Annotated in this window: 48 protein-coding genes, 4 pseudogenes and 1 other annotated feature (1 of these 53 only partly in view); of the genes and pseudogenes, 12 read left to right on the top strand and 40 right to left on the bottom strand. The window is 49.0% G+C overall.

Going from position 1 to position 50,831, the window contains the following annotated elements; genetic code table 11:
• Window positions 1-53: 53 nt before the first annotated feature.
• From IEY53_RS22770 to IEY53_RS22730, 9 genes and pseudogenes are all read right to left on the bottom strand, one after another.
• Window positions 54-488, bottom strand: a complete 435-nt coding sequence (locus IEY53_RS22770) for a MarR family winged helix-turn-helix transcriptional regulator (RefSeq protein WP_189029095.1) — start codon at window positions 486-488, stop codon at window positions 54-56.
• A gap of 3 nt (window positions 489-491) precedes the next feature.
• Window positions 492-1,448 carry a quinone oxidoreductase family protein gene (locus IEY53_RS22765; RefSeq protein ID WP_189029093.1) on the bottom strand — a complete coding sequence of 319 codons (957 nt, stop codon included), beginning with the start codon at window positions 1,446-1,448 and terminating at the stop codon, window positions 492-494.
• A gap of 505 nt (window positions 1,449-1,953) precedes the next feature.
• Window positions 1,954-2,505 (bottom strand): VanZ family protein, encoded by a 552-nt coding sequence (locus IEY53_RS22760; protein WP_189029091.1) that lies wholly within the window; start codon window positions 2,503-2,505, stop codon window positions 1,954-1,956.
• Between the two features lie 27 nt (window positions 2,506-2,532).
• Window positions 2,533-3,879: a HAMP domain-containing sensor histidine kinase gene (locus IEY53_RS22755; protein ID WP_189029089.1), complete on the bottom strand. Its 1,347-nt coding sequence runs from the start codon at window positions 3,877-3,879 to the stop codon at window positions 2,533-2,535.
• Window positions 3,876-4,541, bottom strand: a complete 666-nt coding sequence (locus IEY53_RS22750; protein WP_189029087.1) for a response regulator transcription factor — start codon at window positions 4,539-4,541, stop codon at window positions 3,876-3,878. Before IEY53_RS22750 ends, IEY53_RS22755 begins: the two co-directional genes overlap by 4 nt.
• 554 nt (window positions 4,542-5,095) lie before the next feature.
• Window positions 5,096-5,432: pseudogene (locus IEY53_RS35230) on the bottom strand (hypothetical protein); the annotation flags it as partial.
• Window positions 5,433-5,726: 294 nt separating this feature from the next.
• Window positions 5,727-6,155 (bottom strand): annotated as a pseudogene (locus IEY53_RS22740) (pyridoxal-phosphate dependent enzyme); the annotation flags it as partial.
• A gap of 175 nt (window positions 6,156-6,330) precedes the next feature.
• The gene (locus tag IEY53_RS22735) at window positions 6,331-7,713 is read right to left on the bottom strand and encodes a methyl-accepting chemotaxis protein (protein ID WP_189029083.1); all 1,383 of its coding nucleotides are present in this window, start codon (window positions 7,711-7,713) and stop codon (window positions 6,331-6,333) included.
• Between the two features lie 28 nt (window positions 7,714-7,741).
• Window positions 7,742-8,248 (bottom strand): DedA family protein, encoded by a 507-nt coding sequence (locus IEY53_RS22730; RefSeq protein ID WP_189029110.1) that lies wholly within the window; start codon window positions 8,246-8,248, stop codon window positions 7,742-7,744.
• Window positions 8,249-8,477: 229 nt separating this feature from the next.
• Here IEY53_RS22730 and IEY53_RS22725 point away from each other — a divergent pair, with 229 nt between their 5' ends.
• Window positions 8,478-10,469, top strand: coding sequence for a serine hydrolase domain-containing protein (locus IEY53_RS22725; protein WP_189029081.1), 1,992 nt, complete (start codon window positions 8,478-8,480; stop codon window positions 10,467-10,469).
• Window positions 10,470-10,596: 127 nt separating this feature from the next.
• Here the strand turns inward: IEY53_RS22725 and IEY53_RS22720 are convergent, their stop codons facing one another.
• From IEY53_RS22720 to IEY53_RS22695, 6 genes and pseudogenes are all read right to left on the bottom strand, one after another.
• A complete protein-coding gene (locus tag IEY53_RS22720) occupies window positions 10,597-12,396 on the bottom strand; it encodes a helix-turn-helix transcriptional regulator (RefSeq protein WP_189029079.1) in 1,800 nt (599 codons plus the stop codon).
• 101 nt (window positions 12,397-12,497) lie between these two features.
• Window positions 12,498-13,085 (bottom strand): sensor domain-containing protein, encoded by a 588-nt coding sequence (locus IEY53_RS22715; RefSeq protein WP_189029108.1) that lies wholly within the window; start codon window positions 13,083-13,085, stop codon window positions 12,498-12,500.
• A 139-nt stretch (window positions 13,086-13,224) separates the two neighbouring features.
• A pseudogene (locus IEY53_RS22710) lies at window positions 13,225-13,752 on the bottom strand (ABC transporter permease); the annotation flags it as partial.
• A 359-nt stretch (window positions 13,753-14,111) separates the two neighbouring features.
• The gene (gene rlmH / locus IEY53_RS22705; RefSeq protein WP_189029077.1) at window positions 14,112-14,591 is read right to left on the bottom strand and encodes a 23S rRNA (pseudouridine(1915)-N(3))-methyltransferase RlmH; all 480 of its coding nucleotides are present in this window, start codon (window positions 14,589-14,591) and stop codon (window positions 14,112-14,114) included.
• A 195-nt stretch (window positions 14,592-14,786) separates the two neighbouring features.
• Window positions 14,787-16,199: an alanine/glycine:cation symporter family protein gene (locus IEY53_RS22700; protein ID WP_189029075.1), complete on the bottom strand. Its 1,413-nt coding sequence runs from the start codon at window positions 16,197-16,199 to the stop codon at window positions 14,787-14,789.
• 226 nt (window positions 16,200-16,425) lie between these two features.
• A complete protein-coding gene (locus tag IEY53_RS22695; protein WP_189029073.1) occupies window positions 16,426-16,926 on the bottom strand; it encodes an SRPBCC family protein in 501 nt (166 codons plus the stop codon).
• Window positions 16,927-17,051: 125 nt separating this feature from the next.
• Between IEY53_RS22695 and IEY53_RS22690 the strand changes: the two genes are divergently transcribed.
• The gene (locus IEY53_RS22690) at window positions 17,052-18,122 is read left to right on the top strand and encodes an SDR family oxidoreductase (RefSeq protein ID WP_189029071.1); all 1,071 of its coding nucleotides are present in this window, start codon (window positions 17,052-17,054) and stop codon (window positions 18,120-18,122) included.
• Between the two features lie 53 nt (window positions 18,123-18,175).
• On the opposite strand, the gene IEY53_RS22685 is transcribed toward IEY53_RS22690, so the two are convergent.
• Window positions 18,176-18,550, bottom strand: a complete 375-nt coding sequence (locus tag IEY53_RS22685; RefSeq protein ID WP_189029069.1) for a winged helix-turn-helix transcriptional regulator — start codon at window positions 18,548-18,550, stop codon at window positions 18,176-18,178.
• A complete protein-coding gene (locus IEY53_RS22680; protein ID WP_189029067.1) occupies window positions 18,550-20,271 on the bottom strand; it encodes an Imm51 family immunity protein in 1,722 nt (573 codons plus the stop codon). Before IEY53_RS22680 ends, IEY53_RS22685 begins: the two co-directional genes overlap by 1 nt.
• 153 nt (window positions 20,272-20,424) lie before the next feature.
• On the opposite strand from IEY53_RS22680, the gene IEY53_RS22675 reads away from it, so the two are divergent.
• Together IEY53_RS22675 and infC are read left to right on the top strand one after the other, a co-directional pair.
• Window positions 20,425-20,694 carry a hypothetical protein gene (locus IEY53_RS22675; protein ID WP_189029065.1) on the top strand — a complete coding sequence of 90 codons (270 nt, stop codon included), beginning with the start codon at window positions 20,425-20,427 and terminating at the stop codon, window positions 20,692-20,694.
• 106 nt (window positions 20,695-20,800) lie between these two features.
• Window positions 20,801-21,322, top strand: a complete 522-nt coding sequence (infC, locus tag IEY53_RS22670; RefSeq protein WP_189029063.1) for a translation initiation factor IF-3 — start codon at window positions 20,801-20,803, stop codon at window positions 21,320-21,322.
• Between the two features lie 73 nt (window positions 21,323-21,395).
• Here infC and IEY53_RS22665 read toward each other — a convergent pair whose 3' ends face one another.
• Window positions 21,396-22,340, bottom strand: a complete 945-nt coding sequence (locus tag IEY53_RS22665) for a hypothetical protein (protein WP_189029061.1) — start codon at window positions 22,338-22,340, stop codon at window positions 21,396-21,398.
• Window positions 22,297-22,890: an RNA polymerase sigma factor gene (locus IEY53_RS22660; RefSeq protein ID WP_189029059.1), complete on the bottom strand. Its 594-nt coding sequence runs from the start codon at window positions 22,888-22,890 to the stop codon at window positions 22,297-22,299. The genes IEY53_RS22665 and IEY53_RS22660 overlap by 44 nt, the downstream gene beginning before the upstream one ends.
• A 125-nt stretch (window positions 22,891-23,015) precedes the next feature.
• Here IEY53_RS22660 and IEY53_RS22655 point away from each other — a divergent pair, with 125 nt between their 5' ends.
• Both IEY53_RS22655 and IEY53_RS22650 read left to right on the top strand, forming a co-directional pair.
• A complete protein-coding gene (locus tag IEY53_RS22655) occupies window positions 23,016-23,876 on the top strand; it encodes an AraC family transcriptional regulator (protein ID WP_189029057.1) in 861 nt (286 codons plus the stop codon).
• 59 nt (window positions 23,877-23,935) lie between these two features.
• Window positions 23,936-24,319, top strand: coding sequence for a VOC family protein (locus IEY53_RS22650; RefSeq protein WP_189029055.1), 384 nt, complete (start codon window positions 23,936-23,938; stop codon window positions 24,317-24,319).
• 470 nt (window positions 24,320-24,789) lie between these two features.
• Here IEY53_RS22650 and IEY53_RS22645 read toward each other — a convergent pair whose 3' ends face one another.
• The 12 genes from IEY53_RS22645 to IEY53_RS22615 form a co-directional block, all read right to left on the bottom strand.
• Window positions 24,790-25,263, bottom strand: coding sequence for a DinB family protein (locus tag IEY53_RS22645; RefSeq protein ID WP_189029054.1), 474 nt, complete (start codon window positions 25,261-25,263; stop codon window positions 24,790-24,792).
• A gap of 153 nt (window positions 25,264-25,416) precedes the next feature.
• Window positions 25,417-26,934, bottom strand: coding sequence for an MFS transporter (locus IEY53_RS22640; RefSeq protein WP_189029052.1), 1,518 nt, complete (start codon window positions 26,932-26,934; stop codon window positions 25,417-25,419).
• 225 nt (window positions 26,935-27,159) lie between these two features.
• Window positions 27,160-30,351 (bottom strand): bifunctional cytochrome P450/NADPH--P450 reductase, encoded by a 3,192-nt coding sequence (locus IEY53_RS22635; protein ID WP_189029106.1) that lies wholly within the window; start codon window positions 30,349-30,351, stop codon window positions 27,160-27,162.
• The gene (locus tag IEY53_RS22630; RefSeq protein WP_189029050.1) at window positions 30,351-30,923 is read right to left on the bottom strand and encodes a TetR/AcrR family transcriptional regulator; all 573 of its coding nucleotides are present in this window, start codon (window positions 30,921-30,923) and stop codon (window positions 30,351-30,353) included. Before IEY53_RS22630 ends, IEY53_RS22635 begins: the two co-directional genes overlap by 1 nt.
• Before the next feature lie 154 nt (window positions 30,924-31,077).
• Window positions 31,078-31,152: a putative holin-like toxin gene (locus tag IEY53_RS36130; protein WP_373293909.1), complete on the bottom strand. Its 75-nt coding sequence runs from the start codon at window positions 31,150-31,152 to the stop codon at window positions 31,078-31,080.
• 32 nt (window positions 31,153-31,184) lie between these two features.
• A complete protein-coding gene (locus tag IEY53_RS22625; RefSeq protein WP_189029048.1) occupies window positions 31,185-32,795 on the bottom strand; it encodes an S-layer homology domain-containing protein in 1,611 nt (536 codons plus the stop codon).
• Window positions 32,796-33,090: 295 nt separating this feature from the next.
• A complete protein-coding gene (locus tag IEY53_RS36125; protein ID WP_373293908.1) occupies window positions 33,091-33,165 on the bottom strand; it encodes a putative holin-like toxin in 75 nt (24 codons plus the stop codon).
• Between the two features lie 505 nt (window positions 33,166-33,670).
• Window positions 33,671-33,745: a putative holin-like toxin gene (locus IEY53_RS36120; protein ID WP_373293908.1), complete on the bottom strand. Its 75-nt coding sequence runs from the start codon at window positions 33,743-33,745 to the stop codon at window positions 33,671-33,673.
• A gap of 510 nt (window positions 33,746-34,255) precedes the next feature.
• Complete coding sequence (locus tag IEY53_RS36115; RefSeq protein ID WP_373293908.1) at window positions 34,256-34,330, bottom strand: putative holin-like toxin; 75 nt, start codon at window positions 34,328-34,330, stop codon at window positions 34,256-34,258.
• Between the two features lie 420 nt (window positions 34,331-34,750).
• On the bottom strand, window positions 34,751-35,065 hold the full coding sequence (locus IEY53_RS22620) for a helix-turn-helix transcriptional regulator (protein ID WP_229696293.1): 315 nt from the start codon (window positions 35,063-35,065) through the stop codon (window positions 34,751-34,753).
• A 356-nt stretch (window positions 35,066-35,421) separates the two neighbouring features.
• Window positions 35,422-35,496: a putative holin-like toxin gene (locus tag IEY53_RS36110; RefSeq protein WP_373293908.1), complete on the bottom strand. Its 75-nt coding sequence runs from the start codon at window positions 35,494-35,496 to the stop codon at window positions 35,422-35,424.
• Window positions 35,497-35,585: 89 nt separating this feature from the next.
• Window positions 35,586-36,458, bottom strand: a complete 873-nt coding sequence (locus tag IEY53_RS22615) for a DNA-binding protein (RefSeq protein ID WP_189029044.1) — start codon at window positions 36,456-36,458, stop codon at window positions 35,586-35,588.
• A gap of 192 nt (window positions 36,459-36,650) precedes the next feature.
• Here IEY53_RS22615 and IEY53_RS22610 point away from each other — a divergent pair, with 192 nt between their 5' ends.
• Window positions 36,651-37,001: a helix-turn-helix domain-containing protein gene (locus tag IEY53_RS22610; protein ID WP_189029043.1), complete on the top strand. Its 351-nt coding sequence runs from the start codon at window positions 36,651-36,653 to the stop codon at window positions 36,999-37,001.
• A gap of 108 nt (window positions 37,002-37,109) precedes the next feature.
• On the opposite strand, the gene IEY53_RS22605 is transcribed toward IEY53_RS22610, so the two are convergent.
• Window positions 37,110-37,277 carry a CxxH/CxxC protein gene (locus IEY53_RS22605; RefSeq protein WP_189029104.1) on the bottom strand — a complete coding sequence of 56 codons (168 nt, stop codon included), beginning with the start codon at window positions 37,275-37,277 and terminating at the stop codon, window positions 37,110-37,112.
• Between the two features lie 91 nt (window positions 37,278-37,368).
• Here IEY53_RS22605 and IEY53_RS35225 point away from each other — a divergent pair.
• Window positions 37,369-37,556: pseudogene (locus IEY53_RS35225) on the top strand (sugar diacid recognition domain-containing protein); the annotation flags it as partial.
• A gap of 145 nt (window positions 37,557-37,701) precedes the next feature.
• Here IEY53_RS35225 and leuA read toward each other — a convergent pair.
• Both leuA and IEY53_RS22590 read right to left on the bottom strand, forming a co-directional pair.
• Window positions 37,702-39,366, bottom strand: coding sequence for a 2-isopropylmalate synthase (leuA, locus tag IEY53_RS22595; RefSeq protein WP_189029041.1), 1,665 nt, complete (start codon window positions 39,364-39,366; stop codon window positions 37,702-37,704).
• A 79-nt stretch (window positions 39,367-39,445) separates the two neighbouring features.
• Window positions 39,446-39,709: a binding site (T-box leader), on the bottom strand.
• A gap of 85 nt (window positions 39,710-39,794) precedes the next feature.
• Window positions 39,795-40,436, bottom strand: coding sequence for an HAD family hydrolase (locus tag IEY53_RS22590; protein WP_189029039.1), 642 nt, complete (start codon window positions 40,434-40,436; stop codon window positions 39,795-39,797).
• Window positions 40,437-40,670: 234 nt separating this feature from the next.
• Here IEY53_RS22590 and IEY53_RS22585 point away from each other — a divergent pair, with 234 nt between their 5' ends.
• Window positions 40,671-41,630, top strand: a complete 960-nt coding sequence (locus tag IEY53_RS22585) for a LacI family DNA-binding transcriptional regulator (RefSeq protein WP_189029037.1) — start codon at window positions 40,671-40,673, stop codon at window positions 41,628-41,630.
• Window positions 41,631-41,804: 174 nt separating this feature from the next.
• Window positions 41,805-42,002, top strand: a complete 198-nt coding sequence (locus tag IEY53_RS22580; RefSeq protein ID WP_189029035.1) for a hypothetical protein — start codon at window positions 41,805-41,807, stop codon at window positions 42,000-42,002.
• A gap of 147 nt (window positions 42,003-42,149) precedes the next feature.
• Here the strand turns inward: IEY53_RS22580 and IEY53_RS22575 are convergent, their stop codons facing one another.
• Entirely contained in the window at window positions 42,150-42,827 is a 678-nt protein-coding gene (locus IEY53_RS22575) for a GNAT family N-acetyltransferase (RefSeq protein ID WP_189029033.1), read from the bottom strand.
• A gap of 477 nt (window positions 42,828-43,304) precedes the next feature.
• Here IEY53_RS22575 and IEY53_RS22570 point away from each other — a divergent pair, with 477 nt between their 5' ends.
• The gene (locus IEY53_RS22570) at window positions 43,305-43,706 is read left to right on the top strand and encodes a RidA family protein (protein ID WP_189029031.1); all 402 of its coding nucleotides are present in this window, start codon (window positions 43,305-43,307) and stop codon (window positions 43,704-43,706) included.
• A gap of 365 nt (window positions 43,707-44,071) precedes the next feature.
• Here IEY53_RS22570 and IEY53_RS22565 read toward each other — a convergent pair whose 3' ends face one another.
• On the bottom strand, window positions 44,072-44,239 hold the full coding sequence (locus tag IEY53_RS22565; protein WP_189029102.1) for a CxxH/CxxC protein: 168 nt from the start codon (window positions 44,237-44,239) through the stop codon (window positions 44,072-44,074).
• A 242-nt stretch (window positions 44,240-44,481) separates the two neighbouring features.
• Here IEY53_RS22565 and IEY53_RS22560 point away from each other — a divergent pair, with 242 nt between their 5' ends.
• The gene (locus IEY53_RS22560) at window positions 44,482-45,510 is read left to right on the top strand and encodes a CdaR family transcriptional regulator (RefSeq protein WP_189029029.1); all 1,029 of its coding nucleotides are present in this window, start codon (window positions 44,482-44,484) and stop codon (window positions 45,508-45,510) included.
• A gap of 171 nt (window positions 45,511-45,681) precedes the next feature.
• On the opposite strand, the gene IEY53_RS22555 is transcribed toward IEY53_RS22560, so the two are convergent.
• The 4 genes from IEY53_RS22555 to cydD all read right to left on the bottom strand — a co-directional run.
• Window positions 45,682-46,911, bottom strand: coding sequence for a glycerate kinase (locus tag IEY53_RS22555; RefSeq protein WP_189029027.1), 1,230 nt, complete (start codon window positions 46,909-46,911; stop codon window positions 45,682-45,684).
• Window positions 46,912-46,932: 21 nt separating this feature from the next.
• The gene (locus tag IEY53_RS22550; RefSeq protein WP_189029025.1) at window positions 46,933-48,228 is read right to left on the bottom strand and encodes a GntP family permease; all 1,296 of its coding nucleotides are present in this window, start codon (window positions 48,226-48,228) and stop codon (window positions 46,933-46,935) included.
• A 236-nt stretch (window positions 48,229-48,464) separates the two neighbouring features.
• Window positions 48,465-50,267, bottom strand: a complete 1,803-nt coding sequence (gene cydC, locus IEY53_RS22545; RefSeq protein WP_189029023.1) for a thiol reductant ABC exporter subunit CydC — start codon at window positions 50,265-50,267, stop codon at window positions 48,465-48,467.
• Window positions 50,264-50,831, bottom strand: partial view of a thiol reductant ABC exporter subunit CydD gene (cydD, locus tag IEY53_RS22540; protein WP_189029021.1) — the 3' portion only. 1,220 nt of this gene lie beyond the right edge of the window; only the last 568 of its 1,788 coding nucleotides appear in the window; its start codon lies off the right edge, out of view; the stop codon is at window positions 50,264-50,266. Before cydD ends, cydC begins: the two co-directional genes overlap by 4 nt.

Here is a 50,831-nt window from a genome sequence, read left to right as displayed (position 1 = left end):
TAGCAAAACATTAACCGATTTTTCTTTTTCATACTATTAAGTTTGATACAGTACTAGGCGAACCTTTGCAGTGATTCGATTAAACGCCTTAAGTTATTCAATAAGCCGTTTTTTTCCTCCAAAGCCCAATCAGCCATAGCTTCACACATAATGCGCTCACGGGTGAGGCTAATCATTGCATTGATTTCCTCCCCGTATTTCGTCAATTCAGACACACGAATACGGGAATCTGAACTTGATGGATAAGTATGAACCAACCCGGCGGTCTCTAACTTATCGATTTGCCGACTAACGCTCGAATAATTTTTCCCCATCATGGCAGCCAAATCACCAACACTAGTTGGTTGGAGATGCACGATGCCACCGAAGACGCGAAAGGCCGCCGCCTCCAAATTTACGCCAGCATTAGCAATCATTTTCTTATCGCGGTCTGGCCGATTCATAATGGAGACTAAATCGATCAATGCTTTAAAAATCTCATTTTCCATTTTTTATCTCACCTTTACAACTGGACGGGGCGTCAGTGGTGCATTCCAAGCCTCTTCGATCTCTTCTAGAGCAAACTCTTTTGTGGCAATTTTTATCTTCCCCTCGGCAGCCATTTCAAAAACACCTCTAACAGCGGTTAGCAGATCAGCTTTAGAAACACTCTTATCTCCGCTACCTACGAGTTCGATTGTTGATGAGCGTAAAATAGATGAAGGTACATTAATGCTTTCTTGGCCAGATGAAGTTCCAATGCTTACAAAGCGGGTTGCACGATCGGTATTAGTCTTAGCAAGAGCTGACATGATGGCGAATGCACTGTCGCCCCATAGGTAATCCAATATAACATCAACACCTTCAGCAATGACTGGCATTAGGGCGTTTTCAAACATTTTTTGTCCGTTGTCGACTGTCATATCAAATGCAATGGCCTCATCGGCTTCAAGTGCTTGCAGCTTCGATTCGTTGCGTCCCGTTACAAAGATCTTCTTGGCCCCCAGACCCTTAGCAATCTGGACTGCTAAACTACCGGATGCACTAGTAGCGCCATTAATTAATACAGTTTGCCCGGATTTGAAGCCAGCTCGAAATACCAATGCAGCCCATGACGACATAGCTGGGTTGGCGATAGCGGCAGCAGTGAGATCATCAATACCATCTGGTAAACGGACAGCCAGCTTCTCGTTAACAATTGTTTGCTCAGCCAAACTGCCATATGGTGCAGTAGGCAGTGCAAAGTAAACACGAGACCCATCTTCCAAAGTTCCAACACCGTCGATACCGGCTACAATTGGAAAGCTAGCTTCTGATGAGTAGTGCATACCCATTGAACGGAACTTGCTGACTCGACTCAAGGCTGTTGCCGTCACGTTAATTACAACTTGCCCATCTGTCGCAACGGGGGAAGCAATATGACCCATTACGGGAATTGTCCCCTTATCCTTTACGATTGCTGCCTTCATAGTTATTCCACCTTTCTTTCACTCTAGATTACGTGCATATTGCACATAATTTAGGATAACACAAATTACGTGCAATATGCACGCTTTTTTTCGAGCTCATCTCCGGACCCTTCCTTGGTGAAGAAGCCGAGGTCTAGGATTAGCCAAATTCTTGCTTCACCGTTGTTAGTTGACTCTGGTGGGATCCATCCTGTCCGCGCTGCTCGCTCCTGTGCTGATAGAGACATTAAAAATCCCGCCTCTAGAAAGAGACGAGATAAATTCCCGTGATACCACTGTGGCAGACTAAAAACCCATTTATCCAAGCAACTCGGTGAAAAACTTGCGTTACTGATGATACGGTTCACCGCGATGGCTAAAAGGGCAAGTTTAAGGCCATCCCTCAAAGGATGGCCTTTTCTTTGATCTCGCTTTGTTCAACTATCGTACCTTGTTGGCGGCTGCCGTGTAGATCGGAGAGAAACAAGGAAAACTAATTATGCGCACTTCTCATTACAAATGGTATTCAGAATCTCATTTTTATCATGAATAATAAATAGTATATAACTGGTAATCCCACGATAGCAGATAGTACTGTGATTGCAGTTTGTACTTTCTTCTCATTTCGTAATATAAATAGTAAAGACTTATACCCTAAAATACCAATCCATCCACCTAAACAATTTAGAATGATATCATCAATATCTGCTGTCCCTATGCCTAAAAGCCCCTGAATGATTTCAACAAATAAACTCACTATAAATACAAACAACAGATTAATTATGGCTCTCTTATTCTTCTTAAATAATGACAAATATACACCAAGGGGAATAAAAATAAGTATATTGCCAACCACATTACCAAAAGCGAATTTTTTCAAATTAGCAGAGCTGCCGGATATGTATTCACTTATGCTATAAAAAGGAATAAGATTGATTGACCTAACGAAAGTCCTTTGGCTATCAAATAGCCCCAAAATCGAAACTCTCGATAAGAACAATATTTTAATTAACAAAAGTATGTAACAGATAAAAACACCATATAAAAAGACTGTTACTATTCGTTCTCGTTTATTCATAATATCTCCTTTCCTAACTATGATTGATTACATCTTCGGCAAGTTCATCCAAAACAGAACGCCGTCCGGAGTGTTTTCCAAAGCAAAATCAACATTCATGAATTCCAACGTTTTACGGACAATGGCCAGTCCCAAGCCACTTCGTTCGTTTTTCCGGCTCCGCACTTTATCCACGCGATAAAACGGGTCAAACAGCCTCGGTAAAACAGTATCGTCAATTCTCACGCCCATGTTCAATACGCACAGGCGGTATCGGTTAGCGACAGGCTCGCTCCATATCCGAATCTCGCTGCCGTCCGGCGTGTTCTGCACCGCATTCAATATGACGTTTGAAAGCGCCTTTCCCAGCATTTTAGGGTCGGCAAGGCAGAGTTGCCCGTCAGGAATATCCGTAACAATACGCTGACCCTTTGCCTCAGACAATGTATGAAAGTCAGACAGCATGTCGGTGACGGTACGCCTGATGTCCAGTTTTTCAGGAACGGGTACAATTTTCCCGTCGTTCAGATTGACAATCTCCAGTATATCGGAAATCATTTTACCCTGTGCGTCCATCATCTTCATGCATTCGCGCAGGTATTTGGGATGGTCTTTGTAGTCGCCTATATTTTCAAGCATTCCCTCCAGCAAGACGCTTGTAGCCGCGACAGGCGTTTTTAATTCGTGGGAAGCCGCAGAGAAGAAATACCGCTGTGTTTCCTCTACCTCGCGCACCCGCAGGATTTCGTCCTCTAATTGGGAAATAGTTTTTTTTAGCCTATCGTACATAGAATAAACGTCGCGGGCTAATATTCCAAGCTCATCTTTACGCTCCGTTAGGGGCGGGACTTCTTCGAGATTCGCCATCTTGGTTGTATTATCCGCCAAAGTTTTGATTGGTTTCGTCATCTGCCGGGCAAAGATAAACGCGCCTATGACGCAGACGGCAAGCATCGCAGACAACATAACAAGCGTACGATCAATCAAGTTACCGTATTTCAATGAAAAAACGTCGTTGTTGAAGACGTGGAGCATATAGCCATTGCCCAGATAAACCATGAACGATGATGTTTCGCTATCGGCCTTCATGCCGACCAAATTGGTGGAGGTATCAGCGTCAGGTGTCACATAAACGATGTTGCCGCCTGCGCCTGCAATATAGAACTGAAAAGATTGGTTCCTATCATGAAACTGATTCGCTATCTTAGTGATATCAATATTCCCTTGTGACTGGTCAATTAATTGCTTATAAGTGCTGCTGATTCTTTGAAGTTGGAGACCTGAGTAATAGGACATAATCTGCGAAGAAAACAGGGCTGCCGTCGCACCGACCAACAATGCCGAGAAAATTATGGTGTAAATGAATACTTTAATGAATATTCCGCTTCTCTTCATAGCGTTTCTTCCACCAATCGGTAACCTACGCCGCGAGCCGTCTGGATGATATTCTCAGGCATCTTCGCACGTAGGTTTTTGATGTGGGTGTGCACGGTGCTACCGTCGCCGTCAAAATCATAGCCCCACACGCGAGATAAGATGATTTCATGAGATAACGTCCTACCCCTGCCTTGAACCAATAGCATAAGGATTTCAAATTCTTTGAGTGTCAAGGGCAGTTCCACGCCGCCGTAGACTGCTTTGAAATCCTCCGGCAGAAGCGTCAGTTTGCTGTAGCGGATTTCTTTTGCCAACGCGCCGCTTCGCCGGAGCAAGGCTTCCACACGTTTCAACAGAAGCTGAATCCTGAAAGGCTTTGTCACATAATCGTCCGCTTCTGCGTCAAACGCCTTGATTTGGTTTTCGTCATCTGAAAGGGCGGTCATCATCAATACGGGCGTATTATTCAGCTTGCGAAACTCTAGTAAAAGCTCATGGCCGCTCATACCGGGCAGCATGATGTCGAGAATGACAAGCTGGTAAAGATTATTAAAAAACTTTTGATGCGCTTCGTTACCGTCTATGCAGGCATCTACTTTATATCCGGCTTCGCTTAAGAAGGTCTTGACGGTATTACATATATGCTCATCATCCTCGACAAGTAGAATTCGTATGTCCATAAATATCCCTCCTGAAAAAAGATAACATAGTAATCTGTATTTTGACTGTAGATTTAAGATTTTTTCGTATGGAGAGTACTATTCAACGATTTTTTCTAACGTACCCACAAAGAGTTCCCCATATTGCGTTTGCCGTCTTTCCATACATTCAGCGACGACCGGATGTGTACTCTGGCGGTTATATTAACACAAAAAGCACCCGAAAATAATGATTCAGGGGCGCATTTCATACTAATTTGATTTTTACGTCACTACGGTGAATGTTTGGACTTCCGGCCGCTGCCCGTCTTCAGATTTCTTCAATTAACACTACCTGTGGTTGAAATCCGCAGACAGCTTATGCTTACGATGCGAGCTTTCTCTTTATCATCTATTGCGCTGATAAACTTAGCGTCATTTTCGCGAAGGGGCAGTCGTTAGGTATTTCATCGATTCCTTGTGAAGCTGTTGATTTAAAGACATAACGCCATAACTCCTCTTATGAACTTTGTACAGCAATTTCCTGAGTTTTCTTACGGGCATATGCGAGGGAGTTTGCCGTTGGATCATTTCAATCAGTAATTGCGCGCTGTATCGAACCAGCGTCGAGCCATATCTTCCGTTACAGGCTGCCAATCTGGTGATCAGACTGGCTGAGTTGCCAAACGGCTTCACCAAGGTCTTCTCGTTCGGTGGTTTCGATACCTTTGAGCGTATGAAACGCACGGTGAAAGCGGTAATAGCCGCTTCGGCAAAGCTGCAGGCCTGTGCTAAGTTTGCCTGTGCAACGTTGTAAGCTTCGTTAGCCAGCTTGGCCAGACGTTTAGGCCAGGACGAGAAGGGGCGTCTGAACTCGGTCGACCACCACTCAGACTTTCGAAGTTGGCTCACTGAAGCATGGCCGATCCTCGGCGTCCAGAACAGTCGTCGCCCGAGACGACCCGGATCAGACTTCCTCACTTTTCATACTCTTTAATGATTCTTAGTATTTTATTTCTTTGCCTTCTGAGCCTTTGCAACTTTATCAGCAACAGTTTGTGTTTGTGTTTGAATAGCAGCAGTTGCTTCGTCTAATGTTTTCTTCCCGTTTACTACCCTGCCTACCGCACCACCAAGTATCTACTTGCCACGCCTTCAGTGCGAGCTCATCAGAACCCCGATTCATATCACCGCTAAAAAAATATAAGGTGCGGTCAAAGCTGACATCAAACTCTGCGGGCGCGTATCTTCAGCTCCCATGTAAATGACGCATTCCATATTGAACATGGCGCAGGCCGTTGCCGTAGCAACACCGTGCTGTCCGGCACCCGTCTCCGCGATAATCCGTTTGGCACCCATCCGCTTAGCGAGCAGAATCTGGCCAATCGCGTTGTTGATCTTATGCGCTCCGGTATGATTCAGATCCTCGCGCTTTAAGTAAATCTTCGGCCCTCCCCAAGCTTTGGACAGCCGCTCCGTATACGTCAGCGGATTCTCGCGGCCAATATATTCGCGCAAGTAATAGCGAAGCTCTTCCTTAAAGTCTGGATCTTCTCTAAACTTGTAAAATTGCTCACTCAAATAACTCAAAACTTACTGCAATTCCGGCGGGACGAAGCTGCCCCCGAACTCCCCAAAGTACCCTTCTTGCTGCAATTATTGGTCCATACGTATGCCCTCCTTAACTATGAATTGGTAATGTTTGCATACTATATTGCCATGAAAACTAGGCTCTGATGAGTATAAGCCATTCAAAATGCAAGAAAACTATTTTTGCGATAAAGCCATCCTAAGATGCTGCTTGGTCGGTATATTATCCCCGCCACATTTCCTACAAGTTGAACCTCTTAATCGATTCCCTTAATTGTACGGACATTTCAGCTTGTCCCTCCATGGAATCAGTGACTTTATGCATCGCCTCATTCATTTCACCTAAGCTTTCCTTCATTTCACTGGTATAACCTGCAGCCCTAGAAGAGCTCTCGGAGACGCCTACAATGACATCCTCAATATCCGCTACGGCGTAACCCATTAATTCTGTTGAAGTATGTACTTCCTCAGAGAGCGTCAGAATCACTTGTGCATCACGCTGATACTGTTGGCCGGTCTGTATAAGCAGTTTATAATCCGCTTTTACCTCATTGTTCATATAGTCCAATATGTCCTGTGAACTCTTCCCCAGTTTTAGGAATGCATCTTTCACTTGAACGACCATTTCATCAATATGAGATATGGCTTCAGCCGATTCGCTGGACAATTTTTTTACTCTTTCGGCTACAACCTGGAATCCTTTCCCTTGTTGACCGGCTCTCGCTGCCTCAATGGAAGCATTTAAGGCTAAAATGTTGGTCTGTGAAGAAATTTCCTTGATGCTTGCAGAAATAACATAAATCTCATCCACGATGCGTCCAGCCTCAATGGCATTCCGAAGGTTCTGCTGCTTCTCTTCATACGTTCGAATAGCCTTCTCAAGGGAATGAACGGCCTCGACTTCCATTTGCGTCGCTCTTGTCTTTATAGCGCTAGAGGTTTCCAAGGAAGCCTTTACCTTATGTAATAATTCATCATTGGATCTAGTTATTTTAAGAAGGGACAACTTAGCGCGTTGTGTATCATTTAACAAACTTGTCGCGTCTTGTGCAAGAATATGTGACTTTGATTGAATCCTTGCTATACTCGCTGTTGAATTGCGCGTTGCGTCCAGCATTGCTGAACTAGATTGATGTATGCTATTAGATGCGCTATCAATTTCCACCACCAGTTTCTTGATACTAGTTGAGCCTGTATTTAAAGATTTACCTAGCTTACTTATATCATCATTCCCCTTAAAGTGTAGTTCAGAAGACAAATCACCTGCACCAAGCTTATCTGTAAATCTCGCAACCGATTGAAGTCTCCTTAGGACTAGCCGATCATACATGAAAACAACAATGAGTACCGATATCAGTGTGCTAAAAACAGAAGAAACATATAAGCCAATATTCCCTTCCATAAACTCCTTTTGGATTCCTGCTTTGGCGATAACCTCCTTACCCGTATCCAAGATGAAGTTCACGAACTTACCAATGTTCGTACCGAGAATTTGAACGAGCACGATGGGGAAAATTAGCTTAAATTTAATAGATTCAAGTGTCCATTTGTTTAGGGTGTCTATGATTTTCATACGTTTCTCCTCAGTAAAAAAATGTTCATCTAAAAGGTTCGTTTTCAACACATGTAATGATAGTCCCTCTCCTTTATCTTCATTTGATGGAAATCGGAAAATCGAACGATGCTCCAAGGAAATACCCGATTGAAAGAAACACTGCACACCAGACCAAGGCTCCCATGACCGAGTAGAATAAGTACTTCCTGAGGCTCATTGCGCTCATCCCTGCTAGATAACATGTTAGGTGGCGGAGTCCCGGAATAAAGTAGCCTATACATATTGCCCAGGGGCCATAATGGTCGAACCAACTCGTTGTTTTTTCCAATTTTTTTGTCGTGAACCTAATCCATTTTCCATATTTCCAAAGTAGCGGCTTGCCGAATTTCCGCCCAAGGGCGTAACTGCATAGCATTCCAGTTATGGCCCCGAAGACGCTAATCGAAAGAGATAGCGGGAAATAAAGCAGCCCAATTGAAGAAAGATAACCGACAGTCGCCATTAGGATTTCATCAGGCACAGGCAAACCGATAATACCAAGTGCCAAACAGAAGAAAATGGAGATGTACCCGTGTTCTATAATGATGTCCTGTAATAAGGCGATGATGATCACGCTCCGTCTCTAATGGTTCTAGGCAAAGAAATGGTTATTTGACCGTTTTTGAGAATCTTAATTCTTTTGTGGTCATAAATCCTAGTGCCTAAATGTCATATGACACTTTGAGGTGTCTTGGCATGATGGATGACAAAATGAAACTTGTTGATATGACAAGTCCTTTGCCATACTCGGTTTAGCCGTCATGAGGCAAATACATTTTGAGGAGAGACCATTTATGAACAAAAAGATTCGCACCATCGCGGTTCTGCTATTATCCGCTACGGCAACGACCGCATGTATGCCAGCTAGCGGCCCGACAGCTGCCGCAACAATTGCCACACCTATTGTATCTGTAAAATCTAGCTTGGAGGGACCCCGCGATGCCAAGGAGGTAGAAGCATTTGCAGATAGCGTTTTTGCGGATGTGATGATGAAGTATAACACAGTCGGTTCTAATTTTGCGGTCGTGGGCGATGGGAAAGTGTTACTAAGCAAAGGTTACGGTTATGCCGACAAAGAAAAGAAGATTCCCGTTGATAAAGACACTGTTTTCCAGATCGGCTCTGTTACCAAGCAATTCACGGCCTTGGCTGCTATGCAGATGGTCGATAAGGGGAAAATCGATTTACGAGGCGACATTCAAAAGTACTTAGGAGGAGTGAAGATTCCGAATAAAACGGGGAAAAAACTGACCATGTATGATCTGCTTACCTATACAAGCGGATTTGAATCTCCCGACATCGCTTCGTATTATTCAACGGAATATGTTAATAAAAACTATCCAATAAAGGATTTTGTCAAATCACATATGTCAGCGGTTGTAAGGCCTCCGGGAGAAGCATACGTTTATGACAATCTTGGGTTTTTGCTAGCGGGGTATGCGGTAGAGAACGCCTCGGGAATGCCCTATTCGAAGTATATGGAGAAAAACATTTTCAACCCGTTAGGCATGACCTCAACGAATGTGCGGATTACGCCTGAACTATTAGGCAGAATGGCTGCTCACTATGGACCGAAGGGTGAAAAGATCCCCATGGATGGAACTATGCCTACAGAAAAACCTGAAGGTGGTATCATCTCAACAGCAGATGACATGGCGAAGTATCTCTTAATGCATCTGAACAAAGGAAAGTATGATGGCAAAGAAATTGTGAGCCAAAAAAGCATAGAGCAAATGCACACATACCAGTTTTTTGCTGATAAAACGATTCCTATTACAACAATCGGGTTCGAAGGCTACTTCCCTGAGAAGATGAATGGTCAACATGTGATTCTAAAAGGAGGGAATGTTACAGGGCATTCATCCCTGATTGTTATTCTGCCTGAGAAAAATACAGCCTTTTATCTGTCCAACAATGACGACAACGCCCAGTTTAGCATTGACGTGTATGAATCGTTTATGAATCACTATTATCCAAGAAAGACAGAAGTTTCAAAGCCAACCTATTCGGCAATCAGCGAGCAGCAAGCCAAAGCGTATGTCGGATTATATAAAAACATTCGTATGGATGCTTTGAGGAATAAGGTTTCTTATTCGAACGGGAACTTAGTTTGGGAAGCAGCTTCAGGCAAGCATACACTGAAAATGATCCACCCTTTATTGTTCGAAGATGAATCAGGTACTAAAGTGACGTTTAAGAAAAACGCAGCTGGCCAGATTGCATATATGTATTCTACGAATCTACCAGACTTAGCTTCATTTTCAGAAAAAGTTAACCTTGATTCACCATTCTCTGATGTACCTGCGAATAGTAAGTATAAACCATATATTAACGATCTCAACGCTTTGAAAGTCATGAGCGGGAAGTCTTCCCATATCTTTGATCCAAAAGGAACGATGACTCAAGCTGAATTCTCAGAAGTGCTACTTCGCGCCCAGGGGTGGCATAAAATGCCTTTCTTGCTTGCAGCCAATAAGCAGCAGATGAAAGCCGGACTGCCTAATTTTCAGCCTAATTCTCCGATCACTAGACAAGTGGCGGCGGTAATGATCCAAAACCTGAGACAGGTAGAGCCTAGCACGAAGGTTAAACTGAGTGGCAAAACGGATGCATGGGCAGTTGAAGCCATTAAAGCGCTTATTTCCCAAGGGATCATGGACCCGGATACTAAGGTTAATTCTGATGGCTCCGTGAACTTCCGTTCAAAAGAACTTTTGAAACGTCAAGAAGCTAGTGCCTTATTGGATCAAGCATTTAATTACTATATTTTACCCATCAGTCACTAATTGATCCGATTCATGAACACTAGCCCAATTGAAGGGCTTATACAGTAAAAAACAAGCGGCTGCCTATGCTGCCGCTTGTTTTTAGTTATTGCCGTGTCCAACGGCATTCTATACCGAGCGATAAGGATTATTCCAGCAGCCCGGCCTCTAGTGCTTTTTGCACCGCATCTTCCCGGTTGCGAACCCCCAACTTCATGTAGGCCGATGATGCATAGTTTCTAACCGTACCATCGGATAAATACAATTTGGAGGCAATCGTTTTATATCGTAGACCTTTCGACACGAACTTCAGTACCTCAATCTCCCGTAGCGTTAAATCATAGGCGGCTCCCATTTGGGTTGGTGACGTATCGTCCCCGGTCTTATCCGCCTCCAGCTGTGCGAACAATTTGTGTGACATTTCTTGATTGATCAAGGTGCCTCCACGATAAACCGTGCGTATCGTCTCAGCAAGTTCTGCCGGCTTGATGGATTTTAATAAATATCCGTCAGCTCCGCTTCGCAACACTTCCAGAGCCTGCCTAGTATCTTCGAACGTGGTAAGAATCAGAATGCGTATCTGGGGCCACATTTGCTTCATGGTACGAGATGCGGTGATCCCATCCATGTTCGGCATGTCCAAATCCATAAGGACCAGTTGAGGTTGAACCTGCTTGCAGAGCGCAATGGCTTGTTCACCATCTTCTGCCGTCCCTACCACTTGCAAATCTCGCTGCTCCTCCAGAAGAGTCCGCAAGCTTTCACGGATGAAGGGTTGGTCATCGACGACTACCAGGCGGATGACTTCATCCTTAAGCTCCGTTTGCCGTGGCAAGGTGCAGGTAACGAGGGTGCCTTCGCCCAATTGGGTATAGACGGCGACATGACCTTGCAAATTCAACGCTCGCTCTTTCATGGCGTTTAAGCCGAAGCCATCCTGCACTTGTTCCATCCCGCGACCATTATCTTGAATTTCGAGCCTCGTCTGCTGAGGCTCATATTTCATTGATACGGTAATCTCTGTCGCATGTCCATGACGTACAGCATTCGTGAGCGATTCCTGTAAGCAGCGATACAGTGCTATCTTAGCTTGCTTCGTTACTGGATGTTCCTCACCAAAGGTCTGAAAACGAACGGATACCTTCGCATGCTCCTGAAACTCCTCGGCCAGTTTCCGCAAATACTGAATCAGCGGGAGCGCCTCCTGCGGAGATTCAATCTGATGCACATATCCTCTTACTTCCTCCATATTTTGACGGGCTAGGTTCAACATGGAATCTAGCCGTTCCATTCCTGTCTCGGTCGCTAGTTCAGGCCGCAAGGTTTCCAATCCCATAATGAGGGCAGTGTAAGCATGACCGACGGTATCATGGAGTTCTTTGGAGAGCCGGCTTCGTTCCTCAGCCAAAGTGATACGCTCGACTTGCGATAAGTACTGTTCCAACACCCCATTTTGCTCCCGGATAATCTCGCTTTGACGATGATTAACCATCAATAAATGAAAAGAGAACCCTATCACATACGCCAATCCAACGTGAATGGTCATGAGCCAGAAATCACTCTGCTCTGTAAGCAATTTAATTATAGCGGGTACGAATAAAACGGATATAGTCCCTGACCAGAGATAAGCCCTTTGAGCGCTGTTAGCGGCGATAAAAAATGCATACACCAGGAACGTGAGGTAGGCTTCCGGAAAGTATGAAGCTAAATACAAGCACAATCCGCCCGAGATCACGATCTCTGTCAGCAAGTAGTATTTATAATTGAGCTGCAAGCACAGCCAAGGAACAGAAAAAGCGATAATCTGCCAAAACACAAGAACCCACAGCGGCAACGTGAAATAAGCTGCTCGCTCAACGGTAGTGAGCAGGAGCGATGTGCTGCAAATCAATCGGATCATGAACATGAGCCAGTCATACCAGAACCACTGCTTCAACATATCGAACATAACGAATCAACCCCTCATAACGATCAGTATGACATTACTTAACTATTATAGAGTACACCACCCACCCAACGATACTTTCTAGTCAAATCGAGGCAAGTCTTCTAGCGGTTCACGCTATTCATCATAAGACGGGTGTAATGGCCCAGCATTCGTGTCAAGCGACTTGCAAGCCTACTGCTAACCATCATGAGTGCAACGCCTACGGCCGATACCAGCGCAGATTTGACAAAATTGTCTATTGGCACATCCATAAAGGAAATGTTAATAAACGGAAACAGGTGCGGAATGACAATCACCACGAGTGGAAGTACATAAAGCATAACCGCCACGATAAGACTTGCAACCCCTATCGGAAACTTCAGCATCAACCAGCCGATAGCTATCCAGTTGCGCCGGTTCAGCATTTCCCTCCTTGCTTGGAGCCAGAAGGAGGCATCGGTGTACATGGGTTTAACGCATGGTGCTGTGGTAACATCCGTATAGATCTTGGTCTGTATGCGTTCAAATTGTAGAAAGGCGGACGTCGTTCGCAGAACATGAGTAATCAGAGGAATGCCTACGACGGTAAACGAAAGACTGAATCCTAGCGTAAGCGCGACAAGATAAAAGCAAAAGTAGAACACCCCGGTAGCGAAAGTGAATAACAGGAAATACACATTTTGAATACAGCTGACGATGGTTCTTGTCATCAAAGAGCCCACATCCTTTGCAAGTAGTCATGATAGTCTACGGCTCTCGATGTCATACCCGCCAGTAGCATAATGTCATATGACACACTCACCAAAACAAAGCAGGCCCTGACTTCAACCAAGTCAGGGCCGATGGCTATCATATATTCTCTTGCTTTAATGCATCGATAATGGTTTCCTTTTTTACTCTCGCGCCGGAATATAGCATGGCGGAGCCGACAATGATAAATACAGCGACAATGACAGACAGAATGCTCATCCATGGGAGGGTGAACCCGTAGCTGAATTTGTTCGAAAAAGCCCTATAGATCAGATACATCACGACGAAACTGACGGGAAGCCCGAACAGCAGCGACTTGACCCCATAAAAAATACTTTCATAGTTCATCATTTTCGTAAAGCCTTTTGGCGTCATGCCGACGGATTTCAGCATCGCGAATTCTCGTTTGCGAAGGGATAAGCCCGTCGAGATTGTATTAAAAATATTCGCAATGGAAATCGCCGAAATCAATACGATAAATCCATAAGAGAAGACGGACATCAATAGAATTTGTTGTTCTTCGCTTTTTCTGGATTGATAGACATTGTAGACATTCAGGTTGATCTCATGCATCTCTTCAATTCCCTGCTGCGTTCGCAGCGGCTCCGTGCTTTTCAAATGAAGGAACTTCTAGGGGAGTCCTATTTTACAACCACGAAATAATTATAGAGAAAGTCTTGAAACCTCGATAAGGGCAACCCCTCCCCGCGGTCCATAATAGGTTTGGGGGATCTCTTAATGGTTCAGTCTAACTTCCATAATGCGAAATCGAAAGGCAAGATGGACAGTCTGAATGCCTTCCCTCGCGAAATGAAAAATCTTGCTACACCCTTCCACAAATAGTCCAAAAAGGGGCTTTTCCTTTCGACGGAAAAGTCCCTAAACTGAATCATAAACTCAAAGCTGCTATTTGACTTTAAGCTTCTTGCACAAGACAACCCAACTTTCTGCGCCCCGTGAGCGGTCAAGTCCAAAACTTTTCGCCGTCACTTATGATACGGTTCACCGCGATTTATCTTCACCGCGCGATAAATCTGCTCGGTGAGGACCAGGCGCATGAGCTGGTGGGGCAGCGTCATGCGCCCGAAGCTCATGCGCTGCTGCGCGCGGCGCATGACCTCATCGGAGAGCCCGTGGCTTCCTCCGATGATGAAGACGACATGGCTCGTCCCGTAGGTGCCGAGCTTGTCCAGTTCTGCGGCAAGCTCTTCCGAGCTCCAGAGCTTGCCGTTAATCGCGAGCGCAATGACATGCGCTTCGCTCTTCACATGCGCGAGGATGCGTTCACCCTCGCGCGCTTTCAACTGCACGACTTCTGCTTCGCTCAGAGAGTCGGGTGCCTTCTCATCCGCCACCTCAATCATCTGAAATTTGAGGTAAGGCGTGAGCCGTTTGGTATATTCTGCAATGCCGAGCGTCAAATATTTTTCCTTTAGTTTGCCTACGCTGATGATCTGAATGAACATAAACCCTCCATATATTGCTATGTCATGAATAACAACGCTGCCTTTAATCCGCTTTCTCTGCTCTACCATAATCTATTCTGGTCAGAGGAGACGTTATCCTTGTTCGGCGTTTAGATTAGCAGCCTCGCCGTCCTGCTAAACAACGTAAGAGAAAAAGGGCTCCGCTAACAGAGCCCTCGGATACACCCTATGCTTTTAACGCTTAACGTCCGCACCCTTCTCCCAGCACTCCACATGTTCCAGTCCCGGAATACTGTCTTTATAGAAGACAGGGTCTACACCCGCCCGCTTCTGCTGCTTATAGTCCCGCAAGGCGGCAAAAGCTACCCGGGACAGCAGGAAGATCGCGATTAAGTTGACCACGACCATCAGGCCCATGAACAAGTCGGCCAAATCCCAGACCAGCTGCACCTTGGCAACCGAACCGAATACGATCATGCCCAGCACGCTGAATCTGTATAAGACGAGAGTAGATTTTTTAGAGTTCAGGAATTCGATATTGGTCTCACCGTAATAATAGTTGCCGATCAGTGTACTGAAAGCGAACAAGAAGACCATGACCGCCAAGGAGCCGGATGCCCATGAACCTATGTGATCGCTCAAGGCCGCCTGGGTTAGCCCGATTCCATCCAGCCCCGGCTGCTTATACGCATCGGAGAGCAGGATAATGAACGCAGTGCTTGAACAAATCAGCAGGGTATCTGTGAGGACGCCCAGGGCCTGCATCAAACCTTGCTTCACCGGATGACTGGTAGTGGCTGTGGCCGCAGCATTCGGTGCACTCCCCATCCCCGCTTCATTCGAGAACAACCCGCGTTTGATCCCCTGCAGAATCACTGCGCCCAGCGTACCGCCCGCAAACTGCTCGAATCCGAAGGCACCCTTCACAATTAGCGCCAATACCTCCGGCATCTTATTGATGTTAATCAATACAATGCACAGGGACACCCCGATGTATACCACCGCCATGAAAACTACGATATATTCGGACATTTTGGCAATACGCTTAATCCCGCCGAAAATAATCACGGCAAACCCCGCAGCCATAATCAGCCCAAGAACCACCCGGTTCGTGCCGAACGAATTCTCAAAAGCTACGGTAATCGTATTGGACTGAACGGCATTGAAGACGAGGCCAAAAGACAACGTAATCAGAATAGCGAATAAAGCGCCCATCCAACGTTTGTTCAGACCTTGTTCCATATAATAGGCAGGTCCGCCCCGGAATCCGGTCTTGTCCTTCACTTTGTAGACCTGGGCAAGTGTGCTCTCAATAAAGCTGGAGGCTGACCCGATAATGGCAATCACCCACATCCAGAATACCGCGCCCGGACCGCCTAAGGAAATGGCAATCGCGATCCCCGTAATATTCCCTGTACCCACCCGCGCTGCCATACTGATGCAGAACGCCTGAAAGGAGGTGATACTGTCTTTGGACTTCACGTTGGAATCTTTGAGAACCACGAACATTTCTTTGAGCATTCCTAATTGTACAAACTTCGATTTCACGGTAAAATACAGACCACATGAAATAAGCAGTATAATCAGAATCTTCGACCATAAAAAATCATTGGTGATGCCAATCGTACTCTCCACAAATTGTTGCATATGAAACCGCCTCTCTAACGCTATGCCGATACCAGCTGTATGCATTGTCTACTATAACATTTTCAAATATAACAGCCATTATTTCAAATGCCAATAAAAAAACAGTACCATATATATGAAATAAGCTGGATGGTGATGAATTACGGTCCAGTCTAATCCTTGGGTTCTCACGCCAAACAGGGCATCCGCGGCCATCAGACGGCTCACCGAATGCCCTATTTTATAATCATTTAAACTTGAGCCCCTGCTTGATGTTGCTGAGTAGCTCAGTGTACCGCGGATACCACACCTTCCATTCCTGCCCGCGATCCTCCAGCGTCCGTCCATCCAACAAACCATGAATGATCTCCAGGCATACATGCCATCCGGCCAGATCCTTTGGCGTATGATCCGTAATCCGCTGCAGCTTCTCGACCAAGATCAAGCGGCTGCCATCTGATTCCGGATAGAGTTCAAAGCGCACAAGGTCTTCGCCCCATGTGTATTCCAGTATGGAAGGCGTCTTCAGCGCGGTAATTTCCATTTCTTCAAACGTGCCGTCCTGCATATCAAACTTTATGACGCCTCCTTCCCGGAGGTCTTCCACCTTTAACTCGGAGAACCACAATGCCAGCTTGTCATTCTCCGTCAAAAAAGACCAGACCTTCTCCACAGCATGCTGTACACGCAGCTCGAAACGGGCCTCATACCCGCTCTGCACGGATTGCAGCTCAGCTAATAACACCATGTTATACCTCCTCCTTAAGTTCATCTTTAGTTACTTTCAAGTACCTATGGGAGTTCAAAGTGCGTACTGTTCAACTTCCCTCTTCTCTAGCACAATAGGGTCAGAAGAGGAGATGAGCATTCACTATGAAACCTAACTCAGTCCCATCCAATAAAACCGCTCTTGTTATAGGAGCCAACGGCGTAATCGGAGGGAACCTGATCGATTATCTGCTGACGCTGCCGGAATGGAATATCATTGGAGTGTCCCGGCGCGGGGGGCAAAACTCGCCCCGGCTCCGGTATATCTCGGCCGATTTGCTGAATGAAGAGGATACCCGCGAGAAGCTGGGCAGCCTGGATGAAATCACCCACATTTTCTATGCGGCCTATCAAGACCGGCCTACCTGGGCCGAGCTGGTTGCTCCCAACCTGGCCATGCTCGTTAATGTGGTAAATGCTGTTGAACCGGCAGCCCCGAATCTGCAGCATATCAGTCTTATGCAAGGTTACAAGGTGTATGGTGCACATCTTGGTCCCTTCAAGACGCCTGCGCGGGAAACGGATGCCTATCATATGCCGCCCGAATTCAACATCGATCAACAGCAGTTTCTTGAACGCCGGCAGCCTGGCAAACGCTGGACCTGGTCGGCCCTTCGTCCATCGGTTGTCTGCGGGTTTGCACTCGGCAATCCGATGAACCTGGCCATGGTGATTGCAGTGTATGCTTCCATTTCCAAGGAGCTTGGCTTGCCGCTCCGCTTTCCCGGGAAACCGGGTGCTTATCACAGCCTGCTGGAAATGACAGATAGCGGCTTGCTGGCCCGTGCGACGGTCTGGGCAGCTACCGATCCCGGCTGCGCCAATCAGGCTTTTAATATCACGAACGGTGACCTTTTTCGCTGGAATGAGCTTTGGCCAAGAATCGCCGCCTTCTTCAAGCTGGAGACCGCCCCTCCGTTGCCGATGTCCCTGGAGACCGTCATGGCTGACAAGGAAACGCTGTGGGATACCATGGTAGAGAAATATGGCTTGATGAATAACAGCTATAAGGACGTCTCTTCCTGGCCGTTCGGGGACTTTGTCTTTTCATGGGATTATGACTTTTTTGCCGACGGTTCCAAAGCGCGCCGTTTCGGGTTCCATGACTTCATCGATACAGAGAAAATGTTCATGGATATATTTGAAGACTTCCGCAAGCGTAAGGTCATTCCATAATCAAAGGAAGCCACCAAAGAGCCGGTTCCTGAACTCCAGAAACCGGTTTTCTTTTAGCGCTCGGGCTCCGGCGGCTTGAACAGGATTTGACCCTTGTCGCCATACACCCGTTCCACATGCGTATCTCCCCATTTGCACATGAGGTGTAGAATCTCCTTCAGACTCCATCCATAGTCCGTCAGCGTATACTCCACCTTCGGCGGCACCTGATGATAAGAAATCCGCTCTACAATACCATCCTCCACAAGCTCCGCCAGCTGCTGGGTCAACACTTTTTGTGTAACGGCAGGCATCAGGCGTTTCAGCTCCCCATTACGTTTCTTGCCAAAGGTAAGATGGAACAGAATCACCGGCTTCCACTTGCCCCCGATGACCTCAAGAAGGGCTTCAACGGCAGTGTTATAGATTTTTAGGGGCTCCTGCGTCATCAATCCAGTTCCGCACGGGAGAAAAGATCACGAATAAGCTCCTCATCCTCACAGGCCAGCTTGAACCGCACCGCGAACTCCTCTATTGCTGCCTTATCCTTCGAATACGCACAGAACATTCCCGCCTCCGGGTCGTAATGAATCCGCTCCGCCCATTCAGGCATACATTCGTCCACAAACACCGCCGCCAATGAAGCCCAGTCATACCCGTTACCCTCAAACCCCTCATCGGCCCGGGTCTCAAACAGCTCCGGCAGATAGCTGCCGGCATTCAAAATGACGGACATGCCTCCGCTTTGTTGATCGACGAGAATAAAAGGAGCCACATTCTTCTTCGCTTCTACCGCCGCCTCCGTTTCCAGCTGCGCGATGACCGCCTTGCGCGCCTCATCGGTGAAGCGAAGCACTCCATTCTCCTGGACGATCCGCCCTTCCCGTATCCGCCCATCCAGCCAATCGCTGATGAAGCCGGGAGCGTAGCCGCCTTGGCCGAATTCGCCGCCAAAAGCGATCATTTTATCATAGGTATCCAAATATTGCTGCCGGCCCGTCTCCGGATACGACCTGGTGTAGAGCCAGAACTGCACATCATACATCAAGGTGGAGAGCTCGTCCGCATGAAAGGAGAAATATCCTTTTTCCTCAATAACCCGGGTACAGACGTTACGGAGCTTCTGCTCCAGCTGGTCTACCTCAGTTACCCGGCTGCACAGCTCCGCGAGCAGAGGCGAAAATTTGCCTTCAGCAACTTTGCGCAGATCCTCCACTTTATCTTCTGCAGAGGTATCATAATCCTCTTCACTTACCAAGCCGCGAATAAACGTCTCGAAGTCCGGAGCCAGGAACGTAATTTCATAATCGTCTTCCTGATCGACATGAACCACTTCGGGTTCGCCATCTTTTCCGCAGTGCCGGTAATCCAGCATCACAACATCATGACCTGCCGACGGGCAGTCACAGATCACTACGCCAATGTCAGGATACCCCCACTCTTCAATCATGAACGGACTGCCCAGCTCACCGCAGAGAGAGTATTGTTTGTCGCGGCCAATCCCCAGAATACCCGTAATTGCAATATGATCCTCGGCCCAGGAGGTGCCTTCCTCCGTCGGATAACACGTATGGTGAGGAACGCCCCCATTGTGCTGCTTCATTAGTGTGATGTAAGAGGCCGGCAGCTTGTAGTCGAGTTCTTCTTCTACCGATGTTATCAGTTCATCTGTGGGCGGGGCAGAGACATATTCTCTCAGTGCATATTCACTATCGTCCCAGAAACTGGAGAGATCCATGCCTTCAAAAGGAGCAGCACCCGCCCCTGAATCCCTACGCTGCTTATTGAGCGCCCGCCTTGCTGCAGTTTGCTCTTCTTTGTGCAGCTTGTTCCGGCTATAATCCAGTAATTGGGCTGAATGCTGATCTTCAGGATCGAGTGTCAGCGCGTTGCTCAGTACATTCATGGCTTCCGCATACCGCTTCAGATAATAATAGGAATAACCCACCCGGAAATACCACAGCGGATCATTTCCCCCCTGTTCCTCAATCAAGGCAAACTGCTCCAGCGCTTCTTCATACTGCTCCAGATTGTTATACGCCCGGCCCAAGCTGCTGATCTCCTCGTAATCTCTATCCGCTGGAGGAATCTTCAGCAAGCTGTCTACGATTAACTGGTGTTCGTCATCCTCATGCCACTGTTTCAGCTGTGCGCGTAGCTCGTTATCCATGATCTGCAGTCTGCCTCCCAAGTATACAAATATGATTTCCCCTATTCTAACAGAAGGGAGGGAGTGATTGGAAATCAGCCCTTGAGCCCCTGATTCCACCCTGTTCTTTCCTATATAATAGACATACAATTATTGGAGTTGGAGGGCTGCCGCATGGAACTGACCGAGCAAGGTGTACTCATCATTGATGAGGAGGATATCTGCAAGCTGTATTTCTATCTGGAATTTGATGGAGTATTATTTAAGGACTCTTTCCGGTTTGAAATGAGGCTCCAGGATATTGAGCTTGATCCCGGCAGCGTTTCAGCCGTCATCTATCCGCAGGAGATCCCGGAAGGTTATCCGGGCGAGGACCTTCCGTTCATTGTGGAGGCCATCTACTCTGTCATCCGGGAGAATGATCCGGGATTCGGGGTTTGGTAAGGGTAAGTAAGGCATCTCACTCCCTAGTATAGATCCTCGCATTTGAACCACAAGCCCTTTTATGTATATGATAGCTTTATAAAGGTTCTCAGGGAGGCTTCGTGACATGGCAGTATTGTTAAATGAGCAGATTAGAGCATCCGAGGTGGTGCTTACGGGACTTCGGGGTGAGCAGCTGGGGGTTGTCTCCAGAACGGAAGCTTTGGCGATGGCCAAAGCAGCCGGGGCTGACCTCGTCTGCACCTCGCTGATGAGCAGTCCGCCGCCCTGCAGTCTGATGGCGAAAGGCAAAGCGAAGGCGGCCGCGCAGAAGGAGACAGCTACCGGGCGCAAGTCGGGTGCAGGCCAACAATCCGGCGGGAATGGCAAAAAAGAGAAGGTCAAGGAGCTGCGCTTCACCGCTCATATCGAGGAGCATGACTACGACACCAAGCTGCGGCAGGCGGACAAACATCTGCGCTCCGGTAAGCCGGTACAGCTTGTCGTGAAGGCCTCCGGCGCAAAGGAAGCGGCTGCCGCCAAGGCGGTCATTGAGCGGCTGGTCGCCGACCTTAAGGAAGCCGGCGGCAAAGACACCGGAATTCAATCCGGCGGCAAGGGCTCGCAGGTGAAGCTGAATCCGCGATAAGCTTCACCGCCCGCTACCTGCCATAAAAACGCCAAACGATCCTGACCGCAGGCCGCGGAGGATCGTTTGGCTTTTATTTTAGATACAGCTTAGCGATTTCGATCATGTCTGCTTTGCTGAGAGATTGTCCACTCATGTCATCAATCTGGTATTGATAAAGCTCGGTACTGCCCGGAACCTCAGCGGTCCAGGTAATATTATTTCCGCCTTTATACCGCGTGTATATCATTTCGACTCCATCTACAACCACTTTTTCCGAGATAAACTCCACTTTTTCATCGACATATGCTGTATATTCACCTTTGGATTTGACAATGGTCACAGCTATTTCATTCTTCCCTTGAGCGTAGACCGTTCTAATATTGAGAAGCTGGCTCGATAACTCCACAGGCATCATTGCATATTCCTGGTTTGATGCCTCAGCCTGCTTGCGGAGCTTCTCCGCCGTAGCTGCCTCTTCTTCCGGGGTAGGCGGATTAACCATGTTAACCGGTTCAAAGAAGACCCTGGCGCTTTTGAAAGTATAATTGTCTGTTAAGCTGTCGGCAATGACAACGGGCTGGCTGGACAGCTTGCTGCGGAGCTTAGTGAGATCGGTAAACGTTACAGGCTTAAACCGGGTGTCCATTTCCCCTTTGGGGTTGTGGGCAACGACATAAAAAATAGCTGCGGAACCCTCCTGTAGCAGTTTATCCCCTAAATCACGGCTAATTCTCAAACGTTGTAATTCTTCTTCCTCATACGTGGGAGCTTCCTTTAAAGGCTTGACCTGATAAGTGACTTCCCCCTGTTTGTTCTTCAAGGATTGATATTGAACCGCCGCAAAACCCGAGGATGCTGTCAACAGCATTCCCGCTATGACCAGCACACTGACTTTATATTTTACCAGGAATCGCTCCTTTCCACTCTGTCCTGCTCCGGCATACAGCCTCTTCATCACTTTTCCCGACAAGTCTGTCTCACTGAACTGCGGGTTACGAAGAAGTTCCTTCAAATCCTGATCCTCGTCCAATTTCACAGCCTCCTTCTCCTTTCGCATTAGCATAATACCTGCGGAATTTTCTGGCCGAACGCTCATATTTTTTGCGCAGCTTGGGTGTGCTGTGGTGAAGAATCAGACTGATCTCCTGATAGCTCATTTCCTCCACACAGCGCAGGATCAGCAAATTCCGTTCTTCAATCGACAACTTTAACAAGGCCTGCTGCACCGCTTCATCCAGATATTTGCCTTCAATCTGTTTATCCACTTGTCTGTTGTCCCGCTCATCCTGATAGAAGAGACGCAGATATTTGCTCAATTTCCGCTTGCGAATCACATCAATGCATTGATTGTAGGCAATCGTATACAACCATGCACAGAAGGGGACATCCGGGTTATATTTGCCCAAAGCGCGAAAAGCCTTCAAAAACACCTCCTGTCCGCTGTCCTCAGCCTCCGAATAATGGCCCAGCATATGATAACAATAGAGCAGGATCGCTTTTTGATAGGTTCGCATGATTTCCTCGAATCTTTCGATGTTCCCTTCCAGCACGTCGGCTATTATCCGGCGCAGCTCTGCATCCTTCAATCCTCTCCCCCCCTTTCAACCTGTACAACGAAGCATCCTCCGGGAATGTGACATTGTTCAAAAAACAATTATTATTATAGAATCAACCTTAACAACCTTGCATCCCACTGAAAAGGAGAAGGTCTATGACTGCGAAGCATTCTACGAACTATGTTCTGCATGCATCAAGCAACCGGTTCTATTGGGAGGGCAATGGCCAGCTGTCCATCAAGACCTTCTCGGGCGGACAAGCCCGTTACAAGGCCAAGAACGGGTGGTTCGCTGTGGAAGAGGACCGGTACCTGCTCCTGAATGAAGGCCCCTACACCCTAGAGATCGATGAGCACAGCGCTTTAGAGTCCTTTTGTCTTTTTTTCAAAAATGGATTCGCCGGGGAAATATTGCGCTCATTGACTGAAAGCACTGACGTGATGCTGACCGATCCTTTCAAAGAGCGGGAGTCTCTGGGTTTCTTCGAACAAACCTATCCCACCACCAGAAGACTGTCTTCGCAGATCACCGCATTCAAGGCAAACCTAACGACGCTCGCGCATGATCCACTTGGTTATGAGGAGCACTTCCACAGAATCATGCACACGATATTGTTCGGACAACTGGATACGCTGCGGGAAGTCGACACCTTACCCTCCATACGCCGCTCCACACGCGAAGAGCTGTATAGACGCGTAAGTACCGCCCATGAATACATACGGGCTTATTATCACCAACCTCTGCAATTGAAGGACATTGCGCAGATTGCCTGCCTCTCGCCCAACCATTTGTTAAGAACCTACGCCCAGTTGTACGGCACGACCCCGCACCAGCATATATCCGAATACAGAATACGGAAAGCCAAGCTGCTGCTGGACCGGTTAGATTATTCGATCACTGATATCAGCTTTGATCTGGGATTCGGCAGCCCGGTATCTTTTAGCAAAATATTCAGGCAGCACGTTGGCGTCTCTCCCCTGCAGTACCGCAAATTGGTGATAATGGATAAGAAATAAGCAGGATAAGGGATTATGCTTAAGAAGACATTATTAGAACAGGAAGGGAGCAATGCGGAATGGAAACGAACCGGATTCAAAAAGTGGGACAGATTGGGGTACCTGTGAAGGACCTGGAGCGGGCAGTGGATTTTTATAAAAACAAGCTGGGGCTGCCTCTGCTGTTCCAGATGGATCGCATGGCTTTCTTTGAACTTGATGGCCAGCGGCTGCTGTTAAGCCTTCCGGAGCAAGCGGAATTCACCAATGCCGGCTCTGTCCTTTATTTTCAAGTTGGAGATATTCAAGAAGTCTACGCCGACTTGGTTAACAAGGGGGTTAACTTCACCGATGAACCCCATTCCATCGCCAAAATGGGCCAGACCGAGACCTGGATGACGTTCTTCCGGGATTCGGAGGGGAATGTACTGGCGCTGATGAGTGAGGTGGGGGTGGAACCGTGAATGCGGTGTTTGCCTCGCGTGATCAGAGATGAAGCCGATTCTAATGTATTTCATGCAGCGAAATCGCTCCTTGAGCTCTCGAAAGTCCATTCTGGTGTATTTAGTGCACTGAAAAAGCAGAAAACCGGCCTTCTCTGTTACTTCTGATGCAGGAAATGCACTCAAATCGAAAATGAGCCGGATTTATTCGCTACCTGCTGTACTAAATGCAGTGAAAAGCCCCCCAGGCATCCTGCCGCACCGGAAAAGAGCTATTAGCGAACGGCGTGTATACGTGTTTTAAATATCGATATAAAATGAACTTGGGAATATGTGTATAGATCACACTGACATTCTCAAGTTCATTTTTGTTTTTACGTTATAATGTGAAGGTAACCGGGTTCATACGGCTACCAATTGTTCCACGTGGAAAAGAGTACCTGAAATCACGCTCAACGCTGTTTTCCTGCCAGCCACTCGTTGCGACCCTTTCACTTCCAGCTGCTCTGCAGCTTCCGAACATACACCATCTGCCCGATATGATACGCATTATGCGTCGCCGCGTTGCTAATCAGTTCCCACCATGCAGCAGGTACCGGAAATCCGCTCACTCCGGCCTCCAAGGTTGCTTCCGACAGCAGGTCCTGCCAACACAGCAGCACTTCCAGCAGAGCCGTTCTTAACTGGTCAAAAGAGCGCCCCTCCGGGATCACGAAGCTGTTATTGTTATCCCCGACTGGCGGTACCGCATCCATCCGCCCTTCCCGGTACCGGGCCTGCCAGGCCTCGTTCCAATACAGTAAATGATATGTCAGCTCGGCAATACTGTTGCTGCCCTCATTCGGCTTCCATACCGCCTCTTCCTCCGTCACTCCCTCCACCGCCTGCATGAACGGAATATGCCAGCTCGGATCATTCGCATTCGCTAATAATTGATTGGCAAGCACCTCTCGTGCATGAACCATTGGCTCTCACTCCTTATCGGGCTACTCTTATTCTCCAGAGTATTATGCAGTCCAGCGATAATCAAACCCCAAGATGATTATAATCAATCCGTACCCTTACTTTGAAAAAATCTATGCAAAGGGCCGCTTTAAGAACGGTTGCCATCTCGCCGTTCAACGCCGCGGCGAAGGCACCCGTGCCGCGCCCTTGCTCTTGCCCACCCGGTTATAAAAATATACCGTCCAGACACAAGCAAGCCCGACTAATGTCGCGCATACCAGGAACACCGCACGGTAGCTTCCGCCCATACCGGCGGCCCCGCTGCCGATGACGATCCCGCCCGCCGCCGTACCGAACATCATCCCGATGTTACGGGACAGGGCCAGGATGCTGCTGGCCATGCCCAGTTGGGCTTTGGGCACTAGCCCCATGACCAGACTGGTATTGGGCGAAGTGATCATGCCCATGGAACAGCCCAGCAGCACCACCGGCAGCAGGATGGCGCTTGTCCCAAGCGCAGGAGCGGCCAGCCCGAGTACCAACAGCGTAGCGGTCATGAGCAGCAGCCCGTACGCCAGGATGCCGCGCGGTCCCTTGCGGTCCGCGAGACCTCCGCTCAAAGGCGCGGTCACGACCAGCGCCAGCGGATAACCGATCATGATCAGACCGACCCAGGCAGGTTCGGTCCCGGCCAGCCGCAGCACTGCCGGAAGCGCCAGCTGTGCGGCGAAGGCGGCCATGAACGTAATCACCGTAATGACAATGCCGACGGCAAATTTCCGGTCGGTAAACAATTGATAACTGGTGTCCGTAGAGATGACAGTTTGTGCAGTTGCCTTCGTAGTCTCCCTCGTGGCTCCTTTTGCGGTTCCCCCAGCGGCTCCCGCCCCAGTTGCCACCATTGCAGCCTTCGGAAAGTCACGCTCTCTTTCCACCCTGCGGGGTGAGCGGAGGCGTGCGATTAACCCCATTGCCGTAATCCCCGAAGCCGCGAACAACAGCAGCACCGGGAGGGACAAAAAGGAGGAACGGCCGCCCAAATCGACGGCAATCATCAGTGAGGACAGGCAGGCAGCAAAGCCTACCGTCATGATTACGTCCAGCCTGCCCCCTACTTTCGCAGTATCCTTGGGAATCGTCCGCTCAGCGAGCACTCCAACGGCTACCGATACTCCGGCTAGCAGCCAGAAGTTGCTCTCCCAGGAGAACCACTGGACCAGGAAGCCGCCCAGCGCCGGACCGGCCATCGAGCCTGCAGCCACAAAGGTGCTCATCAGCCCGAGCGCCCGCCCCCGCTGCTCCTGGGGAAAGACCTCGACAATCAGCGCCATGTTGGTAGCTTGAAACATCGAGGCGCCAATCCCTTGAATGACCCGGAAGCCCAGCAGCAGCGCAGCATTCGGAGCGAGCGCACACCCCAATGCGCCTGCCGCAAAAGCGAACAGCCCAAGGTTATGAACCCTCCGCCTGCCCAGCATATCTCCAAGCCTCCCCATCACGGGCAGCATCACCGAGATCACCAGCAGATATATGCTGACCACCCACTGGGCGGAGGCTACCGGAATCCGCAGATCCTGGGAAATATCGACCAGAGAGATATTGAACATCCCTGCGGACAGATTGGACAGAAAAGCACCAAGGCAGATGGCATATTTGACCATCGAACGGTTCACCGCCGGCTTCGAAGTCATGTCTGAGTAAATCATATGTGCGTTTCAGTCCGCAGTGTGCACAGCACCGAATCCAGAAACACCGTTTGCTCCGGTATAATCAAATCGGAAGATAAGTCCATCATCGTCACCTCTTTATTAGGGTTAACCCGTGACTTAAGGCGTATACCGCCTTTTGTACCGTCTCCGGGTCCTTTGTCAGCGTAGATTTCTTCACACTCCGCACCAAATCATTTATCACATTCATTATGTCCTTGCCCATACATCTTTGGCGTAACGTCCCTCGCCTTCCAGGTTGTTAAGCCAAGCTCTTGCTTCTTGTGGTCCTACTCCATGTATCGCAAGGTAGGCTCGTTGTAAGGCTGACTCGACATCCGGGGCCATTTCGCTGCCATCCCCGCATACATAAATCCTCCCTCCTGCAGAAAGCAAACTTACTATCTCGGCTGCATCCTGTTCCATCAAATGCTGTACATATGTTTTGGATTTGCCTTCCATTCGAGAAAAAGCAGTCCGAAGAGTAACGATACCGTCTCTTTCATATTGTTCAAGCTCTTCCCGATATAGATAATCCCGTTCATTCCTGCATCCAAAATAAAGCCGGGCTTCACCCAAATTCTCCCCTTCTTGCCTGATTGCAGCACGCGCCTGTAAAAAGCCCCTAAATGGTGCTACTCCCGTCCCGGGTCCCACCATGATGACCGGCGTTCTTGGATCTTCCGGGAGTTGAAATCCGGAATCGGGTGTACGAACGAACATGAGAATCTCTTCTGCCGTCTTGCATTCAGCCAAGTAATTAGAGGCAACTCCGCGATAGTCACCTTGTCCGCTCCAGGCTGAACCCTGTACCACAGCTACAGTAATACTGGCACGTTCCGGGTTCGCTCGCGGAGAGCTTGAGATCGAATAGTATCTGGGTTTAAGGGGTGGCAATAGTTCCAGAAACCGTTCAAACGGCATTTCGCAGGCTTCGTACTTCTCAAGCAGGTCCAGCATCGTGATCCGTTTCTTTAAGATCTGATCCTTGTAAGCTTCCTCCTCCAACAAAGCCGTAAGTTCACGCTTGTGCGGAGGGCAAACGGTGTAAGCCGCAAGCTCACGCAGCTGCGCACGGGTAGCAGCTTCCTGTACCTCTACACTGTGACTGAGCAGATCCTGGAGATTAACGGGGCGGTCCAAGGGGAGATGTGCCGTGTTGCTTCCGTTTGCCGTCAGAATCATTTGATCCTTCCCATTCAATCCGTACCGGCGTACAATCCGCTCCACATTCTCTCTGCTGTTGCGTGGCAGCACTCCAAGGTGATCGCCCTCCTGATACCTGACTCCCTCTGGAAGTGTAATCTCAATATACCGGGTGCTGCTTCCGGAGTCCGCCTTCTGAAGTTCACGGTTTTCCGTCACTGAAGCGTAAACAGCATCGTAGGTTTGGGCCAGAGGCAGCGCCGCCATTCCACTGACGAACTGAACGTTAAGGGCACTTCTTTTTTTCTCCGCTACTTCATTTAATTTCAGATTGAAAGCCCTCATAACCTCAGACCACATACGCTCCTGCCATTTCTCAACCTGCTTCTCGAAGTCTCCGCCGGCATCTGCTTCACCACGCCGGGAGAGCCTCCGGGCTCCTTTTAGAGCGAGCTGGTCATCAATTAATCTTGGCACATTCTGGTACGTACTCGACCAACTGCGGTCACCACAACCAAATACCGCATAATGAACGCCTTGAAGCTCACCCGGCTCTACCCCTTCCAGCCATTGCACGAACTCACGCGCATTTCTCGGAGGCTGTCCATTATAAGAAGCGGTAACGATCAATACAGCCCCTTCCTTCGGCAACTTCCCTTTCCAATCATTTAGCGGCGCAACCTCACTCTTGAAACCATAGTTTTGTGCAGTATCAGAGAGCTCCCGGGCAATCCGCTCTGCCGTTCCTAAATCTGAGCCATACAGCACGAGCAGAGGGATATGTTCTGCCCCTGTGATGGAGCTCTGAACCTTCTCAATATTATGCTTATTAACGTTGTTATCCGAATCCTTCACTTCCGATTCTTGAGGAGAAACACTTGTCTGGAGCTTATTTCGGAGCTGCACCCGTATCGTGAAATCTCCCGGCTTCAGCGTTAAGGTCTGCTTTACGTTCAGCTGATAGTTCGTATGATCTATTAACTCGAAATGCTGAAGAATCATCCCAAGGACCAGCGTTGCTTCGTGAAGGGCAAACTGCATCCCGATACAAGCTCGTTGACCATTACCGAATGGCTTGTAGGCATGATTAGGCACTTTATCGGGATCTTCAAAGCGCTCAGGACGGAATTCATCGGCGTCTTCTCCCCATGCTTCTTTGTCCCGATGAAGCTGCGGCAGGAGAACTCCAACATTCTCCCCTTTCTTAATGGCATACTTGCCTCCAATTACCGTATCTTCTTTGGCATACAGTTCAAAGCCGGGGGCGGTTGGCCATAAACGCAACGATTCATTTAGAATCATGCGAATGTAATGGAGCTTTAGAACCTCTGAATACGCCGGAGACGGACTTGTCAGCACCTGATCCACTTCCAGATAGGCTTTCTTAAGGGAATCCGGATTTTTGATTAGAAAATAGAGCGCAAATGACAACAAACCGCTTGTCGTCTCATGCCCCGCGATTAAGAACGTGATCATTTGATACCGGATATTCTCGTCATCCAGCGTCTCTCCAGTCTCCGGGTCCTTCCCGCTCAGCATACGGGCGAGCAAGTCCGTTTCCCCCTGATCCCCGTTCGCCTTGCGTTCTTCAATAATGGTGTCCACTAAAGAAAACATCGTCTGAACATCCCGATTAAATTGGCGTCTTGTTCGTATCATGAGTTTGTTCTGAATCTCCAGCCGTGCACTTTTATGCATAGCTTCATTTAGAGCGCGAACCATACTATTAATAAAGGGACTATGCGTCTCCCTATAGTAACTGTTGAAACGGTAATTGAATCCGCATAATCCAATCGTGTCCAGCGTAAGCCGGGTCATGTCATCTGGCACATCAATACTCTCATTCGGGTTAAGACGTGCCCACTTTTGAATCAGCTGCAAGGCAATGTCTACCATCATCGAATGGTATCCTTTCATGGCTTGCTTGCTAAAAGTAGGGAGCAGGATGTTATGGGCTTTTTTCCAATTGGGCTCGTTCGTTCTGCTTGTAAATAGACCATCACCGCCAAAAGCCCGCACATTCTCTAATTCACTGTAAATTTGTTTATCGAAGCGGGAGACATCACACACATCAGCCACCAGTTCATGTCCGGAAACAACCAGGCCGGAATAGCCGGGGAGCTTTAGGCGGTAAATAGGGCCGTACTCCTCGGCCAGCTTACATAACGAGAGAGTCGGTTGATCTTTGTCTATTAAAGGCAGGTTCCCAAGGGGGCCAAATGTTTGGGGCTGCGGGATATACCCGGCTTCTTTCATCAAGAATTACCTCCTTTAAAACCGCTGTATAAGGTCTCCACGACAAGCGCCGCGGCCGATTTCTTGGCAATATGACCTTCCTGTATCTGTTGCCAGGTGACAAAAAGCAGGGAATACAGTACATTCAGAATCCACTGGCTGCTCATATCCTGGCGAAAATAACCTTTGCGCTGCAACGACTCGATCATCTGCTGCACTGGTTCCTTCAGCTTGGCTTCGGCTGCGAGCATCTCCTGGCTGTAATTCAACGAAGTGTCGTGAGCCAGATAATAGATTTTATCCCCTAGCGGGATCAGCGCCTCAACTAATTCCGGAATATAGGTCTCGTTGCTTTCCTCATCCACAGGGATTCGGCTCATGACCTCCCCCACGACCTGCACAGCTCTTAACCCAAGCTGCAGCATTAACTGCTCCCTGCTCTCCACGTATCGATGGAGGGTAGCAATGCCAATGCCGGCATAATCGGCAATTTCATTCAGCGAAGCTGCAGGCTTCTCTACCAAAAGCTCCGTAGCCGCATCCAGTATCGCATTAAGCCTGGCCTCTTTCGTCGTTGATCTGGAATTTGTCATCGTTTTGCCTCTCTTTCCTGATCGATCACGGTTATATTTGATAGACTAATCTATCACTTGATATTATAATATACTATTTTTATGGATTGTACAAATTTTCAGCTTCACAAGAGGACAGGACAAATAGACCGCAGACCTTTGTAGAGGGGGCGGTCTATTTGCGTTTATTGGACAGCAGCGCTACGATTAGCGAACCGAAGGTTAGCATAACCATCATTGCTTCATACACTGTCACAAGGCCTCCCCCTTCTATGGGGAGGCCTAAAATGAATAATCGTAATATTTCTCAGCGTTGCCCAGGCTGGTCCATATATCCGCGCTTTCCCCACCAATGTACCAATAGGCTACGCCGGCTAAGTTCTGCTTCACCGCCAAGTGGTACTTGGCAATTAATGAACGGCCCTCCTCCAGCCAAATCGTATGCTTAATGGACTGAGTGGTGTAGCTGGCAACATATTGTCCCAAGGATGCATCCCATACCGGCTTCATGGAATAACGCTGCATTCGCTGATTCTGTTCCGTGAACGAGATGAACTCGGAGGAAAGCGCTGCCCCCGTCTGCTGTAACGTCCAATCCCGGTTGTAGAAGGGCAAGGCCAGAATCACCTTTTCGCTGGGTACCACCTGAAGAATCTTATTTACAGCTTTTTGAACATAGGGAAGGGAAGCATTGGGGCCCGGAACCGCGCTTCCGCTGTAGTGTTCATCATAGCCCATCAGCACCATGTAATCCGCCTGCAAGCCAAGCGCCCCATAGTCAAAAGCCTCCGTCCAGTCCGTATCGAGATCGGGGGAGACATCCACCGAGAGAATTTGCTGATTGGCATGCAGCTTCTCGGCGAGCAGCGTAACAAAGGTCGTCAGAGCTGTACGATCTTGCGGCGCCACATTCTCAAAATCAAGATTAAGCCCATCCAGACCATATTTCTTAGCCATGGCTGCCAATCCATTCACAGCAGTATTCCGGGTCGCAGCACTCGATAACATCCGGTGAGTAGCAGCTTGATCGGAACGATTCCCCACCATCGCCCAAATATTTGTCCCCTTCTTCTTTGCCCATGTAATCAGCCCGGTATCCGTCGAATCCGTTACTGCACCTGTGCTCCCAACGAAGTACCAGCGCGGAGACAGAGTATTTACATTGGATTTCAAAATATTATTCTCATATTGCACCGTGGTCTGTCCATATTTCCAGCCAATCACGATTCGTTCCTTGGGCCTGGCGGCAAGCTCTGCAGCCCAGCCTTTATGCTGCAGCACCCGGTCCAGAAGCACTGCCGCTTCCTGCCGGGTGATAGGGTCAGAGGGACGGAAATTCCCCGTTTCATCGCCTTTCATCAGCCCCAGCCTGTAAACTGCAGCCACTGCCGAGCTTGCCCACGCAGCAATGTCCCGCCCATCTTCAAAAGCCGTGGACACACTGGCCGTACCCGCAGCTTTCTTCAACGCTTTGGCTAACCACACCGCCGCCTCCTGACGTGTTACTGCCTTCGCCGGAGCGAAGAACTTGGCGGAAACACCACTGGCCAGCTCCAACTGAACAGCGGCTTGAATCCACCCGTAATACCACGCATTCTGCGGGACATCCGCATACGGGGAGATCGGACTTGCCACAGGTTCAAGCTTCAACAGACGGTCCAGTGATGTGAGAAATTCAGCCCGGGTCATGGATTTGGAGGGAGAGAAGCGGGTAGTTGAGGTGCCGGTCAATATTTTCTGATTATATAAATCTATAATTTCATTCCGTGCATAGCTGTTGCTAATATCCTCAAAAGGAAGCGCCTGAGCAGCCGATGCTCGCGGCATGAACAAGCTTGCTGCACAAAGAGCAGTGACGGTACCCCGTCCTACTCTGCCTAATGTACGCTTCACGAGATTCGGGTGCCTCCTTCGCTTTTCGATTGTCGAAGTATACCAAAGATAGCTTTTAGAATCATCGCTAAAATACTGGAACATGATCTCGTCGGTGATGAGAGCATTTTCTGCGTATAGTGCTTTTACTTCAAATCCCACTTTGTGGTATAGTAGAGGTACAAATGACGTACAATGCAAAGAGAGCCGTGCTGATAACACGACTCCCAGTGCACAATAGCCGCTTTTAAGGGCGGTTGGCTTCACAAGCAGGAGCTACGACAAATAGACCGCAGACCTTTGCTGAGGGGGCGGTCTATTTGCGTTTATTGGACAGCAGCGCTACGATTAGCGAACCAAAGGTTAACATAACCATCATTGCTTCGAACACTGTCACAAGGCATCCCTCCCTTCTATCGAGAGGTAGCCGACCGACCCTTTTAGCCTATTCTATTGCTCTGTGATTATATCAAGATTTCCTAATATTGGATATAAGGTGAGCCATACTTTCTTCATATTCTTGAACATTTAAGTAACCATCTTTAATTGAATAGACAGTAAATGTATCAAAGGCATACAATGCAAAGAGAGCCGTGCGCCAACACGACTCCCAGTGCACAATAGCCGCTTTTAAGGGCGGTTGGTTTCACAAACAAGAGATACGACGAATAGACCGCATGGCTTGGTTGAGGGGGTGGTCTATTTGCGTTTATTTGGAAAAAACCATTTTTCTTCAAATCTCACTTTGTGGTATAGTAAAGGTACAAATGACGTACAATGCAAAGAGAGCCGTGCTCCAACACGACTCCCAGTGCACAATAGCCGCTTTTAAGGGCGGTTGGCTTCACAAGCAGGAGCTACGACAAATAGACCGCATTCCTTTGCGTGGGGGCGGTCTATTTGCGTTTATTGGACAGCAGCGCTACGATTAGCGAACCAAAGGTTAACATAACCATCATTGCTTCGAACACTGTCACAAGGCATCCCTCCCTTCTATAGAGAGGTAGCCGACCGACCCTTTTAAGCCTATTCTATTGCTCTGTGATTATATCAAGATTTCCTAATGTTGGATATAAGGTGAGCCATACTTTCTTCATATTCTTGAACATTTAAGTAACCATCTTTAATTGAATAGACAGTAAATGTATCAAAGGCATACAATGCAAAGAGAGCCGTGCGCCAACACGACTCCCAATGCAACAATAGCCGCTTTTAAGGGCGGTTGGTTTCACAAACAAGAGATACGACGAATAGACCGCATGCCTTGGTTGAGGGGGTAGTCTATTTGCGTTTATTTGAAAAAAACCATTTTTCTTCAAATCCCATTTTGTGGTATAGTAAAGGTACAAATGACGTACAATGCAAAGAGAGCCGTGCGGCTAACACGACTCTCTTTGCACAATAGCCGCTTTTAAGGGCGGTGGGCTTCAGCGAATAGGAATACGAGCAAATAGACCGCAGACCTTTGCTAGGAGGGCGGTCTATTTGCGTTTATTGGACAGCAGCGCTACGATTAGCGAACCAAAGGTTAACATAACCATCATTGCTTCGAACACTGTCACAAGGCATCCCTCCCTTCTATCGAGAGGTAGCCGACCGACCCTTTTAAGCCTATTCTATTGCTCTGTGATTATATCAGGATTCCCTAATGTTGGATAGAATGAGAATCATAGACGTTGTCATCAAGCATTCGTGGAAAAGAGTCTGAGACCTCCTCCAAGCATCCCCTCAAAATCTCCTGGACCTCCCGCATCTGCCCCCCCGTCGCCCCCTCGCGCAGCAATTCGAAGAGCGCCAGGCTTCTTTTAAAATGACCATCGTGGCCCGACTGGTGCGCCAGTCGGAGCGCTTGCAGCACAAGTTCCCCGGCAGTACTTCTTCGGGATTCTCCCGCAGAAACTCCGCATAGACATCCAGCACCTCCACCCGGCCCGAGATCAACGCGGGAGACGATTCTTGGTCCCACGTTCTTCTTTTTATGCATGCGCTGTTGCTGCAGCTTCTTCAATTCCGTTTAAATTAAATACATCAAGATTGATTGCTCTAGCAATGGCGATTAGTGTGTCAATATGAGGTATAACGGCCCCGGTTTCGATGCGGGCAATGTGTTCCTGGCGCAGGCTCCCTACCCGCTTAACTACCATTTCGGCCAGTTGCTCCTGCGTGAGTCCAAGCTCGATGCGCTGTCTATGAATCAAATTGATTAGCTGTGCGGTGATCTCCAATGCTTCTGATCGCTCAGTGCCAAGCTTAGTTTGAATCTCCTGTTTTTTCGCCCTCCACGTCTTCATTGTGATCATCTCTCCTTCGAATGGCGATCTAGCCAATCTTTCCTGCGCTGTTCTGCCTTCTTGATCTCACACCTCGGTGTCTTCCCTCTTTTTTTCGTAAATGGGAAAGAAGAATATATTTATTTCATCCCACGCAGGTTTAACATTTTTTCGCCTGCTCCTTCTGCCTTATCATCATGAATACACTTTACCTTCAAATCACAATTTATGGTATAGTAAAGATACAAATGACGTACAATGCAAAGAGAGCCGTGCATCAACACGACTCCCAGTGCACAATAGCCGCTTTTAAGGGCGGTTGGCTTCACAAGTAGGGGCTAAGACAAATAGACCGCATTCCTTGCTACGGGGGCGGTCTATTTGCGTTTATTGGACAGCAGCGCTACGATTAGCGAACCAAAGGTTAGCATAACCATCATTGCTTCGAACACTGTCACAAGGCATCCCTCCCTTCTATAGAGAGGTAGCCGACCGACCCTTTGAAGCCTATTCTATTGCTCTGTGATTATATCAGGATTCCCTAATGTTGGATAGAATGAGAATCATAGACGTTGTCATCAAGCATTCGCGGATAAGAGTCCGATACCTCCTCCGAGCATCCCCTCAAAATCTCCTGAACCTCCCGCACCTGCTCCCCCGCCGCCCACTCGCGCAGCGATTCGAAGAGCGCCAGACTTCTTTTAAAATGACCATCATGTCCCGACTGATGAGCCAGTCGGAGCGCTCGCAGCACAAGTTCCAGCGCCTCCCCTTGTCTCCCCGCCCGCTTTTGATACAGCGCCATGCGGTAACTGTAGTGGTAATAATGCACGAGATTCCCTTCATCCTCATACATTCCGAATTCCGCCGTCTGCTCCGCGAACGCAGCGATCAGATCATCTACATCCCGCCCATGCCGCAGCGCCGCACGCACGATCGTATCCAGCCCCGGCAGTACTTCTTCGGGATTCTCCCGTAGAAATTCCGCATAGACATCCAGCACCTCCACCCGCCCCGAGATCAGATCCAGCGCATACCCATTCGCTTGTGCCACGAATCTAAACTCCTCCACAACCTCCAGCCCTTCCTCACCCAGATCCTCCAGCCAACCCAGCTCGGCATACTTATCGATGCACGCCCTGGATTCAACATACTGCCCCCGCTCCTGGTGAGCCATTCCCCGCATCAGATGACTGAACCCGTAGTAGTACACCAGTGGACGCTCCTGTTCTAAGAGCAGCAGCGGCAATTCCTTTGCCTTCCGATACTGCTGTTCCTGATAAATGTACTGCACACAATCGTACAAAATATCCGCCATCTCAATCATCTTGTCCCAATTCTCCAGGCGAAAAGCCATCTCCAACATCTCTACAATAACATCTGGTTTGAGTGATTTTAGAATGGATGGGCGCACGGGTAGAGCCTCCTTTATCTTGGTAAAATGTAATTTCGATTCCTTCCAGTTATATTGAATTTTATAGAACTAAAAGGGAATAATGGTTCACATATATCATTATCTATTAGTGTTATTTGAAAGTCAATTAACACCTATAGTGTGTTAATAAGGCGTGTTCACTCAGTTAAGCTTGTCATGAGGTGAGTTAAGATGCCAGAAGAGTCCAAATCCGATATTGTGAGAAAAATCGGTGAAAGAATTCGGCGTATGCGAAAAGAAAAGCACTTATCCCAAGAACAGCTCGCAGAGCTATCTGGGTTACATACAAATTATGTTGGACAAGTAGAACGCGGAGAGAAGAACGTAACTCTTGAAACACTGGAGAAGGTTGTTTTAGGGTTAGGTATTTCTCTGGAGGAGTTATTTCGATATGTAGGACCAATGGAAGAGAAGGATGCTCTTGGCGAGATTATGGAGTTGCTTGTTGATCGTTCAGTGGAGGATCAGAGAATGGCATTAAGTTTGTTGAAAACGGTGATTGATTGGGAAGAAAAGAAGTAGTCCTATCCAACATAACATGTTTTTGAATAATTATAAAAACAGCACTCAGCTTCTAATGCAAATTAGCGGACGCGTCTCCGCGTCCTTCCCCACCCCTACTTCATCCCCTCAAACCACCAAAAACGCCCCGTCCTTCTCGCACTCCGCACACTCCGCGGGCGGGTCCCAGTCGGAGAATTCCGTTTCCTTCAGATCCACGATGTCTGGGGCATCTTCGTATTCATCCACAAATTTATCAATGGCGAGCTCTACATGTTCTTTGCACACTACATACATCATTCAAGCATCCCTTTCTGTGCCGCTGCGGCCTGTTACTCCTTCTATTGTTCTACTATACTCCCCGGATATTCCCTACAACATCAACATCATGAACGAGCACGGCGTAATCGTCGGCAGTGGCCGGAAGGAGCTAGTCGGAACGATTCATTCAGGCGCAGCCAAGGCGCTGACGACAGGGAGGATGATCGAGATCTGGGAAGACAGTCGTTTGAGAAAAAATCCAACCACGAGCCGGTCGTCATTAACCATCAGCGTGTCGGTGTCATCGGGATTTCGGCTCTCTAAATGAATTTAAATCAATCTCTAGCTGATCCCGAGCAGGAAGCGGCCTCTAACAGCGAAAGAAAAAGGGAGCTACCCGCGGCAGCTCCCTGGTGGAGAAGTCAAATAATTTGGACCCTAACGGTTAGCACGTAATTAGTTAGGTATTACGGCTATAATGATTCACAGCACTGAACAGAGCTTTTACCGATGAAGTCATGATATCAACGTCAATACCGCAACCCCAGTATACGCTCCCGTTTGAAGCCGTGATACCGATATAAGATACTGCTTGTGATTTAGAGCCTGTTTCCTGAGCGTGCTCTTTATAGATCAGATCGGTATAATTCATCCCAAGTTCGGTTTGCAGAGCATTGCTGATCGCATCGAGTCTTCCGTTTCCGGCGCCTTCAATTTCCTTGACTTCATTGCCGATCCGTATCGTGACGGTGGTTTGAAAATCTTCATCGTCCGTAGAGCGGTATTTGATAAACTCCACTGGGGTTTTTATATTTACATATTCCTTCAGGAAAATATCGTATATTTCATCGGGCATCAGTTCCTTCTGCTGCTGATCCGATACGTTTTTAACGACGTATCCGAAGTTTTCGCGCATTTTCGCCGGGAGATCTAGTCCATACTTCAGCTGCAGGACGTATCCGATCCCGCCTTTACCGGACTGGCTGTTAATGCGGATAATATCGCCTTCATACTCCCTGCCGATGTCCTTGGGATCAATCAGCAGATAGGGGACCGACCAATGCTGGGGTTCCTTTTCCTCACGCCATTTCATTCCTTTGGCAATGGCATCCTGATGCGAACCGGAGAAAGCGGTGAATACCAGCTCACCTCCGTAAGGATGCCTTTCGCTTACTCTCATTTTGGTCAGTCGTTCATAAACCATGATGAGCTCAGGAATGTTCTCAAAATTCAGCTTCGGATCTACCCCGTGTGAGTACATGTTTAGCGCCAGCGTCACAATATCTACGTTCCCCGTTCTTTCCCCGTTTCCGAACAAAGTGCCTTCGACGCGCTGGGCTCCGGCCAACATCCCGAGCTCCGCATCCGCCACACCCGTTCCTCTGTCATTATGTGGATGGAGTGACAGAATAACATGTTCCCGGAAGTTCAGGTGCTCGCTCATATACTCGATCTGGCTGGCGTAGACATGAGGCATCGACATGGATACCGTTGCAGGAAGATTGATAATGACCGGGCTCTCAGCCGTCGGCCGCCATACGTCGAGCACGCTGTTACAGATGTCTAGCGCAAATTCAATTTCTGTACCTGTAAAGCTTTCAGGTGAATACTGGAACTGAAAATTCCCCTCTGTTTCCTCCGCACACTGCTTCAACTGCTTGGCGCCTTTTACAGCGATGTCGATGATTTCTTGTTTGGATTTCCGGAATACCTGCTCCCGCTGCGCCACGGATGTCGAGTTGTACAAATGGACTACGGCTTTTTTGGCGCCTTTCAGCGCTTCAAAGGTCTTGTAGATAATATGCTCTCTTGACTGGGTAAGCACTTGGATCGTTACATCATCCGGAATCAATTCCTGCTCGATCAATGTGCGTAGAAAGGTGAACTCCGTTTCCGATGCTGCGGGAAATCCGACTTCAATTTCCTTAAATCCGATATCTACAAGCAATTTGAAGTATTCAAGCTTTTCCTCCAGATTCATCGGAACAATTAATGCCTGATTTCCGTCGCGAAGGTCGACGCTGCACCAAATCGGCGCCTCTGTAATATATTCCTTTCGGGTCCAGTTCAAGCTTGTCTCCGGCTGCATAAAATATCCTCTGGCGTATTTCTCAACATTTTTCATGGATAATCCTTCCTTTCATCGATTTCTGTGCTTATTAGCCAACGATCGGGTGCGCAAAAAAAGCCTTTCATCTCCACTAACAGGAGACGAAAGACTTTGACATCTCACGCGGTACCACTCCGAATTCATGCCTAGTCGGCATGCACTCAACGGATACAGGGTTGCCGAAACGGACAAGCCATGTATCCTCCTGGTGATAACGGTCAGGCTCCGGCTCCACCTACTATACTGGTTCAGCGAGCAACTCCAAGGCGAGTTCCGATTTTCTCCACGGCTGTTTCGCACCATCCAACAGCTCTCTGTTTGCTTGGAAAACCGTACTATTCCTTCTCAACGTATTTTAATATTTGAAGTAATGTTATATCAGCAATGCGTCCATGTCAATTGTAATCTGATTTTTCTCATAACGGAAATGTAGCCATACTCCATTATCGAACAGATTGCCCGATGTATTGCTTAAACTCTTCAATTGACGTAAACAGCTCGTCAGGGTGAAGCGACCGCAGCAGCTCCGAATCGGCCGTCTCCGCCCATGCGGCGGATACAATCGGAATCCCCGCTTCCCGCGATGCAGCAATATCGCTTGGGGCATCTCCTACATATACACTTTCCGCAGGCTTGATGCCAAGCTGCTCCAACACGCTCTGGATCCCCTGCACCTTACTCGGCCCATCCGGAGATCCGGTTTCAATGAGATCAAAATAGGATCGGATACCAAAGATATCAAGCGTAACCTCTGCACTCCGCGCTCCCTTCCCCGTAACCATAGCCAACCGTACATTGCGGTTTTTGGCGTAGTCCAGCACCTCGATCATGCCCTCAAACGGAGCAGCACACATCCCATGCAGTTCGCGATAATGCTTCAAGTAGTCCTCAATCCCCTGATCATATCGGGCCGGAATCAAAGCCCGGACGGTTCCCTCTTCGGAAGGCCCAAAGGTATCGATAATTTCCTGGTCACTCAGGACTCTGCCTGCGAGTGGTTCAATCGCTTTCTTGAAAGCGGCGATACACAAAGGTAATGTATTTCCAATCGTACCGTCAAGATCAAAAATGATGCATTTCAGCATGTTTTATTCTCCCTTTCATTTTTTCTGCTTTCCCCCTTTACTGCACGCGCGCGGGCAAAAACATTTCTTTGCAAGCCTTGCAACACCAATCTAATTTATGGAATGCTTTTCATGTCAAGTCCTTTCATTTTGTTAAAGCATCAGTATAGTATAAACTTCAAAGAACAAGCCTCCTGAGATCGCAGGAACTTATACTAATAACACCTTAAATGAGCTTGGGGAAAGGGAGAGATTATGGCGAATATCAAAGACATCGCAAGGCTAGCCGGAGTATCGGTGACGACGGTATCACGTGTAATCAACGGTCACCCTTACGTGAGGGATGACAAAAAAGCGGCTGTTCTACGTGCCATGGAGGAAACGAATTATGAGCGGAACATCAACGCCGTTCATTTAATCAAAGGGAAAACGAATCTCATAGGCGTCATGGTTCCTTCTATCAAAAGGCCCTATTTCGGTCTTGTCGTCGAAGGAATCGCTGAGGAAGCTTTGAAAGGCAATTATAAACTGGTGCTCATTCAAACCAATTATGAAGAACAACGAGAGCAGGAAGCTTTAATGATGCTCAAGCTCAAACAAATCGACGCCCTCATTATTTGCTCAAAAATCAGTGATTGGGACATTGTCGAGGAGTATGCCGCTTATGGTCCAATTATTGCATTCGAGGATGCAAGAGGCAGAAACGTTTCCTCGATTTTTATTGATCATTACAAAGGCTTTATGGAGGCGTTGGCGTACTTGAACGGTAAAGGCCATCGTAAAGTCGGCTATTGCCTGGCCAGAAAATCCGGCACCAGCAGCAAGCAAAGGGAAGCGGCGTACCGGGATTTTCTGAAAAGCTCGGGGGAGCCCTTTGATCCCGATTGCGCATTTTATGATGCCATTCATTTTGAAGACGGGGAATGGATCGTGCAGCGATTGATGACGATGCAGGACCCTCCAACCGCGCTGCTCGTGACGAGCGACCAGGTCGCGGCCGGCATTCTGGCCTGCTGCAACGAACGAGAACTTGATGTGCCCTCCAAGCTTGCCATTGTGAGTTTTGATAACCAACCGATAGCCAGAACCTTGAATATCACAACTTTTGAAATTCCTTTAACAGAGATTGGAAGAGACTTGTTCCGAAAAGTTATGACCAAGGAGTTCTTTCAGCAGGAGATACCAGTGAGGTTGATTGAGCGGTTGACAGTTTGAATTACATATAAATAAAATGGGTCAACATAAATCTAATAAATCTGAGTGTTTGTCAAAGTATCTTGCGAGTTCAAATTGAACAATTTATAATTTTTTGGTGCCCTTTACCTCGATTAACCAGTCTTCTTTTGGGGGACACTGAAAAGACGTACTAACCCATGGGAGGTGAATCCAGTGAACGAGAACAAGAAAGCAAGAACGCAGCTAGAACAGGCGCAAGCCAAAGATTCGACCGATGAAGGACAGAGCGAAGCGTTCATGACGATCGACGCATGGAACCAAGACGGCAACCCTGCCGCGGCTGTCGACGAGTTCGGTCCGGAAATGAAACAAGAGGATCCGCCGACACTCAATGGGAAGCCGTCGATGTAGTTCATGAATTTTCGGTTGATTCCCGAGGACGAACAAGGGGCGGAGCGTCCCTTTTCGTGCTCTTTATGATACGGTTCTCCGCGCTGCTCGTAACGGCAAGTTTTAAGGCCATCCTTTTCGGGATGGCCTTTCTTTTAGATGTAAATCTTAATGTATTGAAATATCCGTTCCATAAAGGTGAAGACGGAGGCGTTTTGCAATGGACAGCGAAGAATAATTATCCCATGATGTACTATATAAAGGGATCCTCCGAGACCGTCGTATCGCTTGGGCCCATAAGGACGTTACGCGCATCGCATATCCTTTTCCTCGATAATCTTTCAATGTCTCGACTCCGGCCTCTGCAGCCTTATCGCTACTTCTTGCGCTAAAACAGACAGATACAGCCATGTTGTTTTCCGTCACCATAAAACAAGGTCCTCGAAACTTCAGTTCCGATAATAGAGTAGGAAACCCTGGTTCCAAGCAGTATTTATTGTCTTCAGTAACCAAGGTGGCGCCTGTGTAATCCTTTGCGGTTTCATGAAATATAAAAGCCGGGCCCATCCATAAGCCTCTAATTTCTCTGTCCTTCTCCAACGTGCGAATAACATTAGCAAGTTGCTCGGTTGAATCACCCTGATCCATGAATTGCAGAATGTCATGGACTAAGCGATTTGGTACGTCGCTGCGGAATCTTACAATACGGCCAGCAACGGTCTGTCCCCAAAAAAATCGAGGAGCAGGCTGGTTCGTTGGCTCATTAATCGTTGTGATACGTCCAGCATGATCATGAATATAGAGAACTCCTGCTTGAATGCTCATTAGTTCTAAATGGTTGTACAAAGGCTTACCTCCTCTATTGTTTATCACTCACCCTTTCCCTGTACAATTTCATTATCATCAAAAATCACTCGTTCTCACCATAATCTGTATCCAAGATACCATCTTTCCAAAGCACTTTGAATGGTCTTCTTTACGTTTCAACAAAAAAACTTGCCGTTATTTATGATACGGTTCACCGTATCACTCTAACAGCGAAACACATAATACCTTAAACTATCATGGGCTATTATTTTTCTTGAGATTATATTATTATTTTGTTGTAAGTTATTTTAATTATAAATATTAAGGAGGAATACCTGATGAAAAAGAGATCGATTAAATATTTATCTTTTGGTATTGGGTATTCTACTGCTGTTTTTTTCTAGAATTAGTATCGACGGGATAGGTCTGTCATATATTAAGAGAAATTAAAAAACAGTGAAAATATATAGCCTCTATAGTTATGTATTTTCTATTTATAAGGAGACTTTACAAACGATGAACTTAAATAACAATGTAATTCATAGATATAATCCGGAAAATTTAGCGAAACCTGTTGGAAGCTATAGTCATGTGACAAAAATAAGCAGAAACGCTGAAATGTATGTTTTTTCTGGTCAAATTGGTATCGATCAAAACAATAATATCCCCACAGATTTTAATCAACAAGTGACAAATACAATAAGTAATATTGTTGAAATCCTTTCATCTCAAAAGTTGACTCCTGATCATGTCATTAAAATCAACATTTGGGCCACAGAAGAAATTGATTGGGATCATTTCTATACCATTTGGAATAAAGTATTCGGTCCCACTCCTCCTTCAATGACGGTTGCTTATATTAAAGGATTAGGTTTACCTGAATTAAAAATTGAATTAGATGTTTGGGCTGCTGGTTAAAACTCAAGTATGATTTCCTTTACGCAAAACGTGCCTTAGAAGCGATTCTAGAGGCACGTTTTTTTAGCAGCATAATTCAAGAAGTTCTTACGACAACAGCGGCCGGAAGTCCAAACATTCTCCGCAGTTACGACCAATACCTATATATTGGAAAAATCTCAAGTTCATTCTATATATTTATGATACGGTTCGCCTTGATTAATCTTCACTACATGGTAGACCTCTCCGTGCGTCATATTCATGGGCTTTATATTCCACTTTTTCATCCCTTCATCCACTTAGAAAGCACAAAAAGGACGTGTTCCACGTCCTTTCGCTTCATTACCAGTATAGTTTAATCCTCTGCTGCTCCTATAATAAACCCCTCAAACCACCAAAAATTCCCCATCCTTCTCGCACTCCGCGCACTTCGCGGGCGGGTCCCAGTCGGAGAATTCCGTTTCCTTCAGATCCACGATGTCCGGGGCATCTTCGTATTCATCCACAAATTTATCAATGGCGAGCTCTACATGTTCTTTGCACACTACATACATCATTCAAGCATCCCTTTCTGTGCCGCTGCGGCCTGTTACTCCTTCTATTGTTCTACCACACTTCCCGGCAAAAAGGAACTCCTCCACCCCACATTCCCATCCCTTTCCGGCTCCTGTGTTCACGGTTCTGCCTGATCTCCCCTGGTGACTTCTTAGGCTGCGTAGAACGCACCCTTTGGGTTATACTTTGTTCAGATGCGGGGGCAGTGTCTATTACTCGCTCTGAAGGGGAGGATGCCTCCATGTTCCAGCTGTCCAAGAAACAGGCACAAGAGATTGTCGATAAAATGATGCAGGATATTCCCTACAACATCAACATCATGAACGAGCAGGGTGTGATCGTCGGCAGCGGCCGGAAGGAGCGGGTCGGCACGGTTCATTCGGGCGCGGTCAAGGCACTGGAGACCGGACGGATGATCGAGGTCTGGGAAGACAGCCGTTTTGAGAAAAAGGGCACCAACGAGCCCATCGTCATTGACCAGCAGCGTGTCGGTGTCATCGGGATTTCGGGCAATCCGGACGAGGTCCGTCCTTTTTGTAATATAGTACGAACCACCGTCTCGCTCTTGATCGAGCAGAAGACTGCCCTCCAGAACCTGGCCCATGAGGCCAACCGCACGAAGGTGTTCATAGAGATGCTGCTCGCCCACCAGGGTACCTACTCCCAGAAGCTGCGCAAAGAAGCCGTCCCCTACAACCTGGACTTGGCTCTGCCAACCATCGTATTCTATATCAGACATCTCCAGGTCGACGACCGGATCTCCAAGCTGCTGCTGCGCTATCCGTCGTTCGTCATTCAGGGAGATACCCATCTGCTGCTCTTGCAAAATGATCCCTACCCGGCCCGTCTCCTCGCCCAGCTGGTGGAGGATCAACCTCAAGCGCGGATTGCCTCCGGCCGTCTGGAGGGCAACATTGGGGAGAGCTTCCGGCAGGCCCAGTCCGCCATGAACGTTCTGCTGGCCCTGCGGCCGCCGTCACAGACAATCGGCTATGAAGAAGTAGAATTTCTCGTCAGATTCAGCCATGCCAAGCTCACCGATACCAGCCAAGCCGTCAGCAAGCTCGAAGACAGCATCGATCTGCTGGACACCCTGCGCAGCTTCATCCAGCAGGATTGCAGTGTCGCCCGCACCGCCGCCGAGCTGAATATCCACCGCAATACGCTCCAATATCGCCTGAAGCGCATCGAATCGATTACGGGCAAAGACCCGCGTAAGCTGCTCCAGCTGATCGAGCTCACCCATGGGCTGCTGTCTTTGTATAAGTAAGGTACAGCTTAAATACTTAGAATAGCAGCCAATTGACCAATCCACCACTTTCAACGGGGGCAGCGTGGTCACCCAGCCTCCATTTCAAAAAGATAACACAAACAGAAATAGGCCGCCCTCTGCTGGGACAACGGCCTATTTCTGTAGGTAGTACCTGCTAAGCCACCGTCCTTAAAAGCGCGGCTTTTGCACGGAGGGTCGTGTTGACGCACGACTCTCTTTGTATTTTACGCTGATTGTGGCTTTATTTGCAGTATATTCTTCACTCATCCGCAGCACCCGCGCGATATTCTCGCAGGTCCGCTCCACGTTCTGCGGCCCTTCAGTGAGCAGCTTGTCGAGCGGTGCTGCGCCCGGCACGATGCCGAAGACCGCGTCGATGCCCTCGGTGTAGAGGGTGTCGATTCCTTCGCCGATGTAGCCCGCGATGGCAATGACTTTTTTACCCGCAGCTTGGGCGGCTTGGGCGACCCCGTAAGGGGTCTTGCCGAACTTGGTCTGGAAGTCGATGCCGCCTTCCCCGGTGAAGACCACGTCCGCATCCGCCAGCTTTTGCTTCAGGCCGGTGTGCTCGATGATGATCTCAATGCCTTTTTGCAGCACAGCCTGTGTAAAAATAAGCAGCCCGGCCCCAAGCCCGCCAGCCGCGCCCGCGCCCGGCACGTCACGAACATCCTTCTGCAGCTGCGTCTTCACCACTTCCGCATAATGGGCCAGGTTCGCATCGAGCTGCTGCACCATCTCCGGTGTGGCCCCCTTCTGCGGGCCGAAGACCACCGATGCGCCCTGCGGCCCGCACAACGGGTTCGTGACATCGCAGGCCACGATCAGCTGCACCTGCTGCAGCCGCCCATCCAGCTGGCTCAGATCAATGCGGGCCAGCTTGTCCAGGCTGCCGCCGCCACGGGGAAGACGTTGTCCCTCTGCGTCCAGGAATGCTGCGCCCAGCGCCTCGGCCATGCCCGTACCGCCGTCATTGGTCGCACTCCCGCCGATCCCGATAATGATCCGCTTGATGCCTTGATCCAGGCACTCCCGAATTAGCTCACCGGTACCGTAGGTGGTGGCCGCGAGCGGGTTCTTGGTCTCCGGGGTTACCAGGTGAATCCCGCTGGCGGAAGCCATCTCAATCGCAGCTGTGATACCATCGCCGAGGATGCCGTAGGGAGCTGTAACCTTTTGCCCCAGTGGACCTGTGACTTCTTTATAATGAAGGTGTCCCCCGGACGCATCGACCAGCGACTGCACCGTTCCTTCGCCTCCGTCCGCCATCGGTACGTGAATATAGTTAGCTGACGGGTAGATCTTGCGCAGCCCTTTTTCCATCGCGATACAGACTTCCTTGGCCGTCATACTTTCCTTGAAGGAGTCCGGCGCCAGTACAAATGTTTTCTCTCTCATCTCTTCACCCCATCCTTGATTTTACAGCAGAAATCCATAGATCAGTGTAGCCACAATCGCCATTGTCCCGCCGACCATCGCTTCATAAGGAACGAGGCCAAGGCGCTGTTTAATGCTCATTTTCATACTGTCGGCCGTCACGTGGAAGTAGTTCCCTTGCGGCAGCGAGTCGATCACAGTAGCCCCGGTGTGGACCATAACGGCCGCCGCCAGCGGAGCCGTGCCCATATCGAGAATGGCTTGTCCAAAAGATCCCGTAGCGAGGATAACCCCCGTCGACGTAGAAGCCGTAGCTGCCGCCATTAGAATCCCGGCGATTGGGGCCAGGAACGTGCCCGAGATCCCGGAAGCCTCGATCAGGCTAACCACTTGGGTAGACAGGTCAGAGGCACTGATTAGCCCGGCTATCCCGCCTGCACCGATCAAGATGAGCACTGTTGCTGTCATTTTGTTCAGACCGGAAGAAGTGTATTGCAGAATGTTCTTCGCTTGGCCCATGGCCAGCATGCCCACAATTCCGGCAATCGGCAGGATGTACATTGCATCCACCTTGAACTTCGCCAGCGCCTCAATGCCCGAGAGCGAACCAATAGGATTCATCATCAGCAGGACCACCGCGACCAGCGGTGCAACAATGGCCTTGCCGAGCGGCGGGTACTTGGAAGCGTCTGTGTTGTTCTCTTCGACTTCTCCATCCGCCACCTTCACGCCTTTATTCTTAAGCAGCGAAGCGACGATGACAGTCACAATCAGTCCGCATACCGCCGGGATCAGTCCGGCCAGCATGACGTTACTGAGATCCAGATCGAAGCCGCGCGCCGCTGCAATCGTATTCGGATTGGGGGAGATGATATTCCCCGCTTTGCCTCCACCGGATAGGGCGAGCAGCAGCGCCATTTTGGAGATGCCCATCTTGTTGCCGACAGACAACGCAATCGGAGCCACGATCAGCACCGCTACCGGGATAAAGACACCAACGGCGGTAATAATCATCGTCGCCAAGGCCAGCGCCAGTATCGCCCGGCTCCCGCCAAATTTACGGACAATCGCCTGGGCAATCGTCTCCGCCGCTCCCGACTCCATCATCACCCCAGCCAGCACGCCTGCGGCCAGCACCCTAAGCACCGTACCCATCACGCTTTGTGTGCCACTGACCAACACACTGACGGTCTGTTCCAGATTAGCCCCGCCAATGAGAGCGCCTACAATTGCACCCAGAAATAATGCATATACCGGATTCAGCTTTCTAAGTATCAGTATAATGGCAATCGCCAGCCCCGCCAGCGCCCCGATCCAACTGATTGTTAATCCATCCATCATTGCAACCTCCCACACTCTTGTTGAACACGCTTTCAGTATAAAGGCTGCATCAGGCAAATAATATTGATGAAGGGACGGAATTGATTGTGCAAGTGCACAATCGCTGGGCAAACCCCGCACAGAGTTCCGTTGACGGGCACCCGCCAAGTTGAGCAGGGTTCGACAGGTTGGGCTGGTCAGCCGCTCCCCTAACACACAAAAGCACCCGCAACTACGCGGGTGCCTTCCTCCCCTTACGGGGTCATGCTATCACTGCCGCCGGGCATAACCCCCGGCCGGTCCAGCTCATACAGCCGGCGGTAACGCGGCTCGCGGGCCATCAGCTCGGCATGGGTGCCGCGCATCTCCACGCTGCCGCCCTCCATAAAGATAACTTCGTCCATCTGCTCTGCGCCCACCAGGTGATGGGTCACCCAGATGAGCGTCTTGCCCGCCATCGCCTCGAACATCGTCGCCAAGAGCTCGCGCTCGGTGCGCGGGTCCAGCCCCACCGTAGGCTCGTCTAGGACCACGACGGGTGTGTTCTGGAGCAGGATGCGGGCCAGCGCGATCCGCTGCCGCTCGCCGCCGGAGAAACGTTGCCCCGCCTCGCGGACGGGCGTGTTGTAGCCCTCCGGCAGCGAAGAGATCAGCGTATCCAGCCGCGCCAGTGCACCCGCTGCCCGGATCTCTTCCTCTGTTGCCTCGGGATTGCCGAGGCGGATATTGTTCGCCACCGTAGTGTCGAACAAATGCGGACTTTGGTTCAGCACCGCGATCACCCCGGGAATCTGCTCCCCATAAGCGGAAGCCTCCACGCCGTTAATCACAGCCGTGCCGGCCGACGGCTTAATGACGCCTTGAATCACCTTCAGCAGCGTCGATTTGCCCGCGCCGCTGCGGCCGATAATGGCGATTCTGCGCCCCTGCGAGATATCCAGTGTCAGATCACGGATCGACCAGTCTTCCGTGCTGCCATAACGGTACCCGGCATTTATCAGCTGAATGTGGACGTCGGGCTTCATCTTGTCCAGGTTGTTGACCTGTTCAAGCGCAGCAGCAGCAGCTTGTGCACGCCAAGGATCATCAGCACGTTCCTTCTCTTCCGCCGCAGCTACACCCGACAGGCGCTCCACAGAGTTGCGGTATTGCGGGATCTTCTCCACCGCTTCCGATACCGGCAGAAAAGCATCCGCCACCGGGAACACCACCAGCACGAACGCCGCGATCAGCGTTCCGGCAATCGCGCCGTCCGCGTATTCCCCCGCTGCCCAATAGAGCAGCGAAAGCACGCCAACTCCGACAACGGCCTGCCCGATGAACATCCGCAGCCGTGCCCAGCGGCGCAGCGCACCATCGGTCCGGGCTACCAGCTGTTCGTCGGACTCATAGGTATCCACGAACTGGCTTTGCCGTCCGCTGATGACCCAATCGCCCATGCCCAGCACGGCATCGGTCAGCTTTTGATACAGGCGGTTGCGCTCCTGCTTCACTTCGCGCTGGCGTTTCTGCGTGAACAGCAGCGAGATCAGCGGCAGCACCACCACCAGTACGAGAATGTACAGCCCCATCAGCAGTGCAAAGGCCAGATCGAAGGTGCCCAGTGTAATGACAGCGGCAGCGTAGATCAGCAGTGCAATGACGCTTGGGAACACGGTGCGCAGGTACACATTTTGCAAATATTCAATGTCATCGGCCAGCATCCCGAGAATATCCCCGGTACGGAAGCGCGAAGACAGGAACAGCGCCTGCGGCTCCAGGATGTGATACAGACGGACGCGCATTTTGGACAAAATCCGCAGAATCGTATCATGACCGACCAGACGCTCCACGTAATGAATGACCGCCCGGCTGGTACCAAACGTACGCACGCCGACAATCGGCACATAGATCATCAGGATGTTCTCCGGCGGGATGGATGCCTTGGAGATCAAGAACCCCGAGGTGTACATCAGCGACGAAGCCGAGAATATAGTAAGTGCGCCGAGCGCTATAATCAGCACAAAACGCCAAAAATACGACGAGACATAAGGGGCAAACCATCCTTCAGGTTTCAATGGATTCCCTCCAATTGCGACTGTATCAGCCCATAATAAGCACCCTTGCGGGCGACCAGCTCACTGTGTGTACCCACCTCAGCTACCTGTCCGTGGTCCATGACCACAATAACGTCCATATCAACCATCCAGTGCAGACGGTGCGTAGCCAGGAAGACCAGCTTGCCGGTGAACAGCGGCAGCATGGTTTCCTTCAGCTCATACTCCGTCTCAATGTCCAGATGCGCCGTCGGCTCATCCAGCAGCATCATCGGACGGCTGCTCAGCAGCGCACGTGCCAGGGCCACACGCTGCTCTTGTCCGCCGCTTAAGGAACGGCCGCCCCCGCCGATCATCGCCTCAAGCCCGCCGGGCAGGGAAGCCACAAGCCGGGACAGTCCTACTTCCGCCACCACCCGGCTAACCTCCTCCATGGAGGCCTCCGGGTAGTAGAAGCGCACATTATCCGCAAGTGTTCCGCTAAAAATATAAGGCCGCTGCGGGATATACGCAGTCTGCTTGCGCCAGGCCTCATCTGTTAAGGCACTGAGCTTCGTGCCGTTCAGCGTAATGCTCCCGGAACTA

The sequence above is a fragment of the Paenibacillus albidus genome (genome assembly GCF_014644435.1).
Lineage (GTDB): Bacteria > Bacillota > Bacilli > Paenibacillales > Paenibacillaceae > Paenibacillus_AQ > Paenibacillus_AQ albidus.
This window is presented reverse-complemented; position numbering and strand designations above follow the sequence as displayed.

Bases quoted from the DNA above. Each gene is read 5' to 3' on its own strand.
- IEY53_RS22770 (WP_189029095.1), bottom strand. From the start codon at position 488: ATGGAAAATGAGATTTTTAAAGCATTGATCGATTTAGTCTCCATTATG.
- IEY53_RS22765 (WP_189029093.1), bottom strand. From the start codon at position 1,448: ATGAAGGCAGCAATCGTAAAGGATAAGGGGACAATTCCCGTAATGGGT.
- IEY53_RS22760 (WP_189029091.1), bottom strand. From the start codon at position 2,505: ATGAATAAACGAGAACGAATAGTAACAGTCTTTTTATATGGTGTTTTT.
- IEY53_RS22755 (WP_189029089.1), bottom strand. From the start codon at position 3,879: ATGAAGAGAAGCGGAATATTCATTAAAGTATTCATTTACACCATAATT.
- IEY53_RS22750 (WP_189029087.1), bottom strand. From the start codon at position 4,541: ATGGACATACGAATTCTACTTGTCGAGGATGATGAGCATATATGTAAT.
- IEY53_RS22725 (WP_189029081.1), top strand. From the start codon at position 8,478: ATGAACAAAAAGATTCGCACCATCGCGGTTCTGCTATTATCCGCTACG.
- IEY53_RS22720 (WP_189029079.1), bottom strand. From the start codon at position 12,396: ATGTTCGATATGTTGAAGCAGTGGTTCTGGTATGACTGGCTCATGTTC.
- IEY53_RS22715 (WP_189029108.1), bottom strand. From the start codon at position 13,085: ATGACAAGAACCATCGTCAGCTGTATTCAAAATGTGTATTTCCTGTTA.
- rlmH (WP_189029077.1), bottom strand. From the start codon at position 14,591: ATGTTCATTCAGATCATCAGCGTAGGCAAACTAAAGGAAAAATATTTG.
- IEY53_RS22700 (WP_189029075.1), bottom strand. From the start codon at position 16,199: ATGCAACAATTTGTGGAGAGTACGATTGGCATCACCAATGATTTTTTA.
- IEY53_RS22695 (WP_189029073.1), bottom strand. From the start codon at position 16,926: ATGGTGTTATTAGCTGAGCTGCAATCCGTGCAGAGCGGGTATGAGGCC.
- IEY53_RS22690 (WP_189029071.1), top strand. From the start codon at position 17,052: ATGAAACCTAACTCAGTCCCATCCAATAAAACCGCTCTTGTTATAGGA.
- IEY53_RS22685 (WP_189029069.1), bottom strand. From the start codon at position 18,550: ATGACGCAGGAGCCCCTAAAAATCTATAACACTGCCGTTGAAGCCCTT.
- IEY53_RS22680 (WP_189029067.1), bottom strand. From the start codon at position 20,271: ATGGATAACGAGCTACGCGCACAGCTGAAACAGTGGCATGAGGATGAC.
- IEY53_RS22675 (WP_189029065.1), top strand. From the start codon at position 20,425: ATGGAACTGACCGAGCAAGGTGTACTCATCATTGATGAGGAGGATATC.
- infC (WP_189029063.1), top strand. From the start codon at position 20,801: ATGGCAGTATTGTTAAATGAGCAGATTAGAGCATCCGAGGTGGTGCTT.
- IEY53_RS22655 (WP_189029057.1), top strand. From the start codon at position 23,016: ATGACTGCGAAGCATTCTACGAACTATGTTCTGCATGCATCAAGCAAC.
- IEY53_RS22650 (WP_189029055.1), top strand. From the start codon at position 23,936: ATGGAAACGAACCGGATTCAAAAAGTGGGACAGATTGGGGTACCTGTG.
- IEY53_RS22645 (WP_189029054.1), bottom strand. From the start codon at position 25,263: ATGGTTCATGCACGAGAGGTGCTTGCCAATCAATTATTAGCGAATGCG.
- IEY53_RS22640 (WP_189029052.1), bottom strand. From the start codon at position 26,934: ATGACTTCGAAGCCGGCGGTGAACCGTTCGATGGTCAAATATGCCATC.
- IEY53_RS22635 (WP_189029106.1), bottom strand. From the start codon at position 30,351: ATGAAAGAAGCCGGGTATATCCCGCAGCCCCAAACATTTGGCCCCCTT.
- IEY53_RS22630 (WP_189029050.1), bottom strand. From the start codon at position 30,923: ATGACAAATTCCAGATCAACGACGAAAGAGGCCAGGCTTAATGCGATA.
- IEY53_RS22620 (WP_229696293.1), bottom strand. From the start codon at position 35,065: ATGAAGACGTGGAGGGCGAAAAAACAGGAGATTCAAACTAAGCTTGGC.
- IEY53_RS22610 (WP_189029043.1), top strand. From the start codon at position 36,651: ATGCCAGAAGAGTCCAAATCCGATATTGTGAGAAAAATCGGTGAAAGA.
- IEY53_RS22605 (WP_189029104.1), bottom strand. From the start codon at position 37,277: ATGTATGTAGTGTGCAAAGAACATGTAGAGCTCGCCATTGATAAATTT.
- leuA (WP_189029041.1), bottom strand. From the start codon at position 39,366: ATGAAAAATGTTGAGAAATACGCCAGAGGATATTTTATGCAGCCGGAG.
- IEY53_RS22590 (WP_189029039.1), bottom strand. From the start codon at position 40,436: ATGCTGAAATGCATCATTTTTGATCTTGACGGTACGATTGGAAATACA.
- IEY53_RS22585 (WP_189029037.1), top strand. From the start codon at position 40,671: ATGGCGAATATCAAAGACATCGCAAGGCTAGCCGGAGTATCGGTGACG.
- IEY53_RS22570 (WP_189029031.1), top strand. From the start codon at position 43,305: ATGAACTTAAATAACAATGTAATTCATAGATATAATCCGGAAAATTTA.
- IEY53_RS22565 (WP_189029102.1), bottom strand. From the start codon at position 44,239: ATGTATGTAGTGTGCAAAGAACATGTAGAGCTCGCCATTGATAAATTT.
- IEY53_RS22560 (WP_189029029.1), top strand. From the start codon at position 44,482: ATGTTCCAGCTGTCCAAGAAACAGGCACAAGAGATTGTCGATAAAATG.
- IEY53_RS22555 (WP_189029027.1), bottom strand. From the start codon at position 46,911: ATGAGAGAGAAAACATTTGTACTGGCGCCGGACTCCTTCAAGGAAAGT.
- IEY53_RS22550 (WP_189029025.1), bottom strand. From the start codon at position 48,228: ATGGATGGATTAACAATCAGTTGGATCGGGGCGCTGGCGGGGCTGGCG.